General features: G+C 71.9%; 51 protein-coding genes (1 of these 51 running past the window's edge). 25 read left to right on the top strand and 26 right to left on the bottom strand.

Translation table 11 applies throughout. The features are described 5' to 3' along the window. Positions 1-136: 136 nt before the first annotated feature. Complete coding sequence (locus tag ACI2L3_RS08700; protein ID WP_404751584.1) at positions 137-1,522, top strand: PAS domain-containing protein; 1,386 nt, start codon at positions 137-139, stop codon at positions 1,520-1,522. A gap of 124 nt (positions 1,523-1,646) precedes the next feature. On the opposite strand, the gene ACI2L3_RS08695 is transcribed toward ACI2L3_RS08700, so the two are convergent. Then, the gene (locus ACI2L3_RS08695) at positions 1,647-2,429 is read right to left on the bottom strand and encodes an SIS domain-containing protein (protein ID WP_404751583.1); all 783 of its coding nucleotides are present in this window, start codon (positions 2,427-2,429) and stop codon (positions 1,647-1,649) included. 172 nt (positions 2,430-2,601) lie between these two features. On the opposite strand from ACI2L3_RS08695, the gene ACI2L3_RS08690 reads away from it, so the two are divergent. Together ACI2L3_RS08690 and ACI2L3_RS08685 are read left to right on the top strand one after the other, a co-directional pair. Further along, on the top strand, positions 2,602-3,294 hold the full coding sequence (locus ACI2L3_RS08690) for a metal-dependent transcriptional regulator (protein ID WP_361721226.1): 693 nt from the start codon (positions 2,602-2,604) through the stop codon (positions 3,292-3,294). A gap of 1,380 nt (positions 3,295-4,674) precedes the next feature. After that, positions 4,675-5,538, top strand: coding sequence for an alpha/beta fold hydrolase (locus ACI2L3_RS08685; RefSeq protein ID WP_404751921.1), 864 nt, complete (start codon positions 4,675-4,677; stop codon positions 5,536-5,538). Positions 5,539-5,572: 34 nt separating this feature from the next. Here ACI2L3_RS08685 and pdxH read toward each other — a convergent pair whose 3' ends face one another. Continuing rightward, positions 5,573-6,274, bottom strand: coding sequence for a pyridoxamine 5'-phosphate oxidase (pdxH, locus tag ACI2L3_RS08680; RefSeq protein ID WP_404751582.1), 702 nt, complete (start codon positions 6,272-6,274; stop codon positions 5,573-5,575). 313 nt (positions 6,275-6,587) lie between these two features. Here pdxH and ACI2L3_RS08675 point away from each other — a divergent pair, with 313 nt between their 5' ends. Next, entirely contained in the window at positions 6,588-7,688 is a 1,101-nt protein-coding gene (locus tag ACI2L3_RS08675; RefSeq protein ID WP_404751581.1) for a citrate synthase 2, read from the top strand. 168 nt (positions 7,689-7,856) lie between these two features. Here ACI2L3_RS08675 and ACI2L3_RS08670 read toward each other — a convergent pair whose 3' ends face one another. The 9 genes from ACI2L3_RS08670 to ACI2L3_RS08630 all read right to left on the bottom strand — a co-directional run bounded on the left by ACI2L3_RS08670 (position 7,857) and on the right by ACI2L3_RS08630 (position 20,622). Then, positions 7,857-8,462, bottom strand: a complete 606-nt coding sequence (locus tag ACI2L3_RS08670; protein WP_404751580.1) for a TetR/AcrR family transcriptional regulator — start codon at positions 8,460-8,462, stop codon at positions 7,857-7,859. Beyond that, positions 8,450-9,184, bottom strand: a complete 735-nt coding sequence (locus ACI2L3_RS08665; protein ID WP_404751579.1) for an enoyl-CoA hydratase family protein — start codon at positions 9,182-9,184, stop codon at positions 8,450-8,452. The genes ACI2L3_RS08670 and ACI2L3_RS08665 overlap by 13 nt, the downstream gene beginning before the upstream one ends. 44 nt (positions 9,185-9,228) lie before the next feature. Then, positions 9,229-10,419, bottom strand: coding sequence for an acyl-CoA dehydrogenase family protein (locus ACI2L3_RS08660; protein ID WP_404751578.1), 1,191 nt, complete (start codon positions 10,417-10,419; stop codon positions 9,229-9,231). Then, on the bottom strand, positions 10,416-12,332 hold the full coding sequence (locus ACI2L3_RS08655) for an acetyl/propionyl/methylcrotonyl-CoA carboxylase subunit alpha (RefSeq protein ID WP_404751920.1): 1,917 nt from the start codon (positions 12,330-12,332) through the stop codon (positions 10,416-10,418). The genes ACI2L3_RS08660 and ACI2L3_RS08655 overlap by 4 nt, the downstream gene beginning before the upstream one ends. A 22-nt stretch (positions 12,333-12,354) precedes the next feature. After that, the gene (locus tag ACI2L3_RS08650; RefSeq protein ID WP_404751577.1) at positions 12,355-13,959 is read right to left on the bottom strand and encodes an acyl-CoA carboxylase subunit beta; all 1,605 of its coding nucleotides are present in this window, start codon (positions 13,957-13,959) and stop codon (positions 12,355-12,357) included. A gap of 16 nt (positions 13,960-13,975) precedes the next feature. Continuing rightward, complete coding sequence (locus ACI2L3_RS08645; RefSeq protein ID WP_404751576.1) at positions 13,976-15,676, bottom strand: acyclic terpene utilization AtuA family protein; 1,701 nt, start codon at positions 15,674-15,676, stop codon at positions 13,976-13,978. Positions 15,677-15,687: 11 nt separating this feature from the next. Next, the gene (locus ACI2L3_RS08640) at positions 15,688-16,485 is read right to left on the bottom strand and encodes a TIGR03084 family metal-binding protein (protein ID WP_404751575.1); all 798 of its coding nucleotides are present in this window, start codon (positions 16,483-16,485) and stop codon (positions 15,688-15,690) included. Between the two features lie 75 nt (positions 16,486-16,560). Continuing rightward, entirely contained in the window at positions 16,561-17,592 is a 1,032-nt protein-coding gene (locus ACI2L3_RS08635) for an EamA family transporter (protein ID WP_404751574.1), read from the bottom strand. A 129-nt stretch (positions 17,593-17,721) separates the two neighbouring features. Next, a complete protein-coding gene (locus ACI2L3_RS08630; protein ID WP_404751573.1) occupies positions 17,722-20,622 on the bottom strand; it encodes an FAD-binding and (Fe-S)-binding domain-containing protein in 2,901 nt (966 codons plus the stop codon). 197 nt (positions 20,623-20,819) lie between these two features. On the opposite strand from ACI2L3_RS08630, the gene ACI2L3_RS08625 reads away from it, so the two are divergent. The 7 genes from ACI2L3_RS08625 to serC all read left to right on the top strand — a co-directional run bounded on the left by ACI2L3_RS08625 (position 20,820) and on the right by serC (position 27,695). Then, complete coding sequence (locus tag ACI2L3_RS08625; protein ID WP_404751572.1) at positions 20,820-22,379, top strand: sensor histidine kinase; 1,560 nt, start codon at positions 20,820-20,822, stop codon at positions 22,377-22,379. Beyond that, entirely contained in the window at positions 22,376-22,834 is a 459-nt protein-coding gene (locus ACI2L3_RS08620; protein WP_404751571.1) for a roadblock/LC7 domain-containing protein, read from the top strand. Before ACI2L3_RS08625 ends, ACI2L3_RS08620 begins: the two co-directional genes overlap by 4 nt. Further along, a complete protein-coding gene (locus ACI2L3_RS08615; RefSeq protein ID WP_404751570.1) occupies positions 22,831-23,187 on the top strand; it encodes a DUF742 domain-containing protein in 357 nt (118 codons plus the stop codon). The genes ACI2L3_RS08620 and ACI2L3_RS08615 overlap by 4 nt, the downstream gene beginning before the upstream one ends. Next, positions 23,168-23,824 (top strand): GTP-binding protein, encoded by a 657-nt coding sequence (locus tag ACI2L3_RS08610; RefSeq protein WP_404751569.1) that lies wholly within the window; start codon positions 23,168-23,170, stop codon positions 23,822-23,824. The genes ACI2L3_RS08615 and ACI2L3_RS08610 overlap by 20 nt, the downstream gene beginning before the upstream one ends. Further along, positions 23,821-25,083, top strand: coding sequence for a cytochrome P450 (locus ACI2L3_RS08605; protein ID WP_404751568.1), 1,263 nt, complete (start codon positions 23,821-23,823; stop codon positions 25,081-25,083). Before ACI2L3_RS08610 ends, ACI2L3_RS08605 begins: the two co-directional genes overlap by 4 nt. After that, complete coding sequence (locus ACI2L3_RS08600) at positions 25,080-26,288, top strand: cytochrome P450 (protein ID WP_404751567.1); 1,209 nt, start codon at positions 25,080-25,082, stop codon at positions 26,286-26,288. Before ACI2L3_RS08605 ends, ACI2L3_RS08600 begins: the two co-directional genes overlap by 4 nt. Before the next feature lie 288 nt (positions 26,289-26,576). Then, a complete protein-coding gene (gene serC / locus ACI2L3_RS08595; RefSeq protein ID WP_404751566.1) occupies positions 26,577-27,695 on the top strand; it encodes a phosphoserine transaminase in 1,119 nt (372 codons plus the stop codon). A 94-nt stretch (positions 27,696-27,789) separates the two neighbouring features. On the opposite strand, the gene ACI2L3_RS08590 is transcribed toward serC, so the two are convergent. Together ACI2L3_RS08590 and ACI2L3_RS08585 are read right to left on the bottom strand one after the other, a co-directional pair. Then, positions 27,790-28,629 carry an ABC transporter permease gene (locus tag ACI2L3_RS08590; RefSeq protein WP_404751565.1) on the bottom strand — a complete coding sequence of 280 codons (840 nt, stop codon included), beginning with the start codon at positions 28,627-28,629 and terminating at the stop codon, positions 27,790-27,792. Beyond that, positions 28,626-29,615, bottom strand: a complete 990-nt coding sequence (locus tag ACI2L3_RS08585) for an ATP-binding cassette domain-containing protein (RefSeq protein WP_404751564.1) — start codon at positions 29,613-29,615, stop codon at positions 28,626-28,628. Before ACI2L3_RS08585 ends, ACI2L3_RS08590 begins: the two co-directional genes overlap by 4 nt. Positions 29,616-29,745: 130 nt before the next feature. On the opposite strand from ACI2L3_RS08585, the gene ACI2L3_RS08580 reads away from it, so the two are divergent. Beyond that, positions 29,746-30,510, top strand: coding sequence for a TetR/AcrR family transcriptional regulator (locus tag ACI2L3_RS08580; RefSeq protein ID WP_404751563.1), 765 nt, complete (start codon positions 29,746-29,748; stop codon positions 30,508-30,510). 289 nt (positions 30,511-30,799) lie between these two features. On the opposite strand, the gene ACI2L3_RS08575 is transcribed toward ACI2L3_RS08580, so the two are convergent. Further along, a complete protein-coding gene (locus ACI2L3_RS08575) occupies positions 30,800-31,804 on the bottom strand; it encodes a WD40 repeat domain-containing protein (protein WP_404751562.1) in 1,005 nt (334 codons plus the stop codon). Positions 31,805-31,898: 94 nt separating this feature from the next. On the opposite strand from ACI2L3_RS08575, the gene ACI2L3_RS08570 reads away from it, so the two are divergent. The 3 genes from ACI2L3_RS08570 to ACI2L3_RS08560 are packed head-to-tail and all read left to right on the top strand — an operon-like array spanning position 31,899 to position 33,486. Continuing rightward, complete coding sequence (locus tag ACI2L3_RS08570) at positions 31,899-32,633, top strand: GDSL-type esterase/lipase family protein (protein ID WP_404751561.1); 735 nt, start codon at positions 31,899-31,901, stop codon at positions 32,631-32,633. Next, positions 32,630-33,133 carry a hypothetical protein gene (locus tag ACI2L3_RS08565; RefSeq protein WP_404751560.1) on the top strand — a complete coding sequence of 168 codons (504 nt, stop codon included), beginning with the start codon at positions 32,630-32,632 and terminating at the stop codon, positions 33,131-33,133. The genes ACI2L3_RS08570 and ACI2L3_RS08565 overlap by 4 nt, the downstream gene beginning before the upstream one ends. Continuing rightward, positions 33,130-33,486: a hypothetical protein gene (locus ACI2L3_RS08560; RefSeq protein ID WP_404751559.1), complete on the top strand. Its 357-nt coding sequence runs from the start codon at positions 33,130-33,132 to the stop codon at positions 33,484-33,486. The genes ACI2L3_RS08565 and ACI2L3_RS08560 overlap by 4 nt, the downstream gene beginning before the upstream one ends. A 54-nt stretch (positions 33,487-33,540) precedes the next feature. On the opposite strand, the gene ACI2L3_RS08555 is transcribed toward ACI2L3_RS08560, so the two are convergent. Beyond that, complete coding sequence (locus ACI2L3_RS08555) at positions 33,541-34,779, bottom strand: hypothetical protein (protein ID WP_404751558.1); 1,239 nt, start codon at positions 34,777-34,779, stop codon at positions 33,541-33,543. Between the two features lie 84 nt (positions 34,780-34,863). Between ACI2L3_RS08555 and ACI2L3_RS08550 the strand changes: the two genes are divergently transcribed. Then, positions 34,864-35,154 (top strand): DUF397 domain-containing protein, encoded by a 291-nt coding sequence (locus ACI2L3_RS08550; RefSeq protein ID WP_404751557.1) that lies wholly within the window; start codon positions 34,864-34,866, stop codon positions 35,152-35,154. 4 nt (positions 35,155-35,158) lie between these two features. Here the strand turns inward: ACI2L3_RS08550 and ACI2L3_RS08545 are convergent, their stop codons facing one another. Both ACI2L3_RS08545 and ACI2L3_RS08540 read right to left on the bottom strand, forming a co-directional pair. Beyond that, positions 35,159-36,070, bottom strand: coding sequence for a hypothetical protein (locus ACI2L3_RS08545; protein ID WP_404751556.1), 912 nt, complete (start codon positions 36,068-36,070; stop codon positions 35,159-35,161). Positions 36,071-36,176: 106 nt separating this feature from the next. Then, positions 36,177-36,587: a hypothetical protein gene (locus ACI2L3_RS08540; protein WP_404751555.1), complete on the bottom strand. Its 411-nt coding sequence runs from the start codon at positions 36,585-36,587 to the stop codon at positions 36,177-36,179. Positions 36,588-36,670: 83 nt separating this feature from the next. On the opposite strand from ACI2L3_RS08540, the gene ACI2L3_RS08535 reads away from it, so the two are divergent. Together ACI2L3_RS08535 and ACI2L3_RS08530 are read left to right on the top strand one after the other, a co-directional pair. After that, the gene (locus ACI2L3_RS08535) at positions 36,671-37,477 is read left to right on the top strand and encodes a helix-turn-helix domain-containing protein (RefSeq protein WP_404751554.1); all 807 of its coding nucleotides are present in this window, start codon (positions 36,671-36,673) and stop codon (positions 37,475-37,477) included. After that, positions 37,474-37,737, top strand: a complete 264-nt coding sequence (locus ACI2L3_RS08530; protein WP_404751553.1) for a DUF397 domain-containing protein — start codon at positions 37,474-37,476, stop codon at positions 37,735-37,737. Before ACI2L3_RS08535 ends, ACI2L3_RS08530 begins: the two co-directional genes overlap by 4 nt. Here ACI2L3_RS08530 and ACI2L3_RS08525 read toward each other — a convergent pair. After that, entirely contained in the window at positions 37,721-38,614 is an 894-nt protein-coding gene (locus ACI2L3_RS08525) for an MBL fold metallo-hydrolase (RefSeq protein WP_404751552.1), read from the bottom strand. The two genes, ACI2L3_RS08530 and ACI2L3_RS08525, sit on opposite strands and share 17 nt — an antisense overlap. Before the next feature lie 91 nt (positions 38,615-38,705). On the opposite strand from ACI2L3_RS08525, the gene ACI2L3_RS08520 reads away from it, so the two are divergent. Further along, positions 38,706-39,734, top strand: a complete 1,029-nt coding sequence (locus tag ACI2L3_RS08520) for a cupin domain-containing protein (protein WP_404751551.1) — start codon at positions 38,706-38,708, stop codon at positions 39,732-39,734. Here ACI2L3_RS08520 and ACI2L3_RS08515 read toward each other — a convergent pair. Beyond that, positions 39,673-40,179 carry a carboxymuconolactone decarboxylase family protein gene (locus ACI2L3_RS08515; RefSeq protein ID WP_404751550.1) on the bottom strand — a complete coding sequence of 169 codons (507 nt, stop codon included), beginning with the start codon at positions 40,177-40,179 and terminating at the stop codon, positions 39,673-39,675. The genes ACI2L3_RS08520 and ACI2L3_RS08515 overlap by 62 nt on opposite strands. 42 nt (positions 40,180-40,221) lie before the next feature. Here ACI2L3_RS08515 and ACI2L3_RS08510 point away from each other — a divergent pair, with 42 nt between their 5' ends. The 3 genes from ACI2L3_RS08510 (at position 40,222) to ACI2L3_RS08500 (ending at position 42,440) form a co-directional block, all read left to right on the top strand. Beyond that, the gene (locus tag ACI2L3_RS08510; protein WP_404751549.1) at positions 40,222-40,737 is read left to right on the top strand and encodes a MarR family winged helix-turn-helix transcriptional regulator; all 516 of its coding nucleotides are present in this window, start codon (positions 40,222-40,224) and stop codon (positions 40,735-40,737) included. Between the two features lie 64 nt (positions 40,738-40,801). Next, positions 40,802-41,398, top strand: a complete 597-nt coding sequence (locus ACI2L3_RS08505; RefSeq protein ID WP_404751548.1) for a Uma2 family endonuclease — start codon at positions 40,802-40,804, stop codon at positions 41,396-41,398. Positions 41,399-41,447: 49 nt separating this feature from the next. After that, positions 41,448-42,440 (top strand): aldo/keto reductase, encoded by a 993-nt coding sequence (locus ACI2L3_RS08500; RefSeq protein WP_404751547.1) that lies wholly within the window; start codon positions 41,448-41,450, stop codon positions 42,438-42,440. Between the two features lie 137 nt (positions 42,441-42,577). On the opposite strand, the gene thpR is transcribed toward ACI2L3_RS08500, so the two are convergent. Next, positions 42,578-43,171, bottom strand: a complete 594-nt coding sequence (gene thpR / locus ACI2L3_RS08495) for an RNA 2',3'-cyclic phosphodiesterase (RefSeq protein WP_404751546.1) — start codon at positions 43,169-43,171, stop codon at positions 42,578-42,580. A 24-nt stretch (positions 43,172-43,195) separates the two neighbouring features. Here thpR and ACI2L3_RS08490 point away from each other — a divergent pair, with 24 nt between their 5' ends. Continuing rightward, positions 43,196-43,726, top strand: a complete 531-nt coding sequence (locus ACI2L3_RS08490) for a GNAT family N-acetyltransferase (RefSeq protein ID WP_404751545.1) — start codon at positions 43,196-43,198, stop codon at positions 43,724-43,726. Positions 43,727-44,244: 518 nt separating this feature from the next. On the opposite strand, the gene ACI2L3_RS08485 is transcribed toward ACI2L3_RS08490, so the two are convergent. The 3 genes from ACI2L3_RS08485 to ACI2L3_RS08475 all read right to left on the bottom strand — a co-directional run bounded on the left by ACI2L3_RS08485 (position 44,245) and on the right by ACI2L3_RS08475 (position 47,688). Further along, entirely contained in the window at positions 44,245-45,591 is a 1,347-nt protein-coding gene (locus ACI2L3_RS08485) for an MFS transporter (RefSeq protein WP_404751544.1), read from the bottom strand. Between the two features lie 79 nt (positions 45,592-45,670). Further along, on the bottom strand, positions 45,671-46,108 hold the full coding sequence (locus tag ACI2L3_RS08480; RefSeq protein WP_362998070.1) for a MarR family transcriptional regulator: 438 nt from the start codon (positions 46,106-46,108) through the stop codon (positions 45,671-45,673). Positions 46,109-46,239: 131 nt separating this feature from the next. Next, complete coding sequence (locus ACI2L3_RS08475) at positions 46,240-47,688, bottom strand: NCS2 family permease (RefSeq protein WP_404751543.1); 1,449 nt, start codon at positions 47,686-47,688, stop codon at positions 46,240-46,242. A gap of 221 nt (positions 47,689-47,909) precedes the next feature. On the opposite strand from ACI2L3_RS08475, the gene ACI2L3_RS08470 reads away from it, so the two are divergent. Further along, complete coding sequence (locus tag ACI2L3_RS08470) at positions 47,910-48,170, top strand: DUF2530 domain-containing protein (protein WP_404751542.1); 261 nt, start codon at positions 47,910-47,912, stop codon at positions 48,168-48,170. Between the two features lie 95 nt (positions 48,171-48,265). Then, positions 48,266-50,668, top strand: coding sequence for an HAD-IC family P-type ATPase (locus ACI2L3_RS08465; protein WP_404751541.1), 2,403 nt, complete (start codon positions 48,266-48,268; stop codon positions 50,666-50,668). A gap of 27 nt (positions 50,669-50,695) precedes the next feature. On the opposite strand, the gene ACI2L3_RS08460 is transcribed toward ACI2L3_RS08465, so the two are convergent. The 3 genes from ACI2L3_RS08460 to ACI2L3_RS08450 all read right to left on the bottom strand — a co-directional run. Continuing rightward, on the bottom strand, positions 50,696-51,535 hold the full coding sequence (locus tag ACI2L3_RS08460; RefSeq protein ID WP_404751540.1) for a DUF5707 domain-containing protein: 840 nt from the start codon (positions 51,533-51,535) through the stop codon (positions 50,696-50,698). 150 nt (positions 51,536-51,685) lie between these two features. Beyond that, positions 51,686-54,859 (bottom strand): sacsin N-terminal ATP-binding-like domain-containing protein, encoded by a 3,174-nt coding sequence (locus ACI2L3_RS08455; protein WP_404751539.1) that lies wholly within the window; start codon positions 54,857-54,859, stop codon positions 51,686-51,688. 856 nt (positions 54,860-55,715) lie between these two features. Next, positions 55,716-56,309: the 3' portion of a DUF3027 domain-containing protein gene (locus ACI2L3_RS08450; protein WP_404751538.1), read on the bottom strand. Its footprint extends 345 nt past the window's final position; only the last 594 of its 939 coding nucleotides appear in the window; the start codon falls outside the window, past its right edge — the gene reads right to left on this strand; the stop codon is at positions 55,716-55,718.

Genomic DNA, 56,309 nt, shown 5'->3' with positions numbered 1-56,309 from the left:
CTAATTTCCGCGCGACGATTTCCCTCCGATTCCCTCCGATTGCCTTCGACTTCTGGGAACTTCCTGTGGGGTGGGTCACGTTCCAGTTGAATGATCTGACATGCGGTACAGGCAGACGGCCTGTAGGGGGTGCCACGTGAGTGCTTCGCGACAGAGCGGAACCACTGACGAACTGGGTCCTGAAGAGCCCGAGCCCGGCGGAGCCGAGCTGCTCGCGGCGCTGCTCGACGGAATGGACGCCGCGCTGTGCGCGTTCGACGCCGACGGTGTGGTGACGCACTGGAACCGCGAGGCCGAGCGGATCCTCGGCTGGTCGGCGGCGGAGGCCGTCGGGCGGCGCGGATTCGCCGGGTGGGCGGTGCGGGCCGCCGACGCCGGGCAGGTCGAGGAGCGGCTGCTGTCCGCGATGGACGCGCCGGGACGCCAGGTCCACGAGTTCGCGCTCGTCACCAAGGACGGCGGGCGGGTGCTCGTACGGATGCAGTCGGCGTCCGTGCGGGGCGGCGACGGCAAGCCCTCAGGGGTGTACTGCGCCTTCAGCGAGGTCCACGCGCAAATAGACCTGGAGCGGTCCATCGCCCTCAGCGAGGCCCTCTTCGAAAGCGCTTCCTGGGGCGTGGTGCTCGTCGACGCGGACCTGCGGCCCGCCGTCGTGAACGAACACGCCGCCCGCGCCTTCGGGGTGGGCCCCGCCGCCGTCCTCGGGCGGCCGCTCGCCGATCTCCTCGGGCAGGGCGTCGAGGAGCTGGAGAGCGCGCTGACCCATGTGCTGGCCGAGGGGACGCCGCCCGCGCCCGCCGAGATGTGGGTGTCGGTGCGGTCGGGGGCGGCCGGGGAGCAGGGCGGGGGCTCCGGTGAGCGGCGCTGCTGGCGCAGCGGCTTCCTTCGGCTGGCCTCGCCGCTCGCGGAGGAACCCGTGCCGCTCGGCGTCGGCTGGCTCTTCCTCGACGTGACGGAGGCGAAGCAGACCGAGCAGGAGGCCTCGCAGCTGCGGTTCCGCTCCCAGCAGCTGCACCGGGCGGCGCGGGCCACCGCGGAGTGCGAGGACCCCATGGAGGCGGCGACCGTCCAGCTCGACTTCGCCCTCGCCGGGTTCGCGGACCACGCCCTGCTGGACCTGACGGCCGGCGACGACCCGGTGCGGCTGGTGCGGGTCGCGGAGACGCCCGCGGGGCCGCCGGGCCCCTGCCTGCCCGTCGCCACGGCGGGCATCCCCGTCCGCTACCCCGAGGGGCACCCCGCTCCCCAGTGCGTGGAGCGCACGGGTTCGGTGCGGGCCAGCGCGGGGGCGGCGGCCTCGCCCGAACGGGCACGGCAGTGGGCGACGGCCCGGCAGTGGCCCGAGGACTCGTTCCACGCGCTGTGCGCGGTACTGCGGAGCCGGGGGCGCACGCTGGGCGTCCTCACCTTCCTCCGGGGGGCCTCGCGGGGCCAGTTCGAACCGGGCGACGCGACGTACGCGGAGAGCGTCGCGTCGAGGGTGGCCACGTCTTTGGACTTGGCGGAGGTGCTGGGTCCCTGAGCCCTGCGCTCCCCGGCCCGGCGCCGTACGCGCCCTGCAGGGGCGCGGGGAACTGCGCGCTCAGCCACGTGAGACCTGCGGTCGGCGGCGGCGCGGCACGGGGCGGGGCGGGCGCGGTGCCCGGTCAGTGGCGGTAGAAGATGCGATCTCCGTACTCGCGGAAGACGCGCCCGTTCCAGTCGTGGCCGCCGTCCACGTTCCCGGAGCGGAGCAGTGGCGGCTGGATGCCGCGCTCGGCGAGCTTCTCGATGGCCGCGGCGGTCATGGCCTGCATCAGCGCGTTGGTGACCACGCTGGACGCGGGTCCGAACGGCGCGTCGACCCCGTCGAGGGAGAGCTCCGCGTCGCCCACCGCGATCTTGGAGTCGATCACCACGTCGCAGTGGTCCTTCAGGAACGTGCCGGAGACGTGCCGCGACCTGGTCTCCGTCGCGTACGCCACCGACGTGACGCCGATGACCTTCAGGCCGAGGGCGCGGGCGTTCATGGCCATCTCCACCGGCAGCGAGTTCCGCCCGGAGAGCGAGATGATCACGAGTACGTCGCCGGGGCGGGCCGGCGAGGAGTCGAGGACGGCGCCCGCGAGGCCGTCGACCCGCTCCAGGGCGGAGCCCAGCGTGGCGGGCATGACGTCGACGCCGACCACGCCGGGGACGGCGAGGAGGTTGACGAGGGCGAGGCCGCCCGCGCGGTAGACGACGTCCTGCGCGGCGAGGGAGGAGTGCCCGGCGCCGAAGGCGAAGAGGCGGCCGCCGGACTCGACCGCGTCGGCGAGCAGCGTGCCGGCGTCGGCCACGTGCCCGGACTCTTCGTCGCGGACCTTCTGGAGCAGTCCGATGGCGGCGTCGAAGTACTGCCCCGCCGACTTGCTCTCGCTGCTGCTCTCGCTCTTGCTCTTCGAGCTCATTCGCATCACGTTGCGGTCTGGACCAGTGCCCTGTCAACACCGTCGTACGACCCTCGCGGGGCCGCCACAGGCCCGTACTGGGCGGGAATTCCACCGGCGCGACACGGTTGTCAGTGGTATGCGTCAGAATTGAGGGCAGGGCCAGCGCACGAGCGAATTCTGAGGGGCACCCATGTCGGGGCTGATTGACACCACTGAGATGTATTTGCGCACCATCCTCGAGTTGGAGGAGGAAGGTGTGGTCCCCATGCGCGCCCGGATCGCCGAGCGGCTCGACCAGAGCGGCCCGACGGTGAGCCAGACCGTGGCGCGCATGGAGCGCGACGGCCTGGTGGCGGTCGCCAGCGACCGGCACCTGGAGCTCACCGAGGAGGGCCGCCGCCTGGCCACCCGTGTGATGCGCAAGCACCGCCTCGCGGAGTGCCTGCTCGTCGACGTGATCGGGCTGGAGTGGGAGCAGGTGCACGCCGAGGCCTGCCGCTGGGAGCACGTGATGAGCGAGGCGGTGGAGCGCCGCGTCCTGGAGCTCCTCCGCCACCCCACCGAGTCTCCGTACGGCAACCCGATCCCGGGCCTCGAGGAGCTGGGCGAGAAGGACGGCGCGGACCCGTTCCTGGACGAGGGCATGGTCTCCCTGACGGAGCTCGACCCGGGCTCCGAGGGCAAGACGGTCGTGGTCCGCCGCATCGGCGAGCCGATCCAGACGGACGCACAGCTGATGTACACGCTGCGCCGGGCCGGCGTGCAGCCGGGCTCCGTGGTGAGCGTGACGGAGTCCGCGGGCGGCGTCCTGGTCGGCAGCAGCGGCGAGGCCGCGGAGCTGACGTCGGAGGTCGCGTCCCACGTCTTCGTCGCCAAGCGGTGACTGGCGGGGGCGCCCAGCGGTACGCCACGGGTGACCGAGCCCCTTCGGCTCCGCCGAGCACGGGCTCGTAGGCGCTGCCCCCGTGAGGGGCGCCCCTCGGGGTGACCTAGCCCCCGGGCTCCGCCGAGCGCGGAGTCGCGGGGTCATGGGCCCTGCCCCCGCCGAGAGGCGCCGGCCCGCTGGGCCTGGCGCTGCCCCCGCGGGCGGCGACTAGCGGTACGCCACGGGTGACCGACCCTCGGCTCCGCCGAGCGCGGAGTCGCGGAGTCGCGGAGTCATGGGCCCTGCCCCCGCCGAGGGGCGCCGGCACGTTGGGCCAAGCGCTGCCCCTGTGGTGGCCAGCACCATGCCGCCGACGGCTGGCGCTGCCCCCGCGGGCGGTGATCAGCGGGGGCGCCTAGCGGTACGCCACGGGCGACCGAGCCCCCTCGGCTCCGCCGAGCGCGGACTCGCGGGGTCACGGGCGCCCCACTGGGGGCAAGTGCCGACCCGCTGGGTGCAGCGCTGAGCCTGCGGGTGGCCATTACGAGGCCGCCGAGGGCCGGCGCGGGCTCGCCGACCGCCGACCGCCGAGTCACCATTCCGGCGAGCGGCAAGCCGCCTAGCGGCAGCCGCCGGATAGCCGAGTGGTGAGCCGCCGGGACGCCGCGGGCTGAGCCGGGGGCGAGCGGTGAGCCGCCGCGCCATCGAGGACTCACCTGCGGGCTCGCCAAGGCGCGGGGCCGCCAGATCGCCGACCGGCTGACCCGCAGGGTCGCCAAGCGCGGGGCGGCTGAGCGCGGGGCGGCTGAGCGCGGAGCCGCGTAGCGGCTGAGCGCGGAGCCGTCAGGTCGCCGGTCCCCGCCCCGCCCCGCAGCCCCCTCTTCCCGTACTGCGGTCAACTGGCGGGAAGCGGGAGGTAGTTGACGGGTCGTCGTGATCTTCGTGAGATCTTGCGGAATCCAAGATTCAGTGTGCGGAATCGCAGCGCGCGAGCGTTTTGCGTGCGAGGCTGTCGCGAGAGGCATATGACCTGAGGGCTCTTGACCGTGTCGGCGCAAGGTCTGGCCGGTCGGCCGGAGAGGGGGCTGGAGGATGTGCCCGTCTGGTGAGCCCGGTGAGGGCCCCGGCGCTGGTGAGCGCCGGGGCCTGTCCTCCCCTGTGCTGACCCGGAGCCCCGAGCTCTCAGGGTCATTCCCCTCGGACCGATCTCCCCGAGCGGCCCGCCTCCCGATGAAGATCTCCCCTCGGCCACGCCGGTCAATCCTTGCGCGTGGTCACCCGAAGGAGGGGTGTTATCGGCGAACCGGCCGCTTTCGAAAGGGAGTTCGATAGCGTGCGGGGGTGTGAAGCAGGACCAGGCGTGAAACCCGAGCGGAACCAAGGGGGGTGCCGGAAACCATGGTGCGGCGCATCGACGTGACGGGCACAGGCGGCGTACGCCTCGCCGCCTGGGAGTACGCCGACCCTCCCAAGCTCAGGGAGGCCGAGGGAGCGCCCGGCGGGGTGCTGTTACTGCACGGCCTGATGGGCCGCGCCTCACACTGGGCCGGCACCGCCCGCTGGCTCTCCGAGCGGCACCGCGCCGTCGCACTCGACCAGCGCGGCCACGGCAGGAGCGAGAAGCCCGCCGACGGCCCCTACACCCGCGACGCCTACGTGGACGACGCCGAGGCCGCCCTCGTCCAGCTCAACCTCGCCCCCGCCGTCCTCATCGGCCACTCCATGGGCGCCCTCACCGCCTGGCAGCTCGCCGCCCGCCGCCCCGACCTCGTCCAGGGCCTCATCATCTGCGACATGCGGGCCTCCGCCCTCGGCGCCGCCTCCCAGCGCGAGTGGGAGGACTGGTTCAAGTCGTGGCCGGTGCCGTTCGCGACGCTCGCCGACGTACGCAAGTGGTTCGGCGAGGACGACCCCTGGGTGGAGCGCCCCAACCCCGCCCGCGGCGAGTTCTTCGCCGAGGTGATGACCGAGGGCCCCGACGGCTGGCGGCCCGTCTTCGACCGCGCCCAGATGCTCAGCTCCCGCGAGACGTGGGTGCACGACGCCCACTGGGAGGAGCTCATCCAGGTCCGCTGCCCCGCCCTCGTCGTGCGCGGCCAGGACGGCGAGCTGGGCCGCGCCGAGTCCCAGGAGATGGTCCGCGTACTGCCCCGGGGGGAGTACGCGGAGGTGGCCGACGCGGGCCATCTCGTGCACTACGACCAGCCGGCGGCGTGGCGCGCAGCGGTGGAACCGTTCCTGGACGGGGTCCTGGCGGGGTAGCAGCGCGGGTCCTGATGGGGTAGCAGTGCGGGACTCACGGGCTGAGGCGTTCCACCCGCCAGGAACCGCCGGACCCGCCGGGCCCGCCGGACTCGCCGTCCTCCGTCCGCACGTACCGCAAACGGTCGTGCAAGCGGTCCGTTCTGCCCTGCCAGAACTCCACCGTGAGCGGAGTGACCCGGAAGCCGCCCCAGTGCGGGGGCGCGGGGACCTGTTCGCCCTCGGGGTAGCGGGACGCCAAGTCCGCGTAGGCGCGGTCGAGTTCGGCGCGTGAGGTGAGTACGGAGGACTGGGCGCTGGCCCAGGCGCCGAGCTGGGAGCCGTGCGGGCGGGTGCGGAAGTAGGCGACCGTCTCCTCGCGGGCGACCCGCTCCGCCGTGCCGGAGACGATCACCTGGCGGGCCATGGCGTGCCAGGGGAAGAGCAGTGAGACGTACGGGTTGGCGGTGAGCTCGCGGGCCTTGCGGGACCCGTAGTTCGTGAAGAAGACGAAGCCGCGGTCGTCGAAGCCCTTCAGGAGCACCGTGCGCGAGCTGGGCCGGCCCGTCTCGTCGGCCGTCGAGACGACCATGGCGTTCGGCTCGGGCACGGCGTCCCCGTCCCGTGCCGCCTCCTTGAACCACAGAGCGAACTGGTCCATGGGCTCGGCGGGCAGCTCGGCCTCGGAGAGCCCTCCGGTGACGTACTGCTCGCGCATGTCAGCCGGTTCCGGGAGAGGGGCACTGGAGTCGGTCACGCGGTCATCTTGCCGTATTTGCCTCCGCCACAGGGGTGCCCGAGGGGGCCCACCGCGCCACGGAGAGGTGACGTGTGGCACTGAGTGCCGCATTCCATCGCCAAAGGTGGCACCAAGGGATATCGTCCTGCTGCCGTATCGGTTGGGTGACCACCAGCCTCACGGGGCATCACCGGGATGACCGTTCCGGACCGCGAGTCGCCGGATTCGCCGCACATCGGCGGACACGACCGTGGAACCGGACCGGCAACGCCCACCTTTGACACTTGGTCATGAGCTGATCGCTGTCGAACCGATCATGAGGAGCCGCCTGATGTCCGACTTCGTACCCGGTCTTGAAGGAGTCGTCGCGTTCGAGACGGAGATCGCCGAACCGGACAAGGAAGGCGGCGCGCTCCGCTACCGCGGCGTCGACATCGAGGACCTGGTCGGCCACGTCTCCTTCGGGAACGTGTGGGGCCTGCTCGTCGACGGCGCCTTCAACCCCGGTCTGCCGCCCGCCGAGCCCTTCCCGATCCCGGTGCACTCCGGTGACATCCGCGTCGACGTCCAGTCCGCCCTGGCGATGCTCGCCCCCGTCTGGGGCCTGCGGCCGCTGCTCGACATCAGCGAGGAGCGGGCCCGCGAGGACCTGGCGCGGGCCGCCGTCATGGCCCTTTCGTACGTCGCCCAGTCCGCCCGCGGCCAGGGCCTGCCGATGGTCCCGCAGCGCGAGATCGACAAGGCCGAGACGGTCGTCGAGCGGTTCATGAAGCGGTGGCGCGGGGAGCCCGACCCCAAGCACGTGCAGGCCGTCGACGCGTACTGGACGTCGGCCGCCGAGCACGGCATGAACGCGTCCACGTTCACGGCCCGGGTCATCGCGTCGACGGGCGCGGATGTCGCGGCGGCGCTGAGCGGGGCGGTGGGTGCGATGTCCGGGCCGCTGCACGGTGGCGCCCCGTCCCGCGTCCTCGGCATGATCGAGGAGATCGAGCGCACGGGGGACGCGGTCGCGTACGTGAAGCAGGCGCTGGACAAGGGTGAGCGGCTGATGGGCTTCGGGCACCGGGTGTACCGGGCCGAGGACCCCCGCGCGCGGGTGCTGCGGCGCACCGCGCGCGAGCTGGGGGCGCCCCGCTTCGAGGTCGCCGAGGCGCTGGAGAAGGCGGCCCTCGACGAGCTGCACGCCCGCCGGCCCGACCGCGTCCTCGCCACGAACGTGGAGTTCTGGGCGGCGATCGTCCTCGACTTCGCCGAGGTGCCGGCGCACATGTTCACGTCGATGTTCACGTGTGCGCGGACCGCCGGGTGGTCGGCGCACATTCTCGAGCAGAAGCGGACGGGACGGCTTGTCCGGCCTTCCGCCCGGTACGTGGGGCCCGGCTCCCGTAACCCCCGCGAGATCGAGGGTTTCGGGGACATCGCACGCTGACGCCTGTCGCACGGGGCTCGGCCCGTCACCGGCTCCGCCGAGTTCGTCCTCAATCGCCGGACGGGCTGAGAGCCCCCTCGTGCGCTGACACCTCGGGGCTCCGCCCCGGACCCCGCTCCTCAAACGCCGGAAGGGCCGGAACCTGCCGACGGTCGAGGAACGTACACATCAGTCGAGCGCCGACTCCACCAGCACCGTCCACTGCGCCACCACCCGTTCCCGCCGCGCCCCGTCGTCCGTGAGCAGGTTTGCGAGGCCCAGGCCTCGCGCCATGTCCAGGAGGCCCTGGATCGTTTCGCGGACGCCGGGGCGGGACTCGTCCGCGTCCAGGAGGTCCACCGCGATGCGGTGGGTCTCGCGGCCGACGCGGGATTCGAGTTCCGTGACGCGGGAGCCCAGGGCGGGCTCGTTGGACGCGGCCACCCACAGGTGGAGGGCGGCGCGGAAGAGGGGGCCGGTGTAGAGGTCGACGAGGGCGGCGACCACGGAGGCCCTGTCCTGGGCGGGCAGGGCGCGCAACGCCGTGGAGCGCTGCTCGGCGACGTACTCGACCGCCGCCGTGAACAGGTCCTCCCGGGTGGGGAAGTGGTGCTGCGCCGCGCCCCGCGAGACCCCCGCCCGTTCGGCGACCACCGAGACCGTCGAACCCGCCCAGCCGTGTTCGGCGAGGCAGGACACGGCGGCCTCCAGGAGTTTCTGCCGCGTCGCGCGGCTGCGGTCCTGTTTGGGCGCGCGCTCCCGCGCGGTCCCGTCGGCGGCGGTCACAGCACCCATGGGCGCTCCCGTCGTTCGAGGAACGCCGTCATCCCCTCGCGCGCCTCGGCGGAGCCGAAGAGCCGCGCGGACAGGGAGATCAGGGCGTCCGATTGGTCGTCGAATGCGTCGAGCACCTTAGCCGTGAGCAGCTTCTTCGTCTCGGCCAGGGCGAGCGGCGCGGCCTTGCGGAGCCCGTCGAGCATCGGCTGGAGGGCGGCGTCCACGTCGGACGCGTACGCCGTGACGAGGCCGATCCGGGCCGCCTCCGCCGCGTCGAAGCGCTCCCCGGTGAGGCAGTAGCGGGACGCGGCGCCCGGGTCGAGGCGGGGCAGCAGGGGCAGGGAGATCACGGCGGGGGCCACCCCTATGTGGACCTCCGTGAACGCGAAGGTCGCCGCCGGGCCCGCGACCGCCAGGTCGCAGGCGCCGAGCAGCCCGAGTCCGCCCGCCCGCACGTGCCCGTCCACCCGGGCGGCGACCGGTTTGGGCAGCGCCACGATCCGCCGGAGCAGCGCCACGAAGTCCCGCGGGTCGGGCGGCGCCTTCAGGTCGGCGCCCGAGCAGAACGTCGTGCCGGTGTGGGTGAGGAGGACCGCGCGGGTCGCGGTGTCCCCGCCGAGATCGTCAAGTGCCTCGGCAAGGGCGCCCACCAGCTCCGCCGAGAGCGCGTTGCGGCGCTCGGGTGCGTCGAGGGTGACGGTGGTGACGCCGCGCAGCGGTGATGAGACGGAAAGACTCACGGAAGGCGCTCCTCATCAGGTCTCAGTGGGTCTCAGAGTGCGTCTCAGTAGGACTTGGGCAGGCCCAGCGTCTGGTGCGAGACGTAGTTGAGGATCATTTCCCTGCTCACCGGGGCGATCCGCGCCACCCGCGACGCCACGATCAGTGACGCGAGGCCGAACTCCTTCGTCAGGCCGTTGCCGCCCAGGGTGTGCACGGCCTGGTCGACGGCCTTCACGCAGGCGTCGGCGGCGGCGAGCTTGGCCATGTTGGCGGCCTCGCCGGCGCCGACGTCGTCGCCCTCGTCGTAGAGCCTGGCGGCCTTCTGCATCATCAGGCGGGCGAGTTCGATCTCCACGTGGGACTGGGCGAGGGGGTGGGCGATGGCCTGGTGGGCGCCGATCGGGGACTTCCACACGCTGCGTTCCTTGGCGTACTCGACGGCGCGGGACAGCGCGTACCGGCCCATGCCGAGCGCGAACGCGGCGGTCATGATGCGTTCGGGGTTGAGGCCCGCGAAGAGCTGGAGGAGGCCCGCGTCCTCGTCGCCCACCAGCGCCTCCGGGGGCAGCCGTACGTCGTCGAGTACGAGCTCGAACTGCTTCTCGGCCGCCTGGAGTTCCATGTCGATCCGGCGCCGCTCGAAGCCTGGGGCGTCGCGCGGGACGATGAACAGGCACGGTTTGAGGTTGCCGGTCCGCGCGTCGGACGTACGGCCCACGATGAGCGTCGCGTCGGCGATGTCGACGCCGGAGATGAACACCTTGCGGCCGGTGAGCAGCCAGTCGCCGGAGTCCGGGTCGCGGCGGGCCGTGGTGGTGATGCGGTGGGAGTTCGAGCCCGCGTCGGGTTCGGTGATCCCGAACGCCATGGTGCGGGAGCCGTCGGCGAGCCCCGGCAGCCAGGTGCGCTTCTGCTCCTCGGTGCCGAAGCGGGCGATGACCGTGCCGCAGATCGCGGGCGAGACGACCATCATGAGGAGGGGGCAGCCCGCCGCCCCCAACTCCTCCAGGACTATGGAGAGTTCGGCGATGCCGCCGCCTCCTCCCCCGTACTCCTCGGGCAGGTTCACGCCCAGGTAGCCGAGCTTGGCGGCGTCCGCCCACAGCTCGTCGGGGTGACCTCCGGCGGCGGTGACCCGGGCCATGTAGTCGCGGCCGTACCGGCGTCCGAGTGCGGCGACGGCGGTGCGCAGGGCCTGGTGCTCCTCGGTTTCGAGGACAGTGCGGGGAGTGGTGCTGCGAGCGGTGCTCATGAGGCTTCCTCCTCCTGGACGACGGCCTTGACGGCTGCCTGGACGACGGCGAGCAGCGCGCCGACCTCGACCTGGCGGCCGGGCACGGCGTGCAGGGCGGTGAGCGTTCCGGAGGCGGGGGCGCAGATGCGGTGCTCCATCTTCATGGCCTCCAGCCAGACGAGGGGCTGCCCGGCCGTGACCGGCTGCCCCTCGGCGATCCCTTCCGCGACGCGGACGACGGTGCCCGGCATCGGGGCGAGCAGCGAGCCGGGCGCGCGGCGGGCGGTGGGCTCGGGGAGCAGCGGGAGCGGGGTGAGGGCGGTGTCCCCGTCGGGTGTGCCGACGTGTACGCGGCCGTCGTACCGGGCGACCGTGAACGTACGTCGTACGCCGCCCGCTTCGAGGACGACGCGTCCTGCCGTCGCCTCGATCACCGTCACGCCGTCGGCGGCCGGGCCCCGCCGGGTGTGGTGGTAGCGCACCTCGTGCTCCGTGCCGTCGGGCTCGGTGCGGTAGCGCTTGAGGTGGGGCTGGGAGCGGAGGTTGCGCCAGCCGCCGAACCGGGAAGCGCCGTGTGCGCCGGCGAGGGCGGCGGCGAGTGGGGCGTGCGGGTCGGGGGTGGGGGTCGTGAGCTCGGTGGCGTGCCGGTCGTAGAAGCCGGTGTCCATCCGGGCTTCGGTGAACTCGGGGTGCCGCAGGGAGCGTACGAGCAGGTCGCGGTTGGTGACCGGGCCGTGGACGGTGGCGCGCTCCAGGGCCCCGGCGAGCTTGCGCACGGCTTCGGCGCGCGTCGGGGCGTGGGCGACGGCCTTGGCGAGCATCGCGTCGTAGTGCACGCCGATGGTGTCGCCGTCCGTGTAGCCGGTGTCGAGGCGTACGCCCGGCACGTCCAGGCGGTGCAGGGTGCCGGTCTGCGGGGCCCAGCCGGCGGCCGGGTCCTCGGCGTAGAGGCGGGCCTCGACGGCGTGTCCGTGTGCGGCCGGCGGGTCCTTCTCCAGGGCGTGGCCTTCCGCGATGCGGATCTGCAGCGCGACGAGGTCGAGCCCGTACACGGCCTCGGTGACGGGGTGTTCGACCTGGAGCCGGGTGTTCATCTCCAGGAAGTGCGCATGCCCAGCACCCTCAGCGCTCCCGTCTGCCCCGTCGGCCACCAGGAACTCGACCGTCCCGGCCCCGCGGTAGTCGGTGACGCGGGCGGCACGCACGGCCTGCGTGTGCAGTTCGGCGATGAGTTCCGGCGCGAGGCCGGGGGCGGGGGACTCCTCGACGACCTTCTGGTGGCGGCGCTGGAGGGAGCAGTCGCGGGTGCCGAGCGGCCACACGGTGCCGTGCGCGTCGGCCAGGATCTGCACCTCGACGTGGCGGCCGCCCTCGACGTACGGCTCGACGAACACCTCGCCGTCACCGAAGGCGGCGGCGGCCTCCGCCTGAGCGGCCGCCAGCTCCCCCGGCAGGTCGGCCATGTCGCGCACGACGCGCATGCCGCGTCCGCCGCCGCCCGCGGCCGCCTTCACGAGGACGGGCAGGTCGGCCTCGGTGACGTCACCGAGCGGCTCGACGCCCATGAGTTCCTTGGCGCGGGTCTTGGACGCCATCGCCTCGATCGCCCCGGGCGGCGGCCCGATCCAGGTGAGGCCCGCGTCGAGGACGGCCCGCGCGAAGCCGGCGTTCTCGGAGAGGAAGCCGTAGCCGGGGTGGACCGCGTCGGCGCCCGCGGCCTGTGCGGCCTTCACGACGAGGTCGCCGCGCAGATACGTGTCGGCGGGCGCCGCCCCCGGCAGCCGTACCGCCGTGTCGGCCTCGCGCACGTGCAGGGCGTCCGCGTCGGCGTCGGAGTACACGGCGACCGTGGCGATGCCGAGCTCTCGGCAGGTGCGGAAGACGCGGCAGGCGATCTCGCCCCGGTTGGCCACGAGTACTGACTTGATCATCGTCATCGTCATCGTCACTGCCTCACATCCGGAAGACGCCGAAGCCGCCGCGCGCGCCTTCGTAGGGGGCGGTGTGGATCGCGGACAGGCAGAGGCCGAGGACGGTGCGGGTGTCGCGCGGGTCGATCACCCCGTCGTCGTAGAGCCGCCCGGACAGGAACATCGGCAGCGACTCGGCCTCGATCTGCTGCTCCACCATGGCGCGGAGCCCGGCGTCGGCCTCGTCGTCGTAGGGCTGTCCCTTGGCGGCGGCGGAGGCGCGGGCGACGATCGACAGGACGCCCGCGAGCTGCTGGGGGCCCATGACGGCGGACTTGGCGCTGGGCCAGGCGAAGAGGAAGCGGGGGTCGTAGGCGCGCCCGCACATGCCGTAGTGCCCGGCGCCGTACGAGGCGCCCATGAGGACGGAGAGGTGCGGGACGCGCGAGTTCGAGACGGCGTTGATCATCATCGCGCCGTGCTTGATGATGCCGCCCTGCTCGTACTCCTTGCCGACCATGTAGCCGGTGGTGTTGTGGAGGAAGAGCAGCGGGATGTCGCGCTGGTTGGCCAGCTGGATGAACTGTGCTGCCTTCTGCGACTCCTCGCTGAACAGCACGCCCTGCGCGTTGGCGAGGATGCCGACGGGGTAGCCGTGGAGGGCCGCCCACCCGGTGACGAGTGAACTCCCGTACAGCGGCTTGAACTCGTCGAAGTCGGAGCCGTCGACGATGCGGGCGATCACCTCGCGCGGGTCGAACGGTTTCTTCAGGTCGCCGGGGACGATGCCGAGGAGCTCCTCCTCGTCGTACTTGGGTTCCTCGACGGATGCCGGGTCCGGGTCGGCGTACGCCTTGCGCCAGTTGAGCCGCTTCACGACCCGGCGGGTCTGGCGCAGGGCGTCCCGCTCGTCCTCGGCGAGGTGGTCGGCGAGGCCGGAGGTGCGGGCATGCATCTCGGCGCCGCCGAGCGACTCGTCGTCGCTCTCCTCGCCGGTCGCCATCTTCACCAGGGGCGGTCCGCCGAGGAAGACCTTCGCCCGCTCCTTGACCATGATCACGTGGTCGCTCATGCCGGGTACGTACGCGCCGCCCGCCGTGGAGTTGCCGAAGACGACGGCGATGGTCGGAATCCCGGCCGCCGAGGACTGGGTGAGGTGCTTGAAGAGGGCGCCGCCCGGAATGAAGATCTCCTTCTGGGAGGGGAGGTCCGCACCTCCCGACTCCACGAGGTGGATGGACGGCAGCCGGTTCGCGTGCCCGATCTCGTGCGCCCGGAAGGCCTTCTTCAGCGTCCAGGGGTTGGAGGCACCGCCCCTGACCGTCGGGTCGTTGGCGGTGATCAGGCACTCGACGCCCTCGACGACGCCGATGCCGGTGACCATGGAGGCGCCGACGGGGTAGTCGCTGCCCCAGGCGGCGAGCGGGGACAGTTCGAGGAAGGGTGTGTCGGGGTCGAGGAGCAGCTCGATCCGCTCCCGCGCGAGCAGCTTGCCGCGCTTGCGGTGCCGCTCGACGTACTTCGCCCCTCCCCCTTCGAGCGCCTTGGCCTGCTCGGCGTCGAGCTCGGCGAGCCGGTCCAGCATGGTCTGCCGGTGTTCGGCGTACTCGGCGCTCGCGGGGTCGAGCGCGGAGGCGAGGACGGTCACAGCGGAACCTCCTGTGTCACAGCAGAACCTCCGGTATGTCCAGGTGGCGGGCGCGCAGCCACTCCCCCAGGCCCTTGGCCTGCGGATCGAACCGTGCCTGCGCGGCCACGCCTTCGCCGAGCAGCCCTTCGACGACGAAGTTCAAGGCGCGCAGATTGGGCAGGTCGTGCCGGACGACCGCCGGCTCGGCGGTCTCCGGCAGGAGTTCGCGGAAGCGGTCCACGGTCAGCTCGTGGGCGAGCCACCGCCAGGCGTCGTCGGTCCGCGCCCACACGCCGACGTTCGCGTCCCCGCCCTTGTCGCCGCTGCGGGCGCCGGCGACGAGGCCGAGGGGGGCGCGGCGGGTGGGGCCGGGCGGGAGGGGCGCGGGCAGGGGCGGGGGTTCCGGGTCTTCGAGTACGCGGGTGTCGGCGCCGGAGGGGATCGGGCGCCGCTCCCCGTCGGGCAGGACGGCGACGTGGTCGACGGTGCCGCGGTCGACGTACGCCGCCTCGAAGACGCCGTACGGGGAGCCCTTGCCGGGCGGTGCGGTCACGTGGAAGCCCGGGTAACTGGCGAGGGCGAGCTCGATCGCGGCGCCGCTGATCGTGCGGCCGACGGCGTCCGCGTCGGCGTCCCGCACGACGAGGCGGAGCAGGGCGCTGGCGCACTCCTCGCTGGGGGCGTCCTCGCGGTCGGTGCGGGCGAGCTCCCACCGCACGTGCGCCGGGCGGGACTTGGCACGGTCGAGGGCGTCCTCCAGCTGGGCACGGACGAGCGCGGCCTTCGCCTCGATGTCGAGCCCGGTGAGGACGAAGACGACTTCGTTCCGGAAGCCGCCGAGGCGGTTGAGCCCCGCCTTGAGGGTGGGCGGCGGCGCCTCACCACGCACCCCGTCGATCCGTACGCGGTCGGGGCCGGCCTGCGTGAGGGCGACGGTGTCGAGTCGGGCGGTCACATCGGGTCCGGCGTACCGGGCGCCCTGCGTCTCGTAGAGGAGCTGCGCGGTGACGGTCCCGACGTCGACGAAGCCGCCGGTGCCGTCGTGCTTGGTGATGACGGCCGAGCCGTCCTCGTGGATCTCGGCGAGGGGGAAACCGGGATGGCGCAGAAGCCCCAAGTCCCTCCCTCCTCCCGCGAAGAAGGCGTAATTGCCGCCGGTGGCCTGCGAGCCACACTCCAGGACGTGCCCGGCGACGACGGCGCCGGCGAGCCGGTCGTACTCCGTCGGCCCCCACCCGAAGTGCGCGGCGGCGGGCCCGGTGACCAGGGCGGCGTCGGTGACGCGCCCGGTGACGACGACGTCGGCCCCGGCCCGCAGACAGGCGGCGATGCCCGCGCCGCCGAGGTAGGCGTTGGCGGTGAGGGCCCCGGGAAAGCGGTCGCCGAGGTCGTCGCCCTCGACGTGCGCGACCCGCGTCTCCCCGAGCCCGAGCCGCCCGGCCAGCTCCCGCACGGCATCGGCGAGCCCGGCGGGGTTGAGCCCACCCGCATTGGCCACGATCCGCACGCCACGCTCACGGGCGAGCCCGAGGCACTCCTCCAGCTGCCGCAGAAAGGTCTTGGCGTACCCGCGCCCCGGATCCTTGAGCCGGTCCCGCCCGAGGATGAGCATGGTCAACTCGGCGAGATAGTCCCCGGTGAGGACGTCGAGGGGCCCGTCGGTGAGCATCTCGCGCATGGCACTGAACCGGTCGCCGTAGAAACCGGAGGCGTTACCGATTCGGAGGGGTCGCACGGGTCGGACGGTCACTGTCGGGCTCCCTTCGGCGGGCGACCGGGACCCGGTGGGCCCGCGAAGGACTGGGCGATGGTCAGCCAGTGGTCGGCGTCGGGGCCCTCCGCGTGGAGTGCGAGGTCGGTGCGGTGGGCGCGTTGGGTGACGAGGAGGCAGAAGTCGAGGGCGGGGCCTGTCACGCGTTGGGGGGCGTTCTCCGGGCCGTACGCCCAGACCTCCCCCGTCACGGGCGACGTCAGCTCGACCCGGAACTCCTCGCCGGGGGCGGCCAGACCGCGTACCGCGAAGGCGAAGTCCCGTGCCCGCACCCCGATCCGCGCCACGTGCCGCAGCCGGTCCGTCGCGGGCCGCACCACCCCGAGCGCGTCCGCCACGTCCTGGCCGTGCGCCCACGTCTCCATGAGCCGCGCCGACGCCATGGAGGGGACGGCCATGGGCGGCCCGTACCAGGGCAGTCGCGTGCCGGCGGGGGCCTCGCTCAGGACCCGCCACAGCTCGGCGCGCCCGGCCCGCCAGCGGGCGAGCAGCTCCGCGGGCGGCAGCGCGGCGCCTTCCTCGGCGCCCTCGTCCACGAACGAGCCGGGCGCCGCCGCGGCCTTCTCGACCTCGGCGGCGAACGCGTCCGGGTCCGTGGCGGCGAGCAGCGCGGCCCGGTCCGTCCAGGTGAGATGGGCGATCTGGTGGGCGACCGTCCAGCCCGGCGCGGGCGTGGCGAGGTACCACTGTTCCTCGCTCGACTCAGCGACGAGCCGGTCCAGTTCCTCGCTCTCGCTGCGCAGGTCGTCGAGGACGGGCAGGGCATCGGACACGGGACGCTCCCCTCGGGGCACGGCGGTGTCCAGGGAGCATGGCAGCGCTCATAGAAACAAGCAAGCGTGCTTGCATTACTTCCCGGACGACTGCGCGGCCCGTTCCGGGGAGGGGGTGTCGACCGCACCGGCCACCGGGCCGGCCGCCGGATCGGCCCCCGCACCGGCCACCGGATCCGCCCCCGCCCGCGCCCCACGCCGCCCCACCTGCGTCCGCACCGCCCCCATGCTCGCCGCGATGACCAGGGCGATGGCGAGGGCCTCGACGGCGGAGAGCGCCTGGCTCAGGACGAGGAAGCCCGCGACGGACGCGATGGCCGGTTCCAGGCTCATCAGGACCGCGAAGGTGTGCGCGGGCAGCCGCCGCAGGGCGAGGAGTTCGAGGGTGTACGGCAGTACGGATGACAGCACCGCGACGGCCGCGCCGAGCGCCAGCGTGCCCGGCTGGACCAGCCGCGACCCGGACGCGACGATTCCGAGCGGCATGAAGAGGACGGCCGCGACCGCCATCGCCAGGGCCAGACCGTCGGCCTGCGGGAAGCGCCGCCCGGTGCGCGCGCTGAAGAGGATGTAGAGGGCCCACATCGCGCCGGCACCGAGGGCGTAGGCGACGCCGACCGGGTCGAGACCGTCGAAGCCGCCCCCGCCGCCGAGCAGGAAGACACCGCAGAGGGCGAGCCCCGCCCACACCACGTTCATGGCGCGGCGCGAGGCGAGGACGGAGAGGGCGAGCGGGCCGAGGACCTCGAGGGTGACGGCGGGGCCCATGGGGATGCGAGCGACGGACTGGTAGAAGAGGCCGTTCATCCCGGCCATGGCCACGCCGAACGCGACGACCGTCCCCCAGTCCGCCCGCGAGTGCCCGCGCAGCTTCGGCCGGCACACGGCGAGCAGCACGAGCGCGGCGAAGGCGAGGCGCAGCGCCACGATGCCGGTCGCGCCGACCCTCGGCATCACGGTGACGGCGAGAGCGCCGCCGAACTGGACGGAGATGCCGCCCGCGAGCACGAGGCCCACGGGGCCGAGGGAGCCGACGCGTCCGCGGCGCCCCGGGGTTCCGTCAGGGGCCGCCGTCGGCGCCGCCTGATCGCTGCCGGAGACGTTCACGCGCGAGCCTTTCCCGAGATGCCGGTTCAGTGTTCTGTACTTCACCAGACAAGGTAGTGCACCACGTCAGGATTGTGGAGCGGTTTCACTGCTGTACGCAAACCAGCTTCGCAGACCCCGTCGCAGAGGTCACGGCCCGTCCGCGAGCGCCTCCTCCAGCACCTCCGCCAGGTGCCTGCCCCGTACCCCCGCCAGCTGCGCCAGCTGCGTGCGGCAGGAGAAGCCGTCGGCCAGGACCACCGCGTCCCTGCCTGCCCGCTCCACCGAGGGCAGCAGCTGTTCCTCCGCGCAGGCCTTCGAGACGTCGTAATGGCCACGCTCGAAACCGAAGTTCCCGGCGAGTCCGCAGCAGCCGCCGCTCAGCTCGCCCGTGAGGCCCGCCTTCGCCCGGAGGCGCCGCTCCGCCCCGTCGCCCAGGATCGCGTGCTGGTGGCAGTGGGTCTGGCCGGTCACCGGGCGGGCGATGTCCGGCGGCTGCCACTGGGGGGCCAGTTCCTCGACGGTCCGCGCGAACGTGCGGACCGCCGTGGCGAGGCGGTGGGCGCGGGGGTCGTCGCCGAGGAGTTCGGGCAGGTCCGAGGTGAGCGCGGCGGCGCAGCTCGGCTCCAGGACGAGGACCGGCACCCCGGCGTCGAGGAACGGCTCCATGCGGTCGAGGGTGGCGCGCAGGACGGCGCGGGCGCGGTCGAGCTGGCCCGTCGAGACGTACGTCAGGCCGCAGCACACCCCGCGCGGCGGCACCGCGACCGTGAGTCCCGCGGCCTCCAGGACCGTCACCGCGGCCTTTCCCACGGACGGGGAGAGGTGGTCGGTGAAGGTGTCGGGCCAGAGCACGACATCCGGCCGGCCACCGGCGGACCCACCGGACCCGCCCCCGCCCGTCCTACCGCCCCTCTTCCGCCACCACCGCCGGAACGTCTCCGGCGCCACCTCCGGAACCGCCCGCTCCGGAGCGATCCCGCCGATCCGCTTGCCGAGCGCCGCCAGCGGGCCGACCCGGGCCAGCGCGTTGACGAGCCGGGCCGTGCGCGTCGCCGCCACCGCCCGGAGCCAGCGCGGCAGCCACCCCATCGCGTAGTGGGCGGCGGGCCTGCGGCGGCCTTCGTAGTGGTGGTGCAGGAACTCCGCCTTGTACGTGGCCATGTCGACGCCCACCGGACAGTCGGAGCGGCAGCCCTTGCAGGACAGGCAGAGGTCGAGCGCGTCCCTGACCTCCGTCGAGCGCCAGCCGTCCGTCACCACCTCGCCGGCGAGCATCTCGTGCAGCAGCCGGGCGCGGCCGCGCGTGGAGTGCTCCTCCTCGCCCGTGGCGCGGAAGGACGGGCACATCACGGCGGTGGGGGAGGCCGGTGCCGCGGTACGGCACTTGGCGACTCCGACGCACCGCCTGACCGCCGCCGAGAAGTCGCCGCCGTCGTGCGGGTAGCCGAAGACGACGTCGACGGGCTCACGGGGCAGCGGGGCGAACCGGAGGTCGGCGTCGAGGGGTGCGGGGCGTACCAGCATGCCGGGGTTGAGGAGGCCCGCCGGGTCCCACGTGTCCTTGACGCGTTCGAAGAGGCCGATGAGTTCGGGGCCGTACATCTTCGGGAGGAGTTCGGCGCGGGCCTGTCCGTCGCCGTGTTCGCCGGAGAGGGAGCCGCCGTGCGCGACGACCACGTCGGCCAGTTCCTCGGAGAAGCGGCGGAAGCGGGCCACACCCTCGGGGCTCAACAGGTCGAAGTCGATGCGCACGTGGATGCAGCCGTCCCCGAAGTGCCCGTACGGAGTGCCGCGCAGGCCGTGTTCGCCGAGCAGGGCCCTGAAGTCCCGCAGGTACGCGCCGAGCCGGGCGGGCGGCACCGCGCAGTCCTCCCAGCCGGGCCAGGCCTCGGACCCGTCCGGCATCCGGGTGGCCGTCCCGCTGGCGTCCTCCCGCACCCGCCACAGCGCCCGCTGTCCCGCCGGGTCGTCGACGACCATGGCGTCCACGGTCTCCGGGGCGGCCGCCCGCACGATCGCGTCGGCACGCGCGCGTGCCTCGGCCGGGCTGTCGCCGCCGGTCTCCACGAAGAGCCAGGCGCCGCCCTTGGGCAGCCCGCTCTCCCGGGCGGCTCCGCGCACGAGGTCGGCGGCCATCCCCTCGACGGTCAGCGGCCCGTGCGGCAGGAGCCCCGCCGCGGCTTCGGCGGCCGCGCTCTCGTCGGCGTAACCGAGCACGGCGAGCGCCCGCGCGCGGGGCGCTTCGACGAGGCGTACGACCGCTTCGGTGACGACGCCGAGCGTGCCCTCCGAGCCGCAGAACGCGCGCGCGAGATCCGGACCGTGTTCGGGGAGCAGCGCGTCCAGGGCGTATCCGGAGATGCGGCGCGGCAGGTCGGGGAAGCCAGTGCGCAGGAGCGCGAGGTGGCCGTCCACCAGGGGGCGCAGGCCTGCGGGGGCGCCGTCCCAGCCCTGGGCGAGGCGGCGGAGTCCGCCCGAACCGTCGACTACGGAGAGGGCGGATACGTTGTCGGCGGTCGTGCCCCAGGCCACCGAGTGCGAGCCGCACGAGTTGTTGCCGATCATCCCGCCGAGGGTGCAGCGGCTGTGGGTGGAGGGGTCGGGGCCGAAGGTGAGGCCGTGCGGGGCCGCGGCGGTGCGCAGGTCGTCCAGGACGACGCCCGGCTGCACCACGGCGGTGCGCCGCTCCGGGTCGAGGGAGACGACTCGGTTCATGTGGCGGGTGAAGTCGAGGACGACGCCGGTGCCGGTGGCCTGCCCGGCGATGGAGGTGCCCGCGCCGCGCGGCACGACCGGTACGTTCCGCTCCCGGCAGACCGCGAGCGCCGCCGCCACGTCGTCGGCGTCGCGCGGGGCCACCAACGCGGTGGGCATGCGGCGGTAGTTGGAGGCGTCCATGGTGTGCAGGGCCCGCGCGGTGACGGAGAGGTCCACTTCGCCGCGCACGGCCGCGCGCAAGTCCCGTGCGAGGCCACGGGAGTCGGCGCCCGCGAGGCCACCGGAGCCGGCGTCCGCAGGACCATCGGAGCCGGCGCCGGAATCGCTCATGCCGGAATCCCTCGTACCGTCATCGCTCATGCCGTCCAGGATGCCTCCGCACAAGCCCCCGCGGACCCGCCACGGCCACCCCGCCCCACCCGTTTTTATACGATCCGGACGGGAAGGTTCCCAACGCGGTCGGTAACTCTCCTATAGTGATCTCAACTTGAGCAGAGTGTGTCGCTTCCGATCGAGGACCCCGATTGATGACCGCGCCAACCCCCCTCGCGCGCCCCGGGACGGAGCACCCTCCGCTGCGCCCGACCGCGCTCGTCCTGCTGGTCTGCGCCCTGGCCACCGCCGCCGTCGCCGGAGTCTCCGTGGGCCTCGCGCCCGCCTCCGTACGGACCCCGCTGGCCTGGGGCTCGGGCGCCGCAGCCCTCGTACTCAGCGTCGCCGTGACGCTCGCCTTCCACTTCCACCGCGCCAACGCCCTGCTGCGCCGGCGCGTGGACGCCGTACGGCAGGACGCCGGCCGGCTCGTGCAGGAACAGGCCGCCCGCACCGATGAGTTCACCCGCGAGCGGACCGCGCTCACCGAGTTCTTCGCCCGTGAGCGCAACGAACTGACCGTGCGCGCCCGCACCGCCGAGTCCGAGCGGGCCGCCGCCCTCGCCGCGTGCGCCAACGCCGCCGGACGCATGCAGGCCCTCGCCACCGGCATGCTCGCCGACCTCCGCGAGATGGAGGGCAGGCACGCCGACGAGGACGTCCTCACCGACCTCCTCCACCTCGACCACAGGACCGCGCAGGCGGGCCGCATCGCCGACTCCGTGGCCGTGCTCACCGGCGCCCGCTCCGGCCGCCGCTGGTCCCGGCCCATCGTCATGGAGTCGATCCTGCGCGGCGCGATGGGCCGCATCGGCGGCTACCAGCGCGTGCGCGTCCACTCGGCCAGCGAGGTCGCGGTCGCCGGCCACGCCGCCGAGGGCGTCATGCACGCCCTGGCCGAGATCCTCGACAACGCGGCGAACTTCTCGCCGCCCACCTCCGAAGTGCACGTCTACATCGAGGAGGTCGCGGCGGGCGTCATCATCTCCGTCGAGGACAGCGGCCTGGTGATGGGCCCCGTGCAGCAGCGCCGCGCCGAGCGCGCCGTGTCCGGCGAGACGACGGGACTCAGCGGGCTGTCCGGCACCCGGCTCGGCCTCGCGGTCGTCGGCAGGCTGGCCCGCAAGCACGGTCTCACCGTGTCGTTCCGGCCGTCGGCGCGCGGCGGCACGGGCGTACTCCTGCTGATACCGCAGGAGTTGCTCTCCCGGCCGTCGCAGGCGGCCCCGGCCCCGGTCGCGGCCATCGCGGCACTTCCGTCGCAGGCGCAGGTCCAGGCCCAGGCCCAGGCGTCGGCCCGGGCATCGGCCCAGGCATCGGCCCAGGCTGAACTCCCGCCGCCCGCCGTCCCCCCGGCCACAGAGCTCACCCCGGCTGCACAGTCCGCCCCGCCCGCCCCGGACCCGTACGCCCTCGAATCCCCCCTCGACCGCGTCGACCCGGACCCCGTGCCCACCCACCAGTCGGCCGCCCCCGCCCCCGCCCCCGCCGAAGCGCCTCTCCCCAAGCGCCCCCGCGGCCGCACCCTCGCCGCCGCCGAGCGGGCCCGCGCCGACAGCGACACGGGTGAGCCCCGCAGGCCCCGCGCCCCCGGCGCCGAGAGCACCGCGGCCCGCTTCAGCAACTTCCGCCAGGCCGTCCGCACCACCCCCTCGGAGCCCACGGACGACGCCCCCGCAATCCCCCAGCACCCGGAAGGCGACACCCCCCGATGACCACCGGCACGACCACCGGCAACTCCACCGGCACCACCACCGACGCCAAGCTCACCTGGCTGCTCCAGGGGCTCCTGGAGCGCACCCCCGGCGCCCGGCACGCCCTCGTGCTCTCGCGTGACGGACTGAAGCTGTGCCGCACGCCCGAGCTCTCCGTCGACCAGGCCGACCAGCTCGCCGCGATAGCCGCCGGCATCCAGTCCCTGTCGCACGGCGCGTCCGCCGAGTTCGGCGACGGCAGCGGCGGGGTGCGCTCGGCGATGGCCGAGTTCTACGGCGGCATCCTCTTCATCGTCGAGGCGGGCGAGGGCGCCCACCTCGCGGTCATCGCCGACGAGGACGCCGACGCCGGCCTCGTCGGCCACACCATGAGCGAGCTGGTCGAGCAGCTCGGCGAGCACCTGCGCGCCGCGCCCCGCGCGGACGACACCCCGCGCGGCCGGCCCGCCTCATGAGCCGCCCCGGCCGGGACGACTCCCCCGACCGGCTGTACACCCTCACCGGGGGTCGCAGCCGGTCGGCGCCCGACGCGCCCTTCGACCTGGTGACCCTCGTCGTCGCCGAGTCCGCCCCGGTTCCAGGCATGCAGTCCGAGCACGCCGCGATCCTGCGGCTGTGCGGGCTGCCCACGGCGGTCGTGGAGATCGCCGCCGAGCTGCGCCTGCCGGTGAGCATCACCCGCATCCTGCTGTCCGACCTGCTCGACGCGGGCCGGATCAGCGCCCGCCACCCGCGTTCGGGCCCCGCCCACAGCCTTCCCGATTCCGACCTCCTGGAGCAGGTGCTCGTTGGACTCCGCAACCTCTGAACGCAGCTCTGAACGCAGCGCCACCGGTCCCGCCCGAACGGAGCTGACCGCGACCGCCGACAACGGTCTGAAGATCGTCGTGGTCGGCGGCTTCGGCGTCGGCAAGACGACACTGGTCCGCTCCGTCAGCGAGATCCGTCCCCTCAACACCGAGGAGACGATGACGCAGGCCGGCCGGGGCATCGACGAGACGGGCGGCCTGGAAGGGCTGAGCGCCAAGACGTCGACGACCGTCGCCTTCGACTTCGGCCGCATCACGCTCGACGCGCGCAACGTCCTCTACCTCTTCGGCGCCCCCGGCCAGGAACGCTTCTGGTTCCTGTGGGACCGCCTGTTCTCCGGCACGCTCGGCGCGGTCGTCCTCGTCGACACCCGCCGCCTGGAGGACTCCTGGTACGCGATCGACCGCCTGGAGCACCACGGCACGCCGTTCATCGTGGCCCGCAACGACTTCGGCGGCCCCGCGCACACCGCCGAGCAGCTGCGCGAGGCGCTCGACCTGGACCCCGGGGTGCCGCTCATCGACTGCGACGCGCGCTCCCGCGAGTCCAGCAAGAACGTACTGATCACCCTCGTCGAGCACCTCCAGACGCTGTACGCGCACCAGCTGACCGCCGCCCAGGAGAACACCCCGTGACCTGCCCCGTAACCGGCGCCGCCCCCGGTCCCGTGCCGCTCTCCGGCCCCCGGTTCGCCACCGAACCCGCCCAGCTGTACCGGGAGATGCGGCGCGACCACGGCCCCGTCGCCCCCGTACTCCTCGACGGCGACATACCGGCCTGGCTGGTGCTCGGCTACCGCGAACTGCACCAGGTCACCGGCGACCCGCTCCTCTACAGCCGCGACTCCGAGCTGTGGAACCAGTGGCCGAACATCCCCGCCGACTGGCCGCTGCTCCCCATGATCGGCCACAAGCAGCCGTCGATCCTCTACACCGTCGGCGAGCGGCACACCCGCCGCGCCGCGATGATCGCGCACGCCCTGGAGGCGGTCGACCCCTTCGAACTCAAGGCGCACGCCGAGCAGTTCGCGGACGAGCTGATCGACCGCTTCTGCGGCAAGGGCACCACGGAGATCATCTCCGAGTACGCGATGCTGCTCCCGGTCCGCGTCCTCGCCCGCATCTACGGCTTCTCCGACGAGCAGGGCCCCGGCCTCGTCACCGCCATGAACGACATGATCGACGGCCGCGAGCGGGCCCTCGCCGGCCAGCAGCACCTCGCCTCCTCGATGGCCCGCCTCATCGCCGACAAGCACAAGGAGCCGGGCCCCGACGTCGCCTCGTACATGCTGGAGACGCAGCTCGCCAAGGACGGCTCCGGCTTCACCGACGAGGAGATCGCCCAGGACCTGATGGTGATGATGGCCGCGGGCCACCAGCCGTCCGCCGACTGGATCGGCAACTCGCTGCGGCTGATGCTCACCGACGACCGCTTCGCCGCCTCCCTGTTCGGCGGCCGGCACAGCGTCGCCGAGGCCATGAACGAGGTCCTGTGGGAGGACACGCCCACGCAGAACGTCGCGGGCCGCTGGGCCTCCCGCGACACCCAGCTCGGCGGCCGCCGCATCAACTCCGGCGACCTCCTCCTGCTCGGCCTGGCCGCCGCCAACTCCGACCCGCAGGTCCGCACCGACGGCTCCGCCCTGACCGGCGGCAACAGCGCCCACTTCTCCTTCGGCCACGGCGAGCACCGCTGCCCCTTCCCCGCCCAGGAGGTCGCCGAGGTCATCGCGCGAACGGGCATCGAGGTCCTCCTCGACCGCCTCCCCGACCTCGACCTCGCCGTCCCCGCCGACACCCTGACCCGCCGCCCGTCGCCGTGGCTGCGCGGCCTGACCGACCTGCCGGTGAGCTTCACCCCGACCCCGACCTCAGCGTTTGGAGACTCCAGATGACGCGCATCGCCCTGGACCCGTTCGTCACCGACCTCGACGCTGAGAGCGCACGGCTGCGCGCGGCGGGCCCGCTCGCCGAGGCGGAGCTGCCGGGCGGCGTACCGGTCTGGGCGGTCACGCACCACGCCGAGGCCCGCCAACTCCTCACGGACAAGCGGCTGGTGAAGGACATCGAGGTCTGGGGCGCCTGGCGGCGCGGCGAGATACCCGCCGACTGGCCGCTGATCGGCCTCGCCAACCCCGGCCGCTCCATGCTGACGGTCGACGGCGACGAGCACCGCCGTCTGCGCACGCTGGTCGCGCAGGCGCTGACGCCGCGCCGGATCGAGCGGATGCGCGCCCGCATCGCGCAGCTGACGGCGGGCCTGCTGGACGGCCTCCCCACGGGCTCTGAGGTAGTCGATCTGAAGGCTGGGTTCGCCTACCCCCTCCCCATGTACGTCATCAGCGACCTGATGGGCATCGACGAGTCGGACCACCCCCGCCTGAAGATCCTCTTCGACAAGTTCTTCTCCACGCAGACGCCCCCGGAGGAGGTCGTGGCGACGCTCGGCGAACTCGCCGAGATGATGGCCAAGACCGTCGCGGCCCGCCGCGCCGAGCCCGGCGACGATCTGACCAGCGCGCTCATCCAGGCCTCCGAGAACGGCGACCACCTCACCGACGAGGAAATCGTCTCCACTCTGCAGCTGATGGTCGCGGCGGGCCACGAGACGACGATCTCCCTCATCGTCAACGCCGTCGTCAACCTCTCCGCCCACCCCGACCAGCTCGCCCTGGTCCTGTCCGGGCAGGCCACCTGGGACGCGGTGATCGAAGAGACCCTGCGCTACGCCACCCCCACCTCGCACGTCCTGATCCGCTTCGCCGCGGAGGACGTCCCCGTCGGCGACAAGGTGATCCGCGCGGGCGACGCGCTGATCGTCTCGTACGGCGCGATAGGCCGCGACGAACAGGCCCACGGCCCGACGGCCGACGCCTTCGACATCACCCGCACGTCCCCCACCCGCCACATCTCCTTCGGCCACGGCCCACACGTCTGCCCCGGCGCGGCACTCTCCCGCCTGGAGGCGGGCGTGGCGCTCCCGGCTCTCTACGCCCGCTTCCCGAACCTGACGCTGGCCGTCCCCCGCTCGGACCTCCGCAACAAGCCGGTGGTGACGCAGAACGACTTGTACGAGCTGCCGGTACGCCTTCACGGCTAGCGCCGCGCAGGTTCAGCCCTCGCCGGCGGGAATCGCAGCCTCTCGCCGGCGGAAATTGCAGCCTCTCGCCGGCGGGAATTTCAGCCCCTCCGGCGTTTGAGGAGCGGGGTCCGGGGCGGAGCCCCGAGGCGTCCACCCCCGGGTGGCCGAGGATCAGGGAATCAGCCCCTCCGGCGATTGAGGAGCGGGGTCCGGGGCAGAGCCCCGCGGCGTCCACCCTCGGTGGCCGAGGATCTCAGCCGACGGACACAAACAAGACGGCGTGCCCTGAGCCGCTAGGCTCCCCCCGTGGCTGAGATCCAGATTCCCGCTGACATGAAGCCCGCCGACGGCCGTTTCGGCGCGGGCCCCTCCAAGGTGCGTACGGAGGCGCTGGACGCCCTGGCCGCCACCGGCACCTCCCTCCTCGGAACGTCCCACCGCCAGGCCCCGGTCAAGAACCTGGTGGGCCGCGTGCGTGAGGGCATCGCCGACCTCTTCTCCCTCCCCGAGGGGTACGAGGTGATCCTCGGCAACGGTGGCTCCACCGCGTTCTGGGACGTGGCGACGCACGGCCTGATCGAGAACAAGTCGCAGCACCTCAACTTCGGCGAGTTCTCCTCCAAGTTCGCGAAGGCGTCGAAGCTCGCCCCGTGGCTGGCCGAGCCGACCGTGATCACGAGCGACCCGGGCACGCACCCCGACCCGAAGGCGGAGGCGGGCGTCGACGTCTACGCCTTCACGCACAACGAGACGTCGACCGGCGTCGCGGCCCCCATCAAGCGCGTCGAGGGAGCCGACGACGGCGCCCTCGTCCTCGTGGACGCCACGTCCGGCGCGGGCGGCCTCCCGGTCGACATCGCCGAGACGGACGTCTACTACTTCGCCCCGCAGAAGTCGTTCGCGTCGGACGGCGGCCTGTGGATCGGCGTCTTCTCCCCGGCGGCGATCGAGCGCGCCGAGCGGATCCACGCGTCGGGCCGCCATGTCCCGGAGTTCTTCTCGCTCCCCACGGCGATCGACAACTCCCGCAAGAACCAGACGTACAACACGCCGGCGCTCGCCACGCTCTTCCTGCTCGCCGAGCAGCTGGACTGGATGAACTCGCAGGGTGGTCTGCAATTCACCACGGGCCGCACGGCCGCGTCGTCGCGCACGCTGTACGGCTGGGCCGAGGAGTCCAAGTACGCGACGCCGTTCGTGACGGACCCGGCGAAGCGCTCGCAGGTCATCGGCACGATCGACTTCGCGGACGAGATCGACGCGGCCGCTGTCGCGAAGGCGCTGCGCGCCAACGGCATCGTGGACACGGAGCCGTACCGCAAGCTGGGCCGCAACCAGCTGCGCGTCGCGATGTTCCCGGCGATCGACCCGGCGGATGTCGAGGCGCTGACCCGCTGCATCGACTACGTGATCGAGCGCCTCTGACGCTTCGCTGCGCGACCGGCCGCGGGTTCGTCGTGGCTGGTCGCGCCCACGCGGCGGAGCCGCATATGTCACAGTCCCGCGCCCCTTACGGGGCTCAGCGGCTCAACTGCTTGAACTTCCGTACCGCCAGCGGCAGGAACACCAGCGAGATCACGATCGGCCACACCACCGCCATCAGAACCGCGTTCTGCTCCACCCAACTGGAGCCTCCCGCACCGGGGTTGCCGAAGAGTTCACGGGTGGCCGTACCCGTCGACGAGACGGGGTTCCACGCGGCGACGGGCGCCAGCCAGTCCGGCATCAGGGACGGGGCCACGAAGACGCTGGAGATCATCGTGAGCGGGAACGCCACCGCGTAGAGGCCGCCCGCCGCCTCCGGGGTCGGCACGACGAGGCCGAGGAAGACGCCCACCCAGATCAGGCTGAACCGCAGGAACAGCAGCAGCCCGAAGGCGAGCAGCGTGTCGGCCAGGCCCGCGCTGGAGCGCCAGCCGATGGCGAGGGCGGTCAGCGCGAGGATGGTCAGCTCGGCGCAGGCGACGATGAGGTCGGCGAGGCCGCGCCCCGACGCCACCGCCGAGGGCGCCATCGGCATCGAGCGGAAGCGGTCGATGACGCCCTTTGCGGAGTCCGTGACGACGCCCATCGCGGTGTTCATGAACCCGAAGGCCATGGTCATCACGAACATGCCGGGCATCAGGAACTGCTTGTAGTCGCCGTCCTCGCCGCCGCCGGGCACTTTCATCGCCTCGCCGAAGACGAAGCCGTAGAGCAGCACGCTGATGATGGGGAAGCCCAGCTGCCAGGCGATGGTGACGGGCTGGCGCAGGAAGTGGGTGAGGTAGCGGCGGGTGACGTTCCAGCAGTCGGCGAGGGCCCAGAAGAGGCGCCCGTGCGCGGCCTGCGCGGTGCTGGTGGTGAGGGTGGCGCTCATGCGGCGGTCTCCGTTCCGTGGGGTGCGCCGGTCAGGCGCAGGAAGACGTCGTCGAGGCTGGGCCTGCGCAGGCCGATGTCCTCGACCGCGATGCCCTCGTCCCGCAGGGTCCGCGCCACCTCGGTCAGGGCGCCGACCCGGTCGGTCACGGCGGCCTGCACGCGGCGTTCCACGTCGACGGTGAGCGGTTCGCCGTCGCAGACGCGGGCGACGGCCTTCACGGCGGCGGGCAGGTCGGCGGTGTCGTGGACCACGACTTCGAGGTGGCTGCCGCCGACCGTGTTCTTCAGGCCGTCGGGGGTGTCGTCGGCGATGGCGCGGCCCCGGTCGATGACGGTGATGCGGGAGGCGAGCCGGTCGGCCTCTTCGAGGTACTGGGTGGTGAGCAGCACGGTCGTCCCGCGTGCGACCAGGTCCCGCACCGTGTCCCAGACTTCGAGGCGGCTGCGCGGGTCGAGTCCGGTGGTCGGCTCGTCGAGGAAGAGGACGGCGGGCGCGAGGATCATCGAGGCGGCGAGGTCGAGGCGGCGTCGCATGCCGCCGCTGTACTGACCGGCGCCCTTCTCCGCCGCGTCCTCCAGGTGGAACTGTTCAAGGAGTTCCTGGGCCCGCAGCGCCGCGCGCCTGCCGCCGAGGTGGAAGAGGCGGCCGAACATCTCCAGGTTCTGCCGTCCGGTGAGGATCTCGTCGACCGCCGCGTACTGCCCGGTGAGGCCGATGCGGCCGCGCACCAGGGCGGGCTCGCGCACCACGTCGGCGCCGGCGACCTCGGCGCGGCCGCCGTCGAGCCGGACGAGGGTGGAGAGGATCCGGACGGCGGTGGTCTTGCCCGCGCCGTTGGGTCCGAGGAGTCCGTGCACCGTGCCCTGCCGGACGTGCAGGTTGAAGCCGTCGAGGGCGTGCTTCTCGCCGTACCGCTTCTGCAGCCCTTCGGCCCGCACCGCGAAGCCGCTCCCGCTCCCGTTCCCATTCCCATTCCCATTCATCGACCGCCCCTTCACGCGCACACCGGACGACGCCCTTCTGGGTACGCCGTACTCAATAGAGAGTACACCGTACTCAGTTTCAGTGGGTACACCGTACTCAATTTCTGGGCCTGCGATTAGGGTGAGAACCATGACGAGCACCAAGGGCGGCGACGACCAGCGCACCGGCAGCGACATCACCCGCAGCCTGGAGCTGCTCTGGGGCGAGGGCGCCCGTCCGTCCCGGGGCCCCAAGCCGGGGCTCACGCTGGACCGGATCGTCACCGAGGCGGTGCGCCTCGCGGACGCGGAGGGCCTCTCGGCGGTCTCGATGCGCCGCCTCTCCACGGAGCTCGGCACCGGCACGATGTCCCTTTACCGGTACGTGCGGGGCAAGGGCGACCTCGTCGACCTGATGCTGGACCGCGTGTACGCGCCGCCGGAGGACGACGCCCCCTGGACCGGCACCTGGCGCGAGGGCGTGGAGACGTACGCGCGCGAGACCCTCGTCCTCTACCACCGCCACCCCTGGCTGCTCCAGGTCAACCAGGCCCGCCCGGTGCTCGGCCCCGGCGCCGTCGGCGGCCTGGACCGCACCCTGTCCCGGATCAAGCCGATGGGCCTGACCGATCCCGAACTGATCGGCGTGATCGTGATGACGGAGGGGTACGTCACCGGGGTCGCCCGTACCCAGGTGCACGAGGTGGAGGCGACGAAGAGGACGGGCCTGTCGGACGAGGCGTTCTGGGAGGCGCAGGCCCCGGTCCTCGAACGAGTCATGAAGAGCGGCCGCTACCCGACCCTCGCGAACCTCTCCGAGGACTCGTTCGGCCCGGACTTCGACCACTTCGAGTTCGGTCTGCAACGCCTGCTCGACGGCCTGGACGTCCTGGTGGCCCGCCGGGCCGAGGGGTGAGCCTAGGGGTGAGCGGACACAGGCCCTAGGGCCTGTCCGGCGGATCAGGTCGCGGTGGGGTGGCGGCCACCCGTCGGTGCAGGTGAGCGGGGTCTGGTGCGTCGAGATGCAAGGCGGAGGAGGGCGGCAACGCGATGGGGGTGCCCCTGCTCGAGCGGAGCCGAGAGCTCGGGGGAGTTGACAACCGACGACAACGCCGCAGGGTTGGGGGCTCCCCTGCTCGAGCGAAGCCGAGAGCTTGGGGAAGTGCCAGGGCCCGCGCCCCGCGGCATGATCCGCCGGACAGGCCCTAGTGCCTGCCCCCGCGCCGGCCCAGCCGCTTCAGCCCGAAGAAGGCCAGCAGGATGGCGCCGAGGACGACGGCACCGGTCTTGACGTTCCCGTCGATCCCGGAGTCCCCGCCCCCGTCCTGACCGGAACCCGCCCCGCCCGACGACGAGTCGGATCCGCCGCCTCCCGCCCCGCCCGGCGCCTCGACGGGCTCGACGTCGCTCTGCCCGCCCTCGGTGCCGTACATCAAGGTCGTGCCGTCCGTCGTGTACGTGACGGACTCGCCCTGCCGCTGCAGCGGCACGCTCAGCCGCCCCTTGCGCTGCGGCTTCTTCCCCTCGCCCTGCCACGCGTACCAGATGCCGCCGAAGTACCCGCGCACGGCGAGCTGTTCACCATCGGGCGAGAAGGCCCCGTCGGTCACCCAGAGATCAATCTCCCCGATACGCCGGAAGACATTGGTCCCCGAGGCGGACATCTGCTCAGGGCCCTCGTACAGCCCGCCGCCGTCCTCGTTCTTGCTGACGATGTAGATCCGCCCGGTCTTGGGATGCACCATCAGCGCCTCCGCGTCCCGCGCGCCGTCGGCGTACTTCACGACGTACTGCGTGGCGCGGACGGTCTGGTCCTTCAGCTGCTTCGGCTCGGGCAGCTTGTAGACCCATACGTTCGACCAGGTGCCGTTGAGGTTGTCGCCGATGTCACCGACGTAGATGTTCCCGTCGCCGCCGACCGAGATCGCCTCGACGTCACGCGGGGCGCCCACACCGGTCATGGTCACGGTGGCGACGGTCTCCCCCGTCTTCGAGTCGACCGCGTACAGGAAGGCGCCCTTGTCCTGGTCGTTGTGCGTCCAGTAGACGCCCGGGTGGGCGCGGGAGGCGGCGAGGCCGCTGGACTCGACGATCCGCGGGTCCTTGATGGTGAACCCGTCATGGTCATCGGCGGCGGCGGGCACGCTCACGGCGAAGACCAGCACGGCACCGGCAAGGACGGATGACGGAACAGCCCGAAGCGAACGCATGGGCCCAAGAGTGCCATCCGCTCCATTCACGCTCCGCGGCGGAGTGCGCAGCCTCACATCGCAGGCGGCCGCCCCCGTCCGGGATGATGTCCGGATGCTCAGGTTCATGTTCGTCGGCGACTCGATGACCATCGGAAGCGCCGGGGAACACACCTGGCGCTACCGGATGTGGCAGCACCTGCGCGACACCCTCGGCCCCGAGGGCGTCGCCGTGACCGGCCCCCGCACGACGCTCCACGACAAGGCGACGGGCGAACCCCTCTCCCACGACTACGCCCCCGACGTGCCCCCGGAGTTCCCCCGCCACCACCTCGCCGGCTGGGGCGAGGGCTGGCTCCACATGGCCCCCCAAATAGCCGCCGCCCTGCACCGCGACCCCGCCGACGTCCTCCTCATCTCCCTGGGCCTGATCGACCTGGGCTTCTACACGAACGCGGACCAAACGACGGCGAACGTCAGCGCCTTCATCACGGCGGCCCGCTCGACGAACCCCGGAATCCGGATGGTCCTGCTCCCCGTGATCCCGAACATCCGCGCGACATCGGATGCCCCGTTCGCGTCAGAGGTCTCCCACTTCAACGAACTCCTGGCGAAGACGGTGGCGGACCTGGACACGCCGGCTTCCCCCTTGCTCCTGGCCTCCCCTCCACTGTCGTACGACATCGAGGTGGACACGTACGACGGCACGCACCCGAACGCGTCCGGCGAACACAAGCTGGCGTCGGCGTTCGCGACCGCCCTGTCGCAGGGGTGGGGCATCGGCGGGCCCTACGCCACTCTTGCGGGCGATGACACCCCGCCGACTTTCGAAGTACTTTCAAAGTCATGAGCTCCAAGAGCACAGCCGCAAGCGCCGCATCCGCGGCCGCCGTGAACTTCTCCGAGTTGGTGAACAAGAACAAGCAGACGATCGCCCGTCTCGACGAGTCCCCCCGGCTTCTCCTGCGCCGCAGGGACGGCGAGGACCTCGTCCTCACCACGGCCGCACGGGCAGAACAGGACCAGACGGTGGTCTCGGCGGCGACGCGCATGCTGGCCGCGATGGCCCGCCGCGAACCCGGCAGCATGGAACTGCTCCTCGACATACTGCCGGAGGCCTTTCCCTGGGTCCGCTTCCTCCCCGAGGCAGACGTCCATGCCTTCGCCGTCGAACTGGTCGACACGATGCGCGCCGCCGACTCGATCTCCAACAGTGCGGCCGTGGCCCAACTCCTCATCGCGTGGCAGCACACGGCGGAGGCTCACTCCGACCCGGACCTGCTGGCAGCGCTGACCCGGGACCATGACACGGATTACGGCCAGGCGCAGGACCCCAGGACCACCGAATGACGGCGGGCCGCGGCGACCGCGCCGCGCCACCGTCCCCGGAAGGCCAGTGGGACGTCCGCTTCGCCGACGCGGCTGCGGCAAAGGGCTGGGAGAGCCTGTGCCGACAAGCCCGCGAGAACACGTACCGGGCCTGGCTCACGATGCGTACGGACCCGAGACCGGCCACCGAGACACAGCGTCAGCACCGCCTGAAGGGCACGCTGGCCCATGGGCCTTACCGGGGCCATACCTGTGAGCAGTGGCAGATCGAGGTGACGGGCGGCGGACGCCTCTGGTACCTCATCGACACGGCGCGCGACACGTGCTGGATCACCTACGCAGGCACAGCGCATCCCCGGGCCACGGATCGGTGAACGGCGTCGTGGGCAACCTCACGGCCCGAGGGCCGGGCAGGGGCCGGGCAGAGCTCAGTGCTTGAGTCCACCGATGACCGTCGCGATCTGCGTCCAGAATTCGGAGCTGCCGCCGATGTAGCTGAGGAACGGGATGAACAGTGCTGTGTTGTTGAGGGTGAACCAGCGCCGTAGGGCGGGGTCGATGGGCCACGTCGGAGCCTCGGTCAGAGCGCGGTGCCGGTCGAGGAGCACCTGGATTCGGCTGTTGAAGTCCTCATGTCCACTGGTGGCTTCGACCAGAGCCGCCTGGGTGGAACGGATGCGAGGGACGAGCCGGCTCGCCTGCGCCGCCCAACGCTCCGATTGCCGCTGCATCCGCTGGTGAACGGCGCCCATGGGCAGCAGGAACGCGAGCACCTCGAAGCCGATGGCAAGCGCGAGGAGCCACAGATAGATGGTGCGCCAGCCCTCGTAGTCGCCCGGCACCAGCGGTATGAAGATGTACCACGCGCCGAGGTAGACCGCGGGCAGGGCCACGATGAGCGACAACCGGAAGTGGAACCTTCCGATCGCGCGCAATCCGGCCGCTCCGTCCGGATGATCGGGCATCAAGTCGAGGATGCGTGAACGCCGGGGCAGCAATCGCCACACGTTCCCATAGGCCACCATGCGGCCGAGTCTCTGCCCCGCGACGGCCCCGCCCAGCGACTGGAACACCGGTGCCACCGCGTTGTGCGTCAGCGCATGCGCCAAGCCTCCCGGGGTGACGGAGACGAACACAAACCAGCTCAGTCCCAGCGCCCCGCCGACCACCGAGCCCGCGATCTTCTGGTTGCGACGACTGTGACGACGCACCGCTCGCCGGAGTATGCGCAACTCCCGGTTGTTCATGCGCAGCGTTCCGTCGTCCGCGAGGCTCCGCAGCGTGTCGTTGAGCGCTCCTTCCAGCGGTTCGCTCAGCTCCACCCCGATCAGGAATGTGAGGATTCCGCTGAGGTACAACCAGTCCCAGCCGTATCGGCTGAAGCCGGAAGCCATGGAAACACCCAGCACGGTAGCGACTGCCAAGGACACCAGCAGCAAGCGCCGCCGCGTCGCGGACATGGGCGCGGAGGCAAGCGAGTCGGCCGCGAGCGTGCCGATGGCCAGGACGGCCCAGGCATCCGCGAGCACCCGCCCGGGAGGCTCACCGCCGAGCACGTACTCAACGCCTCCGACGACGCCACCGACGAGCGCCGGAATGATCCACCGAAGCCGGCGCGAGACGGCGCCGGTGATTGCCGTGTGGCCTGAGACGATCCCGAGCAGCACTGGCCTGCCTCTCTGGAGTCCGGCTGAAGTCTGGTCCCGGCTCCGGCACCAGACGCATTCGGCGCGTAGAAGCCCTCCCCACTCATGGTTCCGACGGCGCCCGGCCGCTACGGTCCGGTGGAGACAGCGACACAAGGACGCAGCAACACAGGGACGCGCAGAAGGGTGACCATGATGGCTGCTGACGAAGCTACGCCGCAGGGATTCCGACGCTCCTCCTTCTGTAATCCGGAGGGCGGCTGTGTGGAAGTCGACCGACGCACGCGAGGAGCAGCGGTCCGCGGTTCCCAGGACCACGACGGTCCCGTACTCCTGTTCACCGAGGACGAATGGCGCGCCTTCGTCCAAGGCGTCAAGGCAGGCGAGTTCGACTGAGCCGTCAGGCCCTCGCCCTGTCGCACGCCAGTCGGTGACGCCAGGGAAGTGGTTGTGTACGGCCGCCGTCCCCCGCGCCCGATGCCTCTTGGACCCGGCACCGGCCGCATCGCGTCTCCGCCCCCACCGGCCGGAACACGTGCTCAGCCCCCGGCCCCGCGCACGTCACGAGGCCGGGCCTCGCAGCGTCCCCCGGAGAGGGCATCGGCTCCGCGCGGTCCGGGAGCTTCTGCACCAGGCGGTGTCGTACGAATCCCACCGCCGACCGGACCCCACCCGCAGGCAGGCCCGCCGTCAGCGCCTTGCGGAGGTCGGCGGCCGAGACGCCCCGTCGGAGCCACTCCGCCGCCGAACCCGCGAGGACTCTCGCCTCTCGTACGCCGAGCAGCAGGTCCCGGTGATCGTGGCGTAGGGAGAGCAACACCCGTTCGGCCGCAGCGAGTTGCGTGTCGGCTGGCGGCTCCGGGTCTTCGGGTGGGGGGTGGGGAAGGTTCTTCTCCCGTTGTTCTTCTGGGTAAGAGTCACCGGGTTCCCGCGTCCCCGGCCCGCCGACCGTCGGCGCCTGCACAGTCGGGGACGGCCCGTCGCCGACCCGGGCCCGGCCCGCCTCCTCACCCGTCAGGGTGACGTTCGCCAGGAGCTGTTCCGTGACCCAGCGGCCCCGGTCTCCCTGCCACCGCCACGCGTGCAAGTAGCCGGAGTCGGTGAGGAGTTGCTTGGCCCGCTGGTAGGCGCGGCCCTTGATGCCCAGTCGCGCCGCGTGTTCGCCGAGCGAGCGGGCGGAGACGTCCGCCTCGGAGAGCCCCTGCACGTACAGGAGCAGGATCTTCGCGTCGCTGTTCAGGCACTGATGCCGTACGACGTCGTGCGAAGCCTTCGTGTAGCGCCGGGTGGGCGCGATAGCATGCCGAAGCATCCCGGTGGACCTCTGATCCATTCGGTGGTGAAGGTCCTCGGGCGGTGTTGCTAGCACCTCCGGGGACCGCTCCACGCCCGGGCGGGCACAGAGCGTGATGACGCGGTCACCGTACCGCACGTTTAGTCGTCTCGTGCAACAAATCACCCTCCACGAACGGGACTTCACTCGTGGGGCGTGACCTCCAGTCCAGCGGCCACGTGTAGCCATCCAGTGCGGGCACGCCCACGTAGGCGAGGTTGCCCGCGCGCCGGCTCAGCGCACGCGCACCGACGGGCCAGGTGTAGGAGTCCGCCGCCTGCGGGGGCAGCAGGAAGTAGAGGTAGCGCCCGCCCGTCGCCTCGCGGACGATCGGGCCCGCGCGGAAGTCCGTGAACTGCATCAGGTCGTACGCGACCTGCTCGCCCAGTGCGCCTTCGATCCGTACCGCGTCGAAGTGAATGCCCGCGTGCCGCAGGGCGTGGCCCGTCGCCGGGATCCAGTCGTGGACCCTGAGTGATGAGGTTTCCGAGTTCATGCGGCAGATGTTGTCGGGCGCTCACATACTGTGACCAGGGCTGAGCTTGGCCCGTGCGGCATTGTGCACTTGGGGAGGACATTGTGCGCTCTGGTGAACGAGGTTCAGAGTCGTTCGGTGCGTTGTTGCGGTTCTACCGCGAGCGGGCCGGCTTCACCCAGGAGGCGCTGAGTACGCGGGTGCAGTACTCCAAGTCGCAGGTGGCGATGGTGGAGCGGGGGGAGCGACCCCCCAAGGGCAAGTTGGTCGAGATTGCCGATGAGGTGCTGGGTACACAGGGTGCACTGCTGTTGCTCGCGGAGAAGGAGTTCGGCAAGAGCGGACTGCAGTTGTGGACCGAGGACTTTCTGGAGCACGAGAAGATGGCGCTGTCCATCCACTCCTACCAGGACCACGTGATGCCGGGGTTGCTGCAGACCGAGAGCTATGCGCGCGCTGTGTTCAACTGCGTATACCCGCCGCTGGATGACGCCGAGATCGACGAACGAGTGGCGAACCGGCTGGCTCGGCAGAAGCTCTTCGCTCGCAAACCCGTTGCTGTCCTCAACTTCATCGTGGAGCAGAGCGCCCTGACCCGCCCGTTGGGAGGCAATTCCGTGCTCAAGGAGCAACTGCGGAGCATGGTTGAGTTCGGGAACCTACGGAATGTCACGATCCAAGTCATGCCGCACGACAGGCAGACCCCCGTCGGCCCGATGAGGCCGATGATCCTGCTCGAGACAGCTGAGCGACGACAGCTCGCCTACATCGAAGGGCACATCGGCGGCTACTTCGTCAGCCAGCAGCCCGACTTGGGCAACTTGCAAGGCAAGTACGGGATGCTACGCACCCAGGCACTCACTCCCGAGGATTCCGCGCAGCTCATCGAGAAAGTGGCATGCGAACTATGAGTAACGGAACTACTTGGTTCAAGAGCAGCTACAGCCTCGGCGAGGGCGAATGCCTGGAGGCAGCCCTCACCTGGACCAAGGCCACCCACAGTGGCGACCAGGGCGGCGAATGCCTCGAACTCGCCGCCACCCCCTCCACCATCCACATCCGCGACTCAAAGCTGAACCCCGCCGGCCCCACCCTCCAGATATCCCCCGCCACCTGGACCGCCTTCCTGGCGGGCCGGGGCCACGACGGCACCGTCACACCCACCCGCTGACCGCGAACTTCGACCCCGCGCGCCGTACCTCGACCGCACCGGACCCGCCGAAGTGCGCGGGAAGCACCAACTCCCCCTCGTCCGCCGCGCGGCCGAGCACCCGGACGCGGGACTCCGCCGCCGCCCCGGGGTCCTCGCAGAAGCCGCTGCTGCAGCACGGTTCGAGGATCTGCACGGGCACGTGGAGGAGATCGCCGACGAAGACGGCGCGATCCGTACCGGAGTGGAGGCGCAGGACGGACGAGCCGGGGGTGTGGCCGGGGGCGGACTCCAGGGTGAGGTGGGAGTCGATGCGGTGCGTTCCCTCCCAGAGCACGGCCTGACCGGACCGTACGACGGGTGCGACGCTGTCGGCGAAGCCCGCCCGGTGGTCCGCGCGGACGGCGTCACCGCGCTCGGGGCCGAAGTAGGCGTGGTCGGCGGCGGGGATCAGGTACGTGGCGTTGGGGAAGGTCGGGACCCACTCCCCGCCCACGTCGCGCGTGTTCCAGCCGATGTGGTCCCCGTGCAAGTGCGTGTTGACGACGATGTCGACGTCCTCGGGGCGTACCCCGGCCGCGGCGAGCCGGTCGAGGTAGTCCGTGTCGAGATGCTCGAAGGCGGGCACACCGGGCCGCTCCCGGCCGTTGCCGATGCCCGTGTCGACGAGGACGGTGCCGCCCTCGCTCCTGAGCACCCAGGTCTGGATGACCGCGACGGCGTCGCCGGTGTCCGGGTCCCAGTGGTCGGGCGCCAGCCAGTCCGCGTTGTCCCGCCACACCTCCTCGGGCGCCTCGGGCACGATCGCCCGGGGCGGGAGCGCGAACCTCTCCACTTCGACGACGCGGCTCACCTCTACGTCGCCCAACATGACCTTGCTGCCCACTACTTCGCTCATAAGTTCACCGTAGGGAGCGTGCGGTGAGCGCCTCAATGCCCGATCACCTCAACCCGATACGCGTACGTCTCACCCGAACTACACTCCCGCCATGGACGTCGTCAGCGATGTGATCTCGGCGGTGCGGATCGGGCAGCCGTCCTCCGACCGTGTCCGGGTGTCCGGCCCCTGGTCCACCCGGCTTCCGTCCTACGACGGCGTGGGCTTCCACATGGTCCTGGAAGGGAGTTGCCGGCTGCTGCCGGACGGCGGCGGTGCCCCGGTCGTCCTCACGGCGGGCGACACGGTGCTGCTGCCGCGCGGCACGGGACACGTACTCGCCGACTCCCTCACGGACGTCCTCGGGGGCGGTTCCATCGCCGAGCGGGCGGTCCCCTTCGAGCACTGGCTGGGCACGTACGGGCTGCCGGTGGCGGACGGGGCCGACGGCGACGAACCTGCCGGCCCCGCCGTCGAGATGCTCTGCGGCAAGTACCGTCTCGACCGCGGCCACACCCACCCGCTGCTCGACGAGATCCCCGACATCGTCCACCTGCCCCGGCGGGCCGGCCGGTACCCGGAGTTGCAGGCCGCGATCGACCTGCTCGGCAGGGAGGCGGGCGCGGCCCGCTGCGGCGGGGACGTCGCCGTGTCCAGCCTTCTCGACCTGCTCCTGGTGTACATGGTGCGCGCCTGGCTGGCGGAGCCCGCCGCCGACGACCACCGCGCGGCCCGCTGGCCCGCCGCGCTCAGCGACCCGGTGGTGGCGGAGGCGCTGCGCGCTCTGCACGAGGCTCCCGAAGCAGCGTGGAGCAACGCCGAGTTGGCGTCCCGCGCCGGTGTCTCCCGCGCCACACTCGCCCGCCGCTTCACGTCCCTCGTGGGCCGCGCCCCCATGGCGTACCTCACCTGGTGGCGCATGACCCGCGCGGCCACACTCCTGCGCGACACCTCCGCCCCCTTGGACGCGGTGGCCCGCCAGGTCGGCTACAGCTCCCCCTACGCCCTCTCCCACGCCTTCACCCGTACGTTCGGCACGACGCCGGGCCGGTACCGGGGAGAGCGCCGGCTCGACGCGCTCAGGTCGCCCGCGTCAGCCGGTTCGCCAGCGTCGACATCGTGTACGTGCCGATGCCCATGACGACTTCGAGGGCGTTCCGCTCGGTGTAGCCGTGCGCGAGGAACGCCTTCAGCTGGTCGTCGTCGACGCCGCCCGCCGTCGCGAGGACGGTGAGCGTGAACCGGCGTACCGCTTCGAGGGCTTCGTCCTCCAACTCCCGGCCCTCACGCAGGGCCGTGATCAGTCCGGCCGACGCGCCCAGCTTGCGCAGCTTGCCCGTGTGCATCGTCACGCAGATGTGGCAGTCGTTGCGCGTCGCGACCGTCATGATGACGACCTCGCGGGCGACCGGGTCGAGGGTCGTCCGGTCGAAGGCCGCGGTCATCTCCAGGAAGCCGTTGAGGAGTTCGGGAGACTCGGCGAGACGGGCTACCGCGTTCGGTACCTGGCCGAAGGCGGCGGCGGTGCGTTCCATGGCCGCGCGTGAGGCGGGCGGCGCGGTTTCCAGTGTGTGCTCGGTGAACATCCGTACCCCCTGCGGGCCTGCTACGGCCCTACGATGGACAACATGGTTGACGATAAGAAGGTAAACCAGGTTGACGATGAGGGCAAGGGATATGGGGGAGGCAAGGGATACGAGCTGCCCCTGCTCCTCTTCGCCGGGTTCCGCACCCTCATCGACCGCCTGCACGCCGAGCTCGCCCGCCAGGGCCACCCCGACCTCCGCCCCGCGCACGGGTTCGCGATGCAGGCCATCGGGGCGGGCGGCGCCACCGCCAGCGAGGTCGGGCGGCGGCTCGGCGTCTCCAAGCAGGCCGCGGGCAAGACGGTCGACCGGCTCATCGCCCTCGGCTACGCGGCCCGCACCGACGACCCCGCCGACGCCCGCCGCAAGCTGGTCCGGCTCACCCCGCGCGGGTTCGACGCGCTGCGGCGGTCGGCGGCGGTCTTCGACGAGTTGCGGGCGGAGTGGGCACAGGCCCTCGGGGCGCGGCGGCTCGGCGAGCTGGAGTCGGGCCTTCGCACGGTCGTTCCCCCGGACGCGTTCCGGCTCGACGCGGCGGGGTGGCTGGGGGGCTCGTGACCGGACGAGGTCTTTGCCGTTGTACTCCTCAGCTGCCAGGGGAGGCGGCAGGGAGGGGCGAGCAGTGCCCATTGTGGGAAACGACAGCGCCGGAGCCGCCGGGGATGGTGGCGAACGGGCTCAGGTCCACCAGTTGCTCCAGTTGCTCCACCGGACCCCGTTCCGTGGTCTCGGTTACGTCGCCCAGGCCATCGATGGCGCGACCATCATGACCGCGCAGCGTCAGGGCCACCGGCGGATCGCACACGACATCGCTGACCAGTTGCGCTGCAAGTACCCTGGCGAGTCCCCCACCTCGGACCGGCGCATCGACTTCCCGGGACACTTGAACGTCTTCGTGCCCCATGTCGTGGCAATCCGGGAAGGCAAGGCTCCCGCCCCCGATGGCCGCTGGCGCTGCACAGACATCGATGTAGTCGTCGAAGTCACCTGCGGCAGCACCTCGCACTACAACTTCGGTCCCAAGTTGACCGCGTACGCCACTGCCCAAGTCCCGCTCTACTTCATCGCGGACCCCACCACGGCGAAGTGCCACCTCTTCTCCCATCCCAAAGACGGGGACTATCTGAGCCGGCTGACGGTGGCCTTCGGCCTGGAGGTCGACCTGACGGCAGCAGCCCCCGATCTCATCCTCAAGACCGACCGCTTCCCCCGCGACTGACCGAGCCCCCCTTGCCTAGAGCCCACTCCACCCCGTTGGCTATGACCTCATGAGGTACACGCAGCTGGGACGCACAGGGCTCAAGGTCAGCCGGCTCACGCTCGGCACCATGAACTTCGGGCCGCTCACCAACGAACCCGACAGCCACACACTCATGGACGCCGCACTCGACGCGGGCGTCAACTACTTCGACACCGCCAACGTCTACGGGCAGAGCGCCGGCAAGGGCCGCACCGAGGAGATCATCGGCACCTGGTTCACCCAGGGCGGCGGACGGCGCGAGAAGGTCGTGCTCGCCACCAAGGTGTACGGGAACATGACCGCGGACGGCGACACCACCTGGCCCAACCACGACCGCCTCTCCGCGCTCAGCATCCGCCGCGCCGTCGACGCGTCGCTCAAGCGGCTGCAGACCGACTACATCGACATCTACCAGTTCCACCACATCGACCGGCAGACGCCGTTCGAGGAGATCTGGCAGGCCATCGACGTACTCGTGCGGCAGGGGAAGATCCTCTACGCCGGGTCCTCCAACTTCCCCGGCTACAAGATCGCCCAGGCCAACGAGACCGCCCGGCGGCTCGGCAGCTACGGCCTCGTCAGCGAGCAGTGCCTCTACAACCTCGCCGCGCGCGACGCCGAGATGGAGGTCATCCCCGCCTCCCAGGACTACGGCCTCGGCGTCATCCCGTGGTCGCCGCTGCACGGCGGGCTGCTCGGCGGCGTGCTGAAGAAGGAGGGCGAGGGCTCGCGCCGCACCGGGGGGCGCGCCGCCGCGGAGCTCGCCAAGCCGGAGGTCCGCGCGCAGGTCCAGGCGTACGAGGACCTGCTCGACAAGCACGGGCTCGAACCCGGCGAGGTCGCGCTGGCCTGGCTGCTGACCCGGCCCGGCGTCACCGCGCCGATCGTCGGCCCCCGCACGGCGGAGCAGCTCGACTCCGCGCTGCGCGCCGTCGAGCTGGAGCTGCCTCCGGAGGTCCTCGACGGGCTCGAGGAGATCTTCCCGGGTCCCGGCCCGTCGCCGGAGTCCTTCGCCTGGTGAAGCGGGGCTGACGGTGGGGCGGTGGTGTCCGCGTCGGCTAACCGCCGAGCGCGGCCGCCACCGCCACCACGACGAACATCAGCACGAGCACACCGGCCATGATCCGGTTTCTGGTCTTCGGGTCCACACCGTCGAGGTTAACCGGCTCCGCCCGGCACCCGGACGCCGCCTCCCAGAACCCAGCTCCCGACCGCCTCGTAGCGCGGCCGCTCCCCCGGCACTCCGCTCCTCGGCAGATTGCTGCGTACGAGGGTCAGCTCGCGGACGGTCCACGCGGTGCCCTCGAAGGAGCCGAGGGCGTCGGCGTACGGCTTGAGGTCCGGCTCGCCGCGGCCGCGCGCCACCGTGAGGTGCGGGCGGTAGTGCCGGTGCTGCTCCTCCATCGTGACGCCCGCCTTGCGGGCCGCCGCGTCCGCCCGCGCGGCCAGCAGCCGCAGCGCGGCCACGTCGCCCGTGGCGCCCGCCCACAGCGCCCGGTCACCGAAGTGTCCGCCGCCGCGCAGGGAGAGGGTGAACGGCGGCGTGCGGTGCGCGGCCCGCTCCAGGCGGGTGGTCAGGTCCCGCACCGTCCCCTCGTCGACCTCCGCCATGAAGGCGAGCGTGAAGTGCCAGCCGTCGCGGGCCGTCCAGCGCAGCTCGTCGGCGCCGGGCAGCTCCCGCAACGCGCTTGTGGCGGTGGCCAGTTCGGCGGTCACGGAGCCCGGCGGGAGGACCGCGGCGAAGAGTCTCATGGGGCTGAACGCTAGCCTCCCTCCATGAGCGACTCGGAGCACATAAAGATCCGGCCTGGCGGTGCCGACGACATCCCCGCCGTCCTCGCACTCTTCGACGGAGCCGTCGAGTGGCTCGTCTCGCGGGGCCGCACGGGGCAGTGGGGCACCACGCCCTGGTCGGAGAATCCGAGGGCCGTCGCGCTGGTCGAGAAGTACCTGACGACGGGCGAACCGTGGATCGCGGAGATCGGCGGCGAGGTGGCGGGCACGGTGACGCTCACCGACGGGCCCGGCGGCGACATCATCCCGGAGGCGGACGAACCCGAGCGGTACGTCCATCTCCTGGTCGCCGACCACCGCCGCTTCGCGGGCCGCGGCGTGGGCCGCGCGCTGCTCGCGCACGCCGCGGAGGAGACCCGCAGGCAGGGCGTGTCCCTGCTCCGGGTCGACTGCTACCGGAGCGAGGACCGCGCCCTCGTCGCGTACTACGAAAGCAACGGCTTCACCGCCACGGCCCCCTTCACGGGGCCCGACGGCAGCTGGCCCGGCCAGGTACTCGCCAAACGCGTCTGACACCGCACGCGCCGCGCGCAGGGCGCGGAATCACCTTCACCCGCAGGTCCGCCGCACGCCAGGCACGTCCAACACCACCCACCGGGCACGCCCGACGCCACTCGCGCCCCGCGCACGGCGCAGAACCGCCTTCGACGGCGGGTTGGCGGCACGCTGCGGCATCAGCCCGTGCCGGCGCCGGCACGGCAGCTGGCCCGGCCAGGTGCTCGACAGACGCGTTGACGCCGCACGCCGGGCGCCGGGCGCGTCCGACGCCGCTCGCCCCCCGCACGGCGCAGAGCCGCCTTCGACGGTGGGTTGGCGGCACGCCCCGGCATCACCCCGGGCCGGCACCGGCAGCTGGCCCGGCCAGGAGCTCGCCAGGCGCGTCCGACGCCGCTCGGGCCCCGCGCGGAATCACCTTCGACCGCAGGTCGACGCACACCGCGGCATCAGCCCGGGACGGCACCGGCACGGGCGCGCCAGGCATGCGCCCGGCGCGGCCGAACCCCTCGGGCACCCCGCAAGCCGCGCCGGCGTCACGCCGCCGTCGCCAGCTCCCGTTCCCTAGGTACGAACTGCACGTGCCGGTGGCCGGGGCGCAGGTCGACCTTCAGGCGGAGGTTGGCGGCGCGGGCCAGCATCAGGCCTACGGCGATCGCGGCGAGCGCGCAGACGAGGCCGCCGACGGCCATGCTGATCCGCACGCCGTACGCGTCGGCGAGCCAGCCGAAGAGGGGGCCGCCGAGCGGTGTGCCGCCGGTGAAGACCATCATGAACAGCGACATGACGCGGCCCCGCATCTCCGGGTCCGTGGCCATCTGGACGGAGGAGTTGGCGGTCACGTTCACCGTCAGGCCGAGGATGCCGATCGGCACGATCAGCGCGACGAACATCCACAGGTCGGGCGCGAACGCCGCAGCGATCTGGAGGACGCCGAAGGCCCCCGCCGCGCCCGCGAGCAGCCGCATCCGCGACGTGCCCCGGCGGGCCGCGAGCAGCGCGCCGGCCAGCGAACCGATCGCCATCAGGGTGTTGAAGAGCCCGTACATCCCCACGCCACCGTGGAAGATGTCGTCCGCGAACGCGCTCAGCCAGATCGGGAAGTTGAAGCCGAACGTGCCGATGAAGCCGACGAGGACGATCGGCCAGATCAGCTCGGGGTTCTTCGAGACGTAGTTCAGGCCCTCCCGAAGCTGCCCCTTCCCGCGCGCCTTGCGCGGCGTGTGCTGCAGCTCGGAGGTGCGCATAAGGAGCAGGCCCGTGAGCGGCGCGAGGAAGGACAGGCCGTTGGCCAGGAACGCCCAGCCCGGTCCGACGGCAGCCGTCAGCGCGCTCGCCACGGCGGGGCCGATGAGGCGGGCGGACTGGAAGTTGGCGGAGTTCAGCGAGACGGCGTTGCGGACCTGGTCGGGGCCGACCATCTCGGACACGAAGGACTGCCGCGTCGGGTTGTCGACGACGGTGACGAGACCGGTGAAGAAGGCCGCGAAGTAGACGTGCCAGACCTGAACGTGCCCGCTGAGCGTCAGCGCGGCGAGGAAGAGCCCGCTGAGACTCATCGCGCCCTGCGTGACGAAGAGCAGGTTCCGCTTGGCGAAGCGGTCGGCGATCACACCGCCGTACAGGCCGAAGAGGAGCATCGGCAGGAACTGCATGGCCGTGGTGATGCCGACGGCCGCGGAGGAGCCCGTAAGGCTCAGCACCAGCCAGTCCTGGGTGATGCGGGCCATCCAGGTGCCGGTGTTGGAGACGACCGCTCCGGTCGCGAAGAGCCGGTAGTTGCGGATCTTCAGCGAGCTGAACATCGAAGCTTTGCGGGGGCGGTCGGGCTTGTCGAGGGTGGTTGGTGCGGGGGCGGAGTGTGCTCCGGGTCCCGAACTCAAACTTGGTTCGCCTCCTTGGCGTACGGGGCAGAGGGCAAGGGCCTCTGCTCGATTCGGACGAATATGTTGCTTATGTCGCTTACAGGTGGGCGAGCTTCTCCAGGACCGGGGCGGCGGCGCGCAGCCGCTCCCACTCGTCCTGGTCGAGATGCTCGACCAGCCCCGCCAGCCAGGCGTTCCGCTTGCGGCGGCTCTCTTCGAGCATCGCCTCGGCGGTCTCCGTCTGGGTCACCACCTTCTGGCGGCGGTCCTCGGGGTGCGGTTCGAGCCGGACCAGGCCCTTGGCCTCCAGCAGGGCCACGATGCGGGTCATCGACGGCGGCTGCACGTGCTCCTTGCGGGCGAGCTCGCCCGGGGTGGCGGAACCGCAGCGGGCGAGGGTGCCGAGCACCGACATCTCGGTCGGGCTCAGCGATTCGTCGACCCGCTGGTGCTTGAGTCGACGGGACAGGCGCATCACAGCGGAGCGCAAGGCGTTCACGGCGACGGCGTCGTCACCATGGGAGAGGTCCGGCATGTTCGTTAGCGTAACTCATTACCCTGGCTAAAGACCACCCGGTTTCCCAGAGGCCCCGCGCCTACACGGAACGAGCGCCCGGACCACAGGGTCCGGACGCTCGTCGGGGTCGGGGCTGGTGCCGTTCGCGCTTACGTCAGATTCAGCGCCGGCATCAGGTAGTAGAAGGCGAACACCGCCGACACCGCGTACATCGCGACCGGCACCTCACGGCCCCGCCCGGAGGCCAGCCGCAGCACGGTGAAGGTGATGAAGCCCATGCCGATGCCGTTCGTGATCGAGTACGTGAACGGCATCATCAGCATCGTCACGAACGCGGGGATGGCGATCGTGTGGTCCGCCCAGTCGATCTGCCGGATGGACCCGGACAGGATCAGGAAGCCGACCGCGAGCAGCGCGGGCGTGGCCGCCTGGGACGGGACCATCGTGGCGAGCGGCGTGAGGAACAGCGCGACGGCGAAGAGGCCGCCGGTGACGACGTTCGCGAAGCCCGTGCGGGCACCCTCGCCGACACCCGCCGTGGACTCCACGAAGCAGGTGGTGGCGGAGGAGGACGAGGCGCCGCCCGCGGCGACCGCGATGCCGTCGACGAAGAGGACCTTGTTGATGCCGGGCATGTTGCCGTTGGCGTCGGTGAGCTTGGCCTCGTCGCCGACGCCCATGATCGTGCCCATCGCGTCGAAGAAGCACGAGAGCAGCACGGTGAAGACGAAGAGGACGCCGGTCAGGATGCCGACCTTCTCGAACCCGCCGAACAGGCTGATCTCGCCGACGAGCCCGAAGTCCGGCGTCGAGACAGGGTTGCCGGGCCACTCCGGGCTGGTCAGGCCCCAGGAGGGGATGTCGGCCACGGAGTTGATGATCATCGCGACGAGCGTCATGACGACGATGCTGATCAGGATCGCGCCGGGCACCTTGCGCACCATCAGCGCCAGTGTGAGCAGCACACCGAGCGCGAAGACGAGGACGGGCCAGCCGTTGAGGTGGCCGTCGCCGCCGAGCTGCAGCGGGACCGTGGTGTGCGCGGCGTCCGGCATGCGCGAGACGAAGCCGGAGTCGACGAGGCCGATCAGCATGATGAAGAGGCCGATGCCGATCGCGATGCCCTTGCGCAGGCCGAGCGGCACGGCGCTCATCACGCGCTCCCGCAGGCCGGTGGCGACAAGCAGCATCACCACGAAGCCCGCGAGGACGACCATGCCCATCGCGTCGGGCCACGACATGCGGGGCGCGAGCTGGAGGGCGACGACGGTGTTCACGCCGAGGCCCGCGGCGAGCGCGATCGGCACGTTGCCGATGACGCCCATGAGGAGCGTGGTGAAGGCGGCGGTGAGCACGGTCGCGGTGACCAGCTGCTTGTTGTCGAGCTGGTGCCCGTACATGTCCTTCGCGCTGCCCAGGATGATCGGGTTCAGCACGATGATGTAGGCCATCGCGAAGAAGGTGGCGAGGCCGCCGCGGACCTCGCGGGCGAGGGTCGACCCCCGCTCGGAGATCTTGAAGTACGCGTCGAGCCCGTTCTTCGGGGGCTGCGGCGGTTCTTTGCTGGCGTCGACCGGGGCAGTGGCCGAGGAAGGCATGCGGGACCTCGTGGACTCAGAGACGGGGGGAAATCGGGAAGATCGTTGCGCGATGGCTTCTGATCGAATTGGCTTTTCATACGAAAGCAATCGGCCATTAACGAGCCGTTTCAGTATGAATACATGAGAGCGAAATCGCTATCTCCGCGCGTAGACCCTTGCGGGACAACGGGCGTACGGGACGTGCGCGGGCCGACGAGCGGGCCTCGTAAGGTGTACCCATGGCGAAGTGGACCCCTAAGCACGAGGCGCCGGAGCCCCTTGAGGGCCCCGTGGTCGCCACCATCACGGGCGGCACGATCCTCTGGTTCGTCCTCTTCCTGGTCCAGCTGCCGTTCTACGGCTGGTTCGACGACCGCGACGCGACGTGGTGGGTGTGGACCTGCCTGGCCGGCGCGGGCCTCGGCCTCATCGGCATCTGGTACGTACGGGGGCGCGACGCGGCGATCAAGCGCGCCGAGGCGGCACAGCCGCAGCAGTGACACGTACGACCACGGGACCGGTCACGTCCTACCCTGGTCGGATCTTTGGGGCATTCAAGGGGTGAAGCCCCAGTACCGCCCTTACCGTCGAATGCATGACGCATATCGACGCGGGCGCCGAGCTCGACCCGGTCCACCCGGTGCCGCCCCCCAAAGGGCGGGCCACCGGCCTGACCACCGCGGAGGTCGCCGAGCGGGTCGCCCGCGGCGAGGTCAACGACGTACCGGTACGCAGCTCCCGCTCCCTGGGCGAGATCATCCGGGCCAACGTCTTCACCCGCTTCAACGCCATCATCGGCGTGCTCTGGGTGATCATGCTCTTCGTGGCGCCGATCCAGGACAGCCTCTTCGGCTTCGTCATCGTCGCCAACACCGGCATCGGCATCATCCAGGAGTGGCGGGCCAAGAAGACCCTGGACTCGCTCGCCGTCATCGGCGAGGCGAAACCCACCGTCCGGCGCGACGGCAGGGCGGCGGAGATCTCCACCTCCGAGATCGTCCTCGGCGACGTGGTCGAGCTCGGCCCCGGCGACAAGATCCCGGTGGACGGCGAGGCCGTCGAGACCGACAGCCTGGAGGTCGACGAGTCGCTGCTCACCGGTGAGGCCGACCCCGTCGTCAAAAAACCCGGCGACAAGATGATGTCCGGCTCGTTCGTGGTCGCGGGCGGCGGCGCCTTCACCGCCACCAAGGTCGGCCGCGAGGCGTACGCCGCACAACTCGCCGAGGAGGCCTCCCGCTTCACGCTCGTCCACTCCGAGCTGCGCTCCGGCATCTCCACGATCCTCAAGTACGTGACGTGGCTGATGGTCCCCACCTCCATCGGCCTGGTGATCTCCCAGCTCGTCGTCAAGGACGACAACTTCAAGGAGTCCATCGCGTACACCGTCGGCGGGATCGTCCCCATGATCCCCGAGGGGCTCGTCCTCCTCACCTCCGTCGCCTTCGCGATCGGCGTGATCCGGCTCGGCCGCAAACAGTGCCTCGTCCAGGAGCTCCCCGCGATCGAGGGCCTCGCCCGCGTCGACACGGTCTGCCTCGACAAGACCGGCACCCTCACCGAGGGCGGCATGGACGTCACCGAGCTGCGCATGCTGAACGGCAGCGACGAGGCGTACGTCCGCAAGGTCCTCGGCGCCCTCGGCGAGTCCGACCCCCGGCCCAACGCCTCGCTCCAGGCCGTCATCGACGCCTACCCCGACAGCGAGGATTGGCGCTGCACCGAGTCGCTGCCCTTTTCCTCCGCCCGCAAGTACAGCGGCGCCTCCTTCAGCGAGGGCGACGGCACCGACTCGACCTGGCTGCTCGGCGCGCCCGACGTGCTGCTGCCCGACGGCGACGCGTCCCTCACCGAGGTCGAGGAGCTCAACCAGCAGGGCCTGCGCGTGCTTCTCCTCGCCCGTGCGAACGGCGCCCTCGACGACCCCGACGTCGCATCCGGGGCACGGGCCACCGCACTGGTCGTCCTCGAACAGCGCCTGCGCCCCGACGCCGCCGACACCCTGCGCTACTTCGAGGAGCAGGACGTCGCCGCCAAGGTCATCTCCGGCGACAACGCCGTCTCGGTGGGCGCGGTCGCCGGGAAGCTCGGCCTGCCCGGCGCGGAGAACACCGTGGACGCGCGCAAACTGCCCGCCGAGCGGGAAGAGATGGGCGAGGCCCTCGACGACAACTCCGTCTTCGGCCGCGTCACCCCGCAGCAGAAGCGCGACATGGTGGGCGCGCTTCAGTCACGCGGCCACACGGTCGCGATGACCGGCGACGGCGTCAACGACGTCCTGGCCCTCAAGGACGCCGACATCGGTGTGAGCATGGGCTCCGGCTCGGAGGCGACGCGGGCGGTCGCCCAGATCGTCCTGCTCAACAACAGCTTCGCGACGCTGCCGTCCGTCGTCGCCGAGGGCCGCCGCGTCATCGGCAACATCACGCGCGTCGCCACGCTGTTCCTGGTCAAGACCGTCTACTCGGTGATCATCGCGCTGCTCGTGGTCTGCTCGCAGGTCGAGTATCTCTTCCTGCCGCGCCACCTGACGCTGCTCTCCACCCTGACGATCGGCGTCCCCGCGTTCTTCCTCGCGCTCGCCCCCAACAAGGAGCGCGCGAAGCCGCACTTCGTCCGCAGGGTCATGCGGTACGCGATCCCCGGCGGCGTCATCGCGGGCGTCGCCACCTTCGCGACGTACCTGCTCGCCCGGCACCACTACGAGGGCGCGGGCGCGCGGGAAGCCGAGACCAGCGCGGCGACCCTGGCGCTGTTCCTGATCGCCATGTGGGTGCTCGCCATCATCGCCCGCCCCTACACGTGGTGGCGGATCGGCCTCATCGGCGCGATGGGTCTCGGCTTCCTGCTCGTCCTGACCGTGCCCTGGCTCCAGGACTTCTTCCAGCTGAAGCTGGTGGGCACGACGATGCCGTGGGCGGCGGTCGCGATCGCGGCGGTGGCCTCACTGGCTGTCGAGGTCGTCTACCGCGTGGTAGACCGCCGCTTCCCCGCCTGACGGCGGGCGGCCGCTACTCGGCGTCGACTACTGGACGTCGACGAAGTCGCTGGTCGACGTCACGGACGGGGTCGTGGACGTGCCCGCGAAGACGTAGCGGTAGTAGCCGTCGGCGGAGGCCGTCACCGTGGTCTTCAGGTTGCCCCTGGTGTCGGACTTGACCGTCTTGAGCGTCGTGTAGCTGGTGGCGCCCTTCTTCTTGTACTGCAGCTTCACGTCCTGCTTGGTGTAGCCGGCGTACTTCGAGGTCTCCCAGTTGGCCCGGGTCAGGGCGCCGGTGACCGTGAGGGTCTTGCCCTTCTTGATGGGCTCGGGGGAGGCGTTGGTGGTGAGCTTGGCGGCGCGCTTCACGGAGACGCTGGTCGGGTACGAGTCCTTGGAGACGTAGTCGCCGTCCTTGCCCTGCGCGATCGTCCAGACCTTCCACTTGCCGGCCAGGATGTTGCTGTAAATGTTCACGTTCGGGTCGGCGACGACCGTGACGGTGCAGGTCGAGGTGGTCGCGTCCACGGCCTTGCAGTCGCCGTTCTCGGCCTCGGGGACCATCGAGCCGTCGATGTGCTCTTCGTCGAAGGACGTGCCGTGCCACAGGAACGCGACGGCGTCCTCGATGCCGGACGGGTCCGTCGCGGTGACCGCGATCTTGACCGTCTTCTTGGCGGAGGTGCCGACGACGATGTCCTTGCCGCCGTTGACGGTGATCTTCGTGATCTTGGTGTCGCCCTCGACCTCGTCCGCCGGAGCCTTGGCGACGAAGGAGGAGAGGTTCGGAGCCTTCGGTGCGTCGTCGGCCTGGGCGGCCGGGACAGCGAGTGCGGACAGGGCCAGGGTGCCGGACAGTGCGGCCACGGTGGCACGGATGCGCATGTGTTTCCCCAGTTGGAGAAGGGGGCCCCGCGGTGCGTTGCCTTCACGCGGGGCCCGAGTGATCTAGGAGTCTGTTGACTCGCAAGATCAGACACGCGACCGGCACGAACGGTTGTACGACAAGTGAAGAAAATGTGACCGCGTGGGAAGTCAGTCGAACCAGCGGTCCCGAGCCAACTCCGCCGTGCGTGACGGATCTTCGAGGAGCGCCGCCACCTCGAAGCGCCGCGGCCACTGGCCCGCCGCCCAGGCGAGCCCCGCCGCCACGCCCTCCAACGTCGCCGCGTGCACGACGCCGTCCGGGGTGCGGCGCCAGTCCAGCTCCACGCCGCCCGCGACCAGTTCGTCGTACTCGACGTACGTCTGCGGGGTCGCGGAACCCAGCAGGGTCCGCACGGACTCGGGCACCTCGTGCTCGACGCCCTCCCCCACCGGCTCCACGGCCGCCGTCTCGCTCAGCCGCCGCACCTGGAACAGATCCGCCAGATCGCCCGCCTTGCGCGGCTCCACGGGCAGCAGCGCCACACCGCCCGCCAGCGGCAGCAGATCGGGCGCGTCGGCGACCACCGCGTCCGCCGCGTCGACCACCACGACATCGCCGTCCACCACCGCGCGCAGCTCGTCCGGGAGCGTCACCTGCTCCGGGTCGAGGTCGGCCAGCGCCCCGTACAGGGCGTGCAGTTGGGCGGCCGAAACGGGACGCTCCGGGTCCGCGAGCCGGTCGAGCAGCTCGGCCGCGCCGCCCGGCTCCTCCAGGAGGGCGGCCACGGACGTCCGTACGCCCAGCGCCCGCAGCACCTGCTCGTCACCGAACCCGGACGCGTCCGCCGCGTCGTAGAGCCCGACCAGAAGCGGATCGCCGCCCTCCGCCCGCAGTCCCGCGGGCCGGCGGCCGTCGAGGACCGGGTGGCCGCGCAGCCACCACGCCGTGTACGAACGGACCGTCTCCGTCGTGCCGTCCGGCAGCAGCACCCGCAGCGGCTGCGTCAGCGCGTCCCGCAGCGGCGGGCGCGACAGCATCGCCAGCGCCTGCGGCCAGCAGTCGTCGTCGACCAGGTCGAGATCCCGTACGGCGACGATCTCCGTGGCCACCGGCGGCACCGGAGTGTCCGGCAGCCGGTCGAGGACGTCCTCGCACCACACGTCCACGGCGTCCAGCAGACCCGCGTCGTCCGGCTCGGCGAAGTCGCCCTCGCGCGGCTCCAGTTCGTCGGGGTCGAGGACGACATCGGTGGCGCGTACGAGGGCGAACGTGGCCAGCACGCCACAGGCCGCGAGCGGCTGCTCGCCCCAGCGCTCGGCCAGCTCCTCGTCCGCCAGCGCCAGTTCGTCCTCCCGCATGACCTGCGCGAAAGGACTGCCCGGCAGGACCAGCTCACCCGCCGGCGAGAGCTCACCGTCCTCGTCGGGCAGCGCGAGGGCGGCCAGCCACGGCTCGTCGCCCGGCGCGAGGTTCGCGTCCCGTACGAGCGCGAGCACGACGTCCGCCAGCTCCTCGGCGTCCAGCGCGTCCTCGTCCCACGTGTCGTCGTCGAGGGACGCCGCCACGGCGGCCCGGACCTGCGGCGTCGTCAGGACGGCGCGCGGCGTCGCGGGCAGCGCGCCGAGCTTCTCCAGGAGGGGGTGGACGGCGTCCGGGTGGGCGACCTTCAGGCCGAGGCGGGCCAGGGACGCCGGATCGCGCTCGTCGCCGGAGGCGGGCAGCAGAACGTGCCGGGGCCCGATCGTCGTACGTCCTCCCCCAGAGCCGAAAGCCTGGGAGGTGCCCCCAGCGAGCGGCACCGGCAGCCCGGACAGCCGGTCCGGGTCGACCCCCGCCAACGTCTCGTACAGCCGCCGCCACCAGCCCGGCTCCCGTTCCAGACCCGCGAGCCGGTCGATCGCCTCGGTCAGCGGAACACGCGCGACCCCGAGCGTGCGCAGCTCCGCGCGGCGTTCAAGGCCCGCGGGCAGCAGGCTCGGCAGCACCTCGGCGAGCACCCGGACGGTATCGGCGCCGGCGCCCTCCACGACCTCCGCGTCCCGCGGCCGCAGGGCCTCCGGCAGCTCGTCCTCGTCCTCCTCGGCGCGGGGCAGCGCCGGCGGCAGGAAGGCGGTGCGGGGCAGCCGGTCCAGGATGCCCTGCCGCAGCGCGCCGTCCAGCTCGCTCCTGCCGAGCGGCCCCGGCACGAGGGAGATGATCTCCTCCGTGACCGGCCGCCAGTCGGCAAGCAGCTCCACGTACGCCTCCGCGGCCCGCTCCACCAGGAAGTCGGTCAGCGGCCCCGGCGCCGCGTGCCGCCGCTCGGTGTCCAGCGGGAACGACGCGAGGAGCAGCGCCGGTACGCCCAACGGCTCGTCGCTCGGCGTCGGCGCGTGCACGACGGGGGTGGTGCGGGGCCGCTCCGGAGCGCCCTCGCGCCCCACCGGCACCGCCCACGTGACGGACCAGTACGGGCGCAGCCGCTCCTCGACCGGCCGGTCCTTCAGGAGTGCGGCGTCGAGCGGCCCCTGCCGGCTGACGGTACGCCAGCGGGTGGTGCCGTCCCGGCTGTCCTCGATCACGGTGTACGGGGCCTCGGCGCGGCGGCGCAGCGTGCGGGTCGTCCCGTCCGGCGTCTCGACGCTCACCTCCTCCAGGCCCGGCAGGGCGAGGAGCAGCGCGTCGTCGACCCCGTCGAGCAGCCGCGCCACGAGGTCCTCCGCGGCGGCGTCGCGCAGCGGCAGGATGACGACCGTGTCGTAGCCGGCGGGGGCGGTGCCCTCGGCGGCGAACGGCAGCCGGAGCAGCGGGACGTGACCGTCCCGCCGCCGTACCTCGTCCCCGAGCCCCGGGCTGAACCTCGCCGTCTCGGCGGCGAGCTCCCGCGCCTCCGTCAGCGACCAGCGGACACCGCCGGTACGGCCGACGACGGCGGGCTCGTCGCTGACGGCGAGCACGGCGGCGAAGCCGACGCCGAAGCGGCCGATGCTGGCCGCGGGGCCGGCTGTGTTTGCGGGGCCCGCACCGGTTTCCCGCTTCGCGGAGGCGCGGAGGGTGGAGAGGGACTCCACTCCGGCGGCGTCGAGCGGCGCGCCGGTGTTCGCCGCGGCGAGGACCCCGCCGCGCAACGTCAACGCCAGCCGGCCCGGCATGCCCGCGCGGGCGGCCGCGTCCGAGGCGTTCTGGGCGAGCTCCACGACGAGCCGGTCACGGTAGCCGCCGAGGGCGAGGTCCTCCTCGGCGTTCGCGTCCTCACGGAAACGGGCCGGCGCCGCCGCCCACGCGTCGAGGACTCCGCGGCGGAGCCTGGCGGTGCCAAAAGGATCATTGCCCTCGGCCGCCGGCCGCACGGTCTTGCTCACGGTCGACTGTCTCCTCTTGTGGTGTCTTTCGGCGTGTGCGTGTCTTCGGCGCGTGCGTGTGTCGTTCCGCGCGTGCGTGCGTGCCTTGGCGTCCCTTTTGGTTCTCGGCACCGGACCTGCGGGTGGTGCTTGGCCTGCGGGCGAACGGTACCGCGTCTCGCCGGGGGCGTCGGGGGATGGAGTGGGGCGGCCCCCATGAGGTGCCGCCTCTCCGCCGCACCGCACCGCACCCGCAGGGTGGCGCATTGCGCCGCTGCGCGGCGGGGGCCGGCTTTCCTCACCCAGGAGGCAGGGGGTTCCTTTCGCCGCTTCGCGGCGAGCTTCCCCACCCACCCACCCGTTTGCCCCGCACCGCAACGTGCAGGTATTGCGCCGCTCCGCGGCGGAGGTGGCCGGGTTCCACGCAGTCCGTGAGACGGACGCCTCCTTCGCCGCTCCGCGCCGAGTCCCCCACCCACCCGCCCGTTCACCCCGCACCGCAGCGTGGGCGCAGTGCGCCGCTTCGCGGCGGGGTGGTCAGGCTTCGCGCGGTCCGTGAGGCGAACGCCTTCTTCGTGCCACCTACCCACCCGTTTACCCCGCACCGCAACGTGGGCGCAGTGCGCCGCTTCGCGGCGAAGGTGGCCGGGTTCCACGCGGTCCGCGCGGCGGACGCCTTCTTCGCCGCTCCGCGGCGGGTCCCCGCCCGGCAGGGCGTCCTACCCGGTACCCCCACCCCGGGGGGTGATGAAAGGGCGGGTGGGTGGGGAGAACGCCGCGAAGCGGCGACGCGGGGGAAGCAGGTTCAGGGGGACTGGTGGACCGCCCCGGGCGAGGCGGGTGACGCCCACGCCTCACCCGCCCACCGCTGCCGGAACTACGAGTGGCCGAGGTCCTCCCCAGGCCCCTCCCCGCTCACCGAACCGGAATCCGCCGCGGGCCGCAGCGGCAGTACGTCCACCCGGGTCTCGTCCAGGACCGGCGGCGCCGGCCGCGGCGGCTTCGGCATGACCGCGGCCTCCGAGTGACCCCCGCACCCGTACGACAGGGACACGACGTGCCCGTCCGCGGGCCCGAACTCATTGCCGCAGATACCGAACGCCTGCCCGAGCGAGCCACCGATCCGCACCAGGAACCCGCAACTGACGCACGCCGCGGGCGCCGCCTGCGCCATCGGGGTCTTCGCCCCGTACGCCTCGTCCCAGCGGTCCGCGGCGACGTGCAGCCCGTAACGGGACAGCACCCGCGCCCGCCGCATGCCCAGCTCGTCCGCGACCGCCGCGATGGAACCCCGCGCGGGCGCCACCGGCAGCTCCGCCGGTGACACCGGCGTGACGTCGGCGTCCTCCGCCTCGACGAGCTCGGCCATCTCCTCCGACACCGCGGAGTTCGGCGGCGGCTCCTCCTCGCCCGTGTAACCCGGCTCCAGACGCAGGTCCTCCGCGTCCGTCGGCAGCAGGTCGCCCGGACC

The organism is Streptomyces sp. NPDC029674 (assembly GCF_044903205.1).
Classification (GTDB): domain Bacteria; phylum Actinomycetota; class Actinomycetes; order Streptomycetales; family Streptomycetaceae; genus Streptomyces.
The sequence above is the reverse complement of the archived record's forward strand: the minus strand, read 5'-3'. Positions and strand labels throughout refer to the sequence as shown.

Bases quoted from the DNA above. Each gene is read 5' to 3' on its own strand.
- ACI2L3_RS08510 (WP_404751549.1), top strand. From the start codon at position 40,222: ATGGTTGACGATAAGAAGGTAAACCAGGTTGACGATGAGGGCAAGGGA.
- ACI2L3_RS08675 (WP_404751581.1), top strand. From the start codon at position 6,588: ATGTCCGACTTCGTACCCGGTCTTGAAGGAGTCGTCGCGTTCGAGACG.
- ACI2L3_RS08545 (WP_404751556.1), bottom strand. From the start codon at position 36,070: ATGCTTCGGCATGCTATCGCGCCCACCCGGCGCTACACGAAGGCTTCG.
- ACI2L3_RS08620 (WP_404751571.1), top strand. From the start codon at position 22,376: ATGACCACCGGCACGACCACCGGCAACTCCACCGGCACCACCACCGAC.
- ACI2L3_RS08690 (WP_361721226.1), top strand. From the start codon at position 2,602: ATGTCGGGGCTGATTGACACCACTGAGATGTATTTGCGCACCATCCTC.
- ACI2L3_RS08470 (WP_404751542.1), top strand. From the start codon at position 47,910: ATGGCGAAGTGGACCCCTAAGCACGAGGCGCCGGAGCCCCTTGAGGGC.
- ACI2L3_RS08480 (WP_362998070.1), bottom strand. From the start codon at position 46,108: ATGCCGGACCTCTCCCATGGTGACGACGCCGTCGCCGTGAACGCCTTG.
- ACI2L3_RS08540 (WP_404751555.1), bottom strand. From the start codon at position 36,587: ATGAACTCGGAAACCTCATCACTCAGGGTCCACGACTGGATCCCGGCG.
- ACI2L3_RS08600 (WP_404751567.1), top strand. From the start codon at position 25,080: ATGACGCGCATCGCCCTGGACCCGTTCGTCACCGACCTCGACGCTGAG.
- ACI2L3_RS08565 (WP_404751560.1), top strand. From the start codon at position 32,630: ATGAGCTCCAAGAGCACAGCCGCAAGCGCCGCATCCGCGGCCGCCGTG.
- ACI2L3_RS08585 (WP_404751564.1), bottom strand. From the start codon at position 29,615: ATGAATGGGAATGGGAATGGGAACGGGAGCGGGAGCGGCTTCGCGGTG.
- ACI2L3_RS08525 (WP_404751552.1), bottom strand. From the start codon at position 38,614: ATGAGCGAAGTAGTGGGCAGCAAGGTCATGTTGGGCGACGTAGAGGTG.
- ACI2L3_RS08575 (WP_404751562.1), bottom strand. From the start codon at position 31,804: ATGCGTTCGCTTCGGGCTGTTCCGTCATCCGTCCTTGCCGGTGCCGTG.
- ACI2L3_RS08660 (WP_404751578.1), bottom strand. From the start codon at position 10,419: ATGAGCACCGCTCGCAGCACCACTCCCCGCACTGTCCTCGAAACCGAG.
- ACI2L3_RS08630 (WP_404751573.1), bottom strand. From the start codon at position 20,622: ATGAGCGATTCCGGCGCCGGCTCCGATGGTCCTGCGGACGCCGGCTCC.
- ACI2L3_RS08685 (WP_404751921.1), top strand. From the start codon at position 4,675: ATGGTGCGGCGCATCGACGTGACGGGCACAGGCGGCGTACGCCTCGCC.
- ACI2L3_RS08615 (WP_404751570.1), top strand. From the start codon at position 22,831: ATGAGCCGCCCCGGCCGGGACGACTCCCCCGACCGGCTGTACACCCTC.
- ACI2L3_RS08500 (WP_404751547.1), top strand. From the start codon at position 41,448: ATGAGGTACACGCAGCTGGGACGCACAGGGCTCAAGGTCAGCCGGCTC.
- ACI2L3_RS08560 (WP_404751559.1), top strand. From the start codon at position 33,130: ATGACGGCGGGCCGCGGCGACCGCGCCGCGCCACCGTCCCCGGAAGGC.
- thpR (WP_404751546.1), bottom strand. From the start codon at position 43,171: ATGAGACTCTTCGCCGCGGTCCTCCCGCCGGGCTCCGTGACCGCCGAA.
- ACI2L3_RS08570 (WP_404751561.1), top strand. From the start codon at position 31,899: ATGCTCAGGTTCATGTTCGTCGGCGACTCGATGACCATCGGAAGCGCC.
- ACI2L3_RS08460 (WP_404751540.1), bottom strand. From the start codon at position 51,535: ATGCGCATCCGTGCCACCGTGGCCGCACTGTCCGGCACCCTGGCCCTG.
- ACI2L3_RS08550 (WP_404751557.1), top strand. From the start codon at position 34,864: ATGGTTCCGACGGCGCCCGGCCGCTACGGTCCGGTGGAGACAGCGACA.
- ACI2L3_RS08490 (WP_404751545.1), top strand. From the start codon at position 43,196: ATGAGCGACTCGGAGCACATAAAGATCCGGCCTGGCGGTGCCGACGAC.
- ACI2L3_RS08625 (WP_404751572.1), top strand. From the start codon at position 20,820: ATGACCGCGCCAACCCCCCTCGCGCGCCCCGGGACGGAGCACCCTCCG.
- ACI2L3_RS08530 (WP_404751553.1), top strand. From the start codon at position 37,474: ATGAGTAACGGAACTACTTGGTTCAAGAGCAGCTACAGCCTCGGCGAG.
- ACI2L3_RS08590 (WP_404751565.1), bottom strand. From the start codon at position 28,629: ATGAGCGCCACCCTCACCACCAGCACCGCGCAGGCCGCGCACGGGCGC.
- ACI2L3_RS08695 (WP_404751583.1), bottom strand. From the start codon at position 2,429: ATGAGCTCGAAGAGCAAGAGCGAGAGCAGCAGCGAGAGCAAGTCGGCG.
- ACI2L3_RS08520 (WP_404751551.1), top strand. From the start codon at position 38,706: ATGGACGTCGTCAGCGATGTGATCTCGGCGGTGCGGATCGGGCAGCCG.
- ACI2L3_RS08580 (WP_404751563.1), top strand. From the start codon at position 29,746: ATGACGAGCACCAAGGGCGGCGACGACCAGCGCACCGGCAGCGACATC.
- ACI2L3_RS08670 (WP_404751580.1), bottom strand. From the start codon at position 8,462: ATGGGTGCTGTGACCGCCGCCGACGGGACCGCGCGGGAGCGCGCGCCC.
- ACI2L3_RS08515 (WP_404751550.1), bottom strand. From the start codon at position 40,179: ATGTTCACCGAGCACACACTGGAAACCGCGCCGCCCGCCTCACGCGCG.
- ACI2L3_RS08475 (WP_404751543.1), bottom strand. From the start codon at position 47,688: ATGCCTTCCTCGGCCACTGCCCCGGTCGACGCCAGCAAAGAACCGCCG.
- ACI2L3_RS08655 (WP_404751920.1), bottom strand. From the start codon at position 12,332: ATGATCAAGTCAGTACTCGTGGCCAACCGGGGCGAGATCGCCTGCCGC.
- ACI2L3_RS08465 (WP_404751541.1), top strand. From the start codon at position 48,266: ATGACGCATATCGACGCGGGCGCCGAGCTCGACCCGGTCCACCCGGTG.